43 protein-coding genes and 1 pseudogene are annotated in these 47,006 nt (G+C 67.0%); 21 read left to right on the forward strand and 23 right to left on the reverse strand.

Features of this window, described 5'->3' with window-relative positions:
- The 3 genes and pseudogenes from NN4_RS34955 to NN4_RS34965 form a co-directional block, all read right to left on the reverse strand.
- Positions 1-205 (reverse strand): annotated as a pseudogene (locus NN4_RS34955) (hypothetical protein); the annotation flags it as partial.
- Between the two features lie 260 nt (positions 206-465).
- Entirely contained in the window at positions 466-3,147 is a 2,682-nt protein-coding gene (locus tag NN4_RS34960; protein ID WP_222595228.1) for a DUF6049 family protein, read from the reverse strand.
- The gene (locus tag NN4_RS34965) at positions 3,144-3,680 is read right to left on the reverse strand and encodes an NUDIX hydrolase (RefSeq protein ID WP_147140230.1); all 537 of its coding nucleotides are present in this window, start codon (positions 3,678-3,680) and stop codon (positions 3,144-3,146) included. The genes NN4_RS34960 and NN4_RS34965 overlap by 4 nt, the downstream gene beginning before the upstream one ends.
- Positions 3,681-3,838: 158 nt before the next feature.
- Here NN4_RS34965 and NN4_RS34970 point away from each other — a divergent pair, with 158 nt between their 5' ends.
- Positions 3,839-5,299: a CCA tRNA nucleotidyltransferase gene (locus NN4_RS34970; protein WP_147140232.1), complete on the forward strand. Its 1,461-nt coding sequence runs from the start codon at positions 3,839-3,841 to the stop codon at positions 5,297-5,299.
- Here the strand turns inward: NN4_RS34970 and NN4_RS34975 are convergent.
- Positions 5,296-6,111 carry a hypothetical protein gene (locus tag NN4_RS34975; RefSeq protein WP_147140234.1) on the reverse strand — a complete coding sequence of 272 codons (816 nt, stop codon included), beginning with the start codon at positions 6,109-6,111 and terminating at the stop codon, positions 5,296-5,298. The genes NN4_RS34970 and NN4_RS34975 overlap by 4 nt on opposite strands.
- A gap of 167 nt (positions 6,112-6,278) precedes the next feature.
- Between NN4_RS34975 and NN4_RS34980 the strand changes: the two genes are divergently transcribed.
- Positions 6,279-7,034, forward strand: a complete 756-nt coding sequence (locus tag NN4_RS34980) for a LamB/YcsF family protein (protein WP_147140236.1) — start codon at positions 6,279-6,281, stop codon at positions 7,032-7,034.
- Between the two features lie 31 nt (positions 7,035-7,065).
- The gene (locus NN4_RS34985) at positions 7,066-7,755 is read left to right on the forward strand and encodes a 5-oxoprolinase subunit B family protein (RefSeq protein ID WP_147140238.1); all 690 of its coding nucleotides are present in this window, start codon (positions 7,066-7,068) and stop codon (positions 7,753-7,755) included.
- A gap of 13 nt (positions 7,756-7,768) precedes the next feature.
- On the opposite strand, the gene NN4_RS34990 is transcribed toward NN4_RS34985, so the two are convergent.
- Positions 7,769-9,244 carry a glycoside hydrolase family 183 protein gene (locus NN4_RS34990; RefSeq protein WP_147140293.1) on the reverse strand — a complete coding sequence of 492 codons (1,476 nt, stop codon included), beginning with the start codon at positions 9,242-9,244 and terminating at the stop codon, positions 7,769-7,771.
- A 259-nt stretch (positions 9,245-9,503) separates the two neighbouring features.
- On the opposite strand from NN4_RS34990, the gene NN4_RS34995 reads away from it, so the two are divergent.
- Positions 9,504-10,160 carry a hypothetical protein gene (locus tag NN4_RS34995; protein ID WP_222595229.1) on the forward strand — a complete coding sequence of 219 codons (657 nt, stop codon included), beginning with the start codon at positions 9,504-9,506 and terminating at the stop codon, positions 10,158-10,160.
- Here the strand turns inward: NN4_RS34995 and NN4_RS35000 are convergent.
- A complete protein-coding gene (locus tag NN4_RS35000; RefSeq protein WP_147140295.1) occupies positions 10,153-11,490 on the reverse strand; it encodes an MFS transporter in 1,338 nt (445 codons plus the stop codon). The genes NN4_RS34995 and NN4_RS35000 overlap by 8 nt on opposite strands.
- Positions 11,491-11,557: 67 nt before the next feature.
- Complete coding sequence (locus tag NN4_RS35005; RefSeq protein WP_147140243.1) at positions 11,558-12,022, reverse strand: NUDIX hydrolase; 465 nt, start codon at positions 12,020-12,022, stop codon at positions 11,558-11,560.
- Between the two features lie 325 nt (positions 12,023-12,347).
- Between NN4_RS35005 and NN4_RS35010 the strand changes: the two genes are divergently transcribed.
- Both NN4_RS35010 and NN4_RS35015 read left to right on the forward strand, forming a co-directional pair.
- A complete protein-coding gene (locus NN4_RS35010; RefSeq protein WP_147140297.1) occupies positions 12,348-13,133 on the forward strand; it encodes a pirin family protein in 786 nt (261 codons plus the stop codon).
- A 187-nt stretch (positions 13,134-13,320) separates the two neighbouring features.
- Positions 13,321-13,815: a DUF4190 domain-containing protein gene (locus tag NN4_RS35015; protein WP_107653480.1), complete on the forward strand. Its 495-nt coding sequence runs from the start codon at positions 13,321-13,323 to the stop codon at positions 13,813-13,815.
- Positions 13,816-13,818: 3 nt separating this feature from the next.
- Here NN4_RS35015 and NN4_RS35020 read toward each other — a convergent pair whose 3' ends face one another.
- Positions 13,819-14,328, reverse strand: a complete 510-nt coding sequence (locus NN4_RS35020) for a hypothetical protein (protein ID WP_147140245.1) — start codon at positions 14,326-14,328, stop codon at positions 13,819-13,821.
- A 140-nt stretch (positions 14,329-14,468) separates the two neighbouring features.
- On the opposite strand from NN4_RS35020, the gene NN4_RS35025 reads away from it, so the two are divergent.
- The 4 genes from NN4_RS35025 to NN4_RS35040 all read left to right on the forward strand — a co-directional run bounded on the left by NN4_RS35025 (position 14,469) and on the right by NN4_RS35040 (position 18,472).
- Positions 14,469-15,320: a helix-turn-helix domain-containing protein gene (locus NN4_RS35025; protein WP_147140247.1), complete on the forward strand. Its 852-nt coding sequence runs from the start codon at positions 14,469-14,471 to the stop codon at positions 15,318-15,320.
- A 9-nt stretch (positions 15,321-15,329) separates the two neighbouring features.
- Positions 15,330-15,710, forward strand: a complete 381-nt coding sequence (locus tag NN4_RS35030; RefSeq protein WP_147140249.1) for a DUF397 domain-containing protein — start codon at positions 15,330-15,332, stop codon at positions 15,708-15,710.
- 70 nt (positions 15,711-15,780) lie between these two features.
- Positions 15,781-17,820, forward strand: a complete 2,040-nt coding sequence (locus NN4_RS35035) for a M13 family metallopeptidase (protein WP_147140251.1) — start codon at positions 15,781-15,783, stop codon at positions 17,818-17,820.
- 157 nt (positions 17,821-17,977) lie between these two features.
- The gene (locus NN4_RS35040; RefSeq protein ID WP_147140253.1) at positions 17,978-18,472 is read left to right on the forward strand and encodes an SRPBCC family protein; all 495 of its coding nucleotides are present in this window, start codon (positions 17,978-17,980) and stop codon (positions 18,470-18,472) included.
- 43 nt (positions 18,473-18,515) lie between these two features.
- Here NN4_RS35040 and NN4_RS35045 read toward each other — a convergent pair whose 3' ends face one another.
- The 8 genes from NN4_RS35045 to NN4_RS35080 all read right to left on the reverse strand — a co-directional run bounded on the left by NN4_RS35045 (position 18,516) and on the right by NN4_RS35080 (position 27,510).
- Positions 18,516-19,595 (reverse strand): ABC transporter ATP-binding protein, encoded by a 1,080-nt coding sequence (locus NN4_RS35045; RefSeq protein ID WP_147140255.1) that lies wholly within the window; start codon positions 19,593-19,595, stop codon positions 18,516-18,518.
- 70 nt (positions 19,596-19,665) lie between these two features.
- The gene (locus tag NN4_RS35050) at positions 19,666-20,994 is read right to left on the reverse strand and encodes an ABC transporter substrate-binding protein (RefSeq protein ID WP_147140257.1); all 1,329 of its coding nucleotides are present in this window, start codon (positions 20,992-20,994) and stop codon (positions 19,666-19,668) included.
- A gap of 16 nt (positions 20,995-21,010) precedes the next feature.
- On the reverse strand, positions 21,011-21,877 hold the full coding sequence (locus NN4_RS35055) for a carbohydrate ABC transporter permease (protein ID WP_147140259.1): 867 nt from the start codon (positions 21,875-21,877) through the stop codon (positions 21,011-21,013).
- A complete protein-coding gene (locus tag NN4_RS35060; RefSeq protein ID WP_135234139.1) occupies positions 21,874-22,803 on the reverse strand; it encodes a carbohydrate ABC transporter permease in 930 nt (309 codons plus the stop codon). Before NN4_RS35060 ends, NN4_RS35055 begins: the two co-directional genes overlap by 4 nt.
- Positions 22,804-22,975: 172 nt before the next feature.
- Positions 22,976-23,893 (reverse strand): L,D-transpeptidase, encoded by a 918-nt coding sequence (locus NN4_RS35065; protein WP_240771590.1) that lies wholly within the window; start codon positions 23,891-23,893, stop codon positions 22,976-22,978.
- Positions 23,894-24,178: 285 nt separating this feature from the next.
- A complete protein-coding gene (locus NN4_RS35070; protein ID WP_147140261.1) occupies positions 24,179-25,582 on the reverse strand; it encodes a cytochrome P450 in 1,404 nt (467 codons plus the stop codon).
- A gap of 46 nt (positions 25,583-25,628) precedes the next feature.
- Positions 25,629-26,840, reverse strand: a complete 1,212-nt coding sequence (locus NN4_RS35075; RefSeq protein ID WP_147140300.1) for a serine hydrolase domain-containing protein — start codon at positions 26,838-26,840, stop codon at positions 25,629-25,631.
- Between the two features lie 112 nt (positions 26,841-26,952).
- Positions 26,953-27,510, reverse strand: a complete 558-nt coding sequence (locus NN4_RS35080; protein WP_147140263.1) for a DUF6764 family protein — start codon at positions 27,508-27,510, stop codon at positions 26,953-26,955.
- A gap of 194 nt (positions 27,511-27,704) precedes the next feature.
- Between NN4_RS35080 and lppU the strand changes: the two genes are divergently transcribed.
- Together lppU and NN4_RS35090 are read left to right on the forward strand one after the other, a co-directional pair.
- Positions 27,705-28,322 (forward strand): LppU family putative lipoprotein, encoded by a 618-nt coding sequence (gene lppU / locus NN4_RS35085; protein ID WP_147140265.1) that lies wholly within the window; start codon positions 27,705-27,707, stop codon positions 28,320-28,322.
- A 144-nt stretch (positions 28,323-28,466) separates the two neighbouring features.
- The gene (locus NN4_RS35090) at positions 28,467-29,936 is read left to right on the forward strand and encodes an MFS transporter (RefSeq protein ID WP_147140267.1); all 1,470 of its coding nucleotides are present in this window, start codon (positions 28,467-28,469) and stop codon (positions 29,934-29,936) included.
- Between the two features lie 61 nt (positions 29,937-29,997).
- Here NN4_RS35090 and NN4_RS35095 read toward each other — a convergent pair whose 3' ends face one another.
- Positions 29,998-30,672, reverse strand: a complete 675-nt coding sequence (locus NN4_RS35095; RefSeq protein WP_147140269.1) for a S1 family peptidase — start codon at positions 30,670-30,672, stop codon at positions 29,998-30,000.
- Between the two features lie 562 nt (positions 30,673-31,234).
- On the opposite strand from NN4_RS35095, the gene NN4_RS35100 reads away from it, so the two are divergent.
- The 9 genes from NN4_RS35100 to NN4_RS35140 all read left to right on the forward strand — a co-directional run bounded on the left by NN4_RS35100 (position 31,235) and on the right by NN4_RS35140 (position 40,781).
- Positions 31,235-32,053, forward strand: a complete 819-nt coding sequence (locus NN4_RS35100) for an ABC transporter permease (protein ID WP_186818778.1) — start codon at positions 31,235-31,237, stop codon at positions 32,051-32,053.
- Positions 32,054-32,917 (forward strand): ABC transporter permease, encoded by an 864-nt coding sequence (locus NN4_RS35105; protein ID WP_107653465.1) that lies wholly within the window; start codon positions 32,054-32,056, stop codon positions 32,915-32,917. It abuts the gene before it with no gap.
- 6 nt (positions 32,918-32,923) lie between these two features.
- The gene (locus NN4_RS35110; RefSeq protein ID WP_147140272.1) at positions 32,924-34,408 is read left to right on the forward strand and encodes an MlaD family protein; all 1,485 of its coding nucleotides are present in this window, start codon (positions 32,924-32,926) and stop codon (positions 34,406-34,408) included.
- The gene (locus tag NN4_RS35115; RefSeq protein WP_147140274.1) at positions 34,405-35,454 is read left to right on the forward strand and encodes an MCE family protein; all 1,050 of its coding nucleotides are present in this window, start codon (positions 34,405-34,407) and stop codon (positions 35,452-35,454) included. The genes NN4_RS35110 and NN4_RS35115 overlap by 4 nt, the downstream gene beginning before the upstream one ends.
- Positions 35,454-36,449, forward strand: coding sequence for an MCE family protein (locus tag NN4_RS35120; protein ID WP_135237713.1), 996 nt, complete (start codon positions 35,454-35,456; stop codon positions 36,447-36,449). The genes NN4_RS35115 and NN4_RS35120 overlap by 1 nt, the downstream gene beginning before the upstream one ends.
- Positions 36,449-37,555: an MlaD family protein gene (locus tag NN4_RS35125; RefSeq protein ID WP_135234130.1), complete on the forward strand. Its 1,107-nt coding sequence runs from the start codon at positions 36,449-36,451 to the stop codon at positions 37,553-37,555. The genes NN4_RS35120 and NN4_RS35125 overlap by 1 nt, the downstream gene beginning before the upstream one ends.
- An 8-nt stretch (positions 37,556-37,563) precedes the next feature.
- A complete protein-coding gene (locus tag NN4_RS35130; protein ID WP_147140276.1) occupies positions 37,564-38,655 on the forward strand; it encodes an MCE family protein in 1,092 nt (363 codons plus the stop codon).
- Positions 38,652-39,824: an MlaD family protein gene (locus tag NN4_RS35135; RefSeq protein ID WP_147140278.1), complete on the forward strand. Its 1,173-nt coding sequence runs from the start codon at positions 38,652-38,654 to the stop codon at positions 39,822-39,824. The genes NN4_RS35130 and NN4_RS35135 overlap by 4 nt, the downstream gene beginning before the upstream one ends.
- A gap of 132 nt (positions 39,825-39,956) precedes the next feature.
- On the forward strand, positions 39,957-40,781 hold the full coding sequence (locus tag NN4_RS35140) for a hypothetical protein (RefSeq protein WP_147140280.1): 825 nt from the start codon (positions 39,957-39,959) through the stop codon (positions 40,779-40,781).
- 84 nt (positions 40,782-40,865) lie between these two features.
- Here NN4_RS35140 and NN4_RS35145 read toward each other — a convergent pair whose 3' ends face one another.
- The 6 genes from NN4_RS35145 to NN4_RS35170 all read right to left on the reverse strand — a co-directional run bounded on the left by NN4_RS35145 (position 40,866) and on the right by NN4_RS35170 (position 46,696).
- Complete coding sequence (locus tag NN4_RS35145; protein WP_135234126.1) at positions 40,866-41,438, reverse strand: ribonuclease H family protein; 573 nt, start codon at positions 41,436-41,438, stop codon at positions 40,866-40,868.
- A gap of 10 nt (positions 41,439-41,448) precedes the next feature.
- The gene (locus tag NN4_RS35150; RefSeq protein WP_147140282.1) at positions 41,449-41,919 is read right to left on the reverse strand and encodes an SRPBCC family protein; all 471 of its coding nucleotides are present in this window, start codon (positions 41,917-41,919) and stop codon (positions 41,449-41,451) included.
- Positions 41,920-42,081: 162 nt separating this feature from the next.
- Positions 42,082-43,281: an L-2-hydroxyglutarate dehydrogenase gene (lhgD, locus tag NN4_RS35155; RefSeq protein ID WP_147140285.1), complete on the reverse strand. Its 1,200-nt coding sequence runs from the start codon at positions 43,279-43,281 to the stop codon at positions 42,082-42,084.
- 21 nt (positions 43,282-43,302) lie between these two features.
- Complete coding sequence (locus NN4_RS35160) at positions 43,303-43,998, reverse strand: hypothetical protein (RefSeq protein WP_147140287.1); 696 nt, start codon at positions 43,996-43,998, stop codon at positions 43,303-43,305.
- A gap of 375 nt (positions 43,999-44,373) precedes the next feature.
- A complete protein-coding gene (locus tag NN4_RS35165; protein WP_147140289.1) occupies positions 44,374-45,165 on the reverse strand; it encodes a TIGR03084 family metal-binding protein in 792 nt (263 codons plus the stop codon).
- A 175-nt stretch (positions 45,166-45,340) separates the two neighbouring features.
- Positions 45,341-46,696 (reverse strand): DUF445 domain-containing protein, encoded by a 1,356-nt coding sequence (locus NN4_RS35170; protein ID WP_107653452.1) that lies wholly within the window; start codon positions 46,694-46,696, stop codon positions 45,341-45,343.
- Positions 46,697-47,006: the final 310 nt, after the last annotated feature.

Consider the following 47,006-nt stretch of genomic DNA (forward strand, 5'->3'; position numbering starts at 1 on the left):
GCCACGGCTGCGGCGGCCCCGACGGCCTGCTGATCTTCGGGACGCGCGGCGGGGGCGGATCGTAGGGCCCGGCGTTCATGTCCGGGTCCTCGGCCTCCGCCTGTGGCGGTAGCCGTTCCCACGGGGCAACGGGCGCCCGACGGGCCGGTGGGCCGTCGCGCCGATCGGAGCCGGGCCGATGCGCCGATGAGTCATCGTCGCTCATCATGCCTCCTGCGCCCGGCGCGACGGTGCATCCCGGTCGGCTCGGCGAGCGGCGTCCACGCTGAATCGCTCACCGTTCCTCCTGGTAATGCCCATCACTCGCACCACCCCTGCGCCGGTGCGAGCTTTCCGCGATTGTCCTCCACTCTGCCACTGTGGTTTGGCGGACGTCCAAATCCGGTAGCAGCGGGCGCTGTTCGCCGGGCCGGACCGGGTCGAGCGATCGAACGGGACACAACGGGGGCGCTAGCTCACCGTCCCTCACTGTGCCTCCTGATGCTCCTGCTGTATGACTCGTTGCTTGGCGCGCCGGTACCGATTGACTCGACGCCGGGTGCTCGGGTCGAAACCTTCGTCGGCCGGATCCGGCTGACCGCGGAACCGGCGCCACAAGCGGCGTCCGGCCAACAGGAACAGCAGTATTCCGGCACATGCGGTAATTATTGCCAGGGCCTGACCATAGGCGTTCGAACGAACCGAAACAGAGGTGGCATTCCCCAGCGGAATGCCGTCGGGTGTGGTAAGGGATATCGGAATCACCAGGTTACGGCTGTCGCTCACCTCGGTCGGGATTTGGAACGAGCGTGTCCCCTTCGGCGGCAGCTGTTGCTCGTCGATATCGGTGATCTTCGTCTCGGCGGGGGCCTCGATGCGGAATTTGATCCGGACCGACACGGGCAAATCGTTACGCGCGACCAGCAGCAACGGGCTCTGTTCCGAGGCGAGGGTGTACACGCCGCCTGGCGGCAGCACGGTAACCGAGTTATAGATCTTGTCCATTGCCCGCGTCGTCTGATCGATCCGCCGCTGCGCGAAGGTGTCCGCCTGAGTGGCGTCGCCGGTCCGCCGATCGGACAGGCTCAGCACCCGGATCAGGTCGTCGCGCAGGGGATCGAGGAACTGGCGTGGCGTCGGTTCGGAGTCCGGCACCTCGACCAGTGCGCGCATCAGCTCACTGATCCGGCGTCCCTGGTCGCGCACCGGCGCCAGGAACCGGTCCGGTACCGCGTCTTCGGCAGCCTGCGGCAGATAGTCCAGCTCGTAGGGGCGCGGGTCGGCGGGTTGCTCGACCAGCGCCTGGAACGGACGTGGCGTCGCGAGGTTGCCGCGCACCAGCAACTCGAGCTGGCGCAGCAACGCGGTGCCCTCGTCCTTGCTCGCGCTCCACTGCTGCGGCGGGACGAGCAGCAGCGAACGCGGCTGATCCGGTTGTGGATTGAGCGCGCTCCAGGAGATCGCGCCCAATGCGTCCTGCAACCGGGCGACACGGGAGTCGTTGGTGACCTCGTAGCGGACCTTGGCAGGGGTGAACGACGGGGTCGGCGGATTCGAGCCGACCGCGGCGAGCGCAGTCGCGGACCAGATGTCGAAGGTCGCCACATGCAGCGACGGATCGACGGCCGGGGCGGGCGGATTCCCATTCGGCGGCGGGTCGGCGGCGGGCGGGGTGGCCGCGGCAAGCGGTGCCGGTGGCACGGCCGCGGTCACCTGAGGCAGTCGCACGACGTCCGGGCCCGCGGGTGGCGTGGTCAGGCTCCCGGTGCTTTGCAGCGCGGTGGACCTGCTCTTGCTGTCGCCGCGGCTGATGGTCGACCGGGTCAGCTCGGACGTGCCCGCCGTGCCCTCCGCCGCGACGGCGGTGTCGGCGAGTACCGCGGTGCTGAATCCGTGACCGCGCAACAGGACTCCCGCGCCGCCATCGATGGTGCCCGCGTCCGGCAGGCTCACCCCGCGCACCGACTTCGTCACCAGGATCGAGTCGACGATCTCAGCGGGCGCGTTCATCGCCCGCGCCGAGAGGTCCGGATCGTTCACCGCCGCCAGCGCGGCGAGATCCACCTGCGCGAACGGCAGCGCCACGGTGCACATCGAGCCCGCGAGCGCGCGCAACCGGTCCAACCACGTCTGGGCCTGCGCCGAGCCGGTACCCGGCCGGGTCGCGCCGTCCGGATCGGACGGGCTGGCCAGCACCCGGTAGCCCTTGGTCATCGCCTGCACGGTGACCAGCAGATCGGGGTCGACCGCCAGGCACACCGAGGCGGCGAGCGCGCGATCACGCAGGGGCGAGGTGTCGAACACCGTCTCCAACGCGCCGAGCAACTGGTCCAGGCGACCGCCCTTGGCGAGCGACGCGGCCAGCTCGTCGTCGGTGAGTTCGACCTTGCGGTCCGGCGATCCGGGGATGCCCGCCACCATGCGCGGCCGGTCGGCCAGCGGCCACAGCAGCGTCGTCGCGACCGGCGCGTCGGTCGGCGCGGTGACCGCCTCCGCCGCATCGGCGTCTTTCGAGGCGGGTGGCACGCCGAGCACCGGCAGCAGGAACCTGGCGTCGTCGAGCCGGGCCGGATTGCCGTAGTCCGGTTTGCCGTTCACGTTCAGCAGCAGCGGGTACACGCCCGGTTCGCTGATGCGCAGCGACGGTGCGCCGGTCCCATCCGGGCGCAGCGGGATGGTCACGGTGAATTTGGTGCGCTCGCCCTTGTCGAGCTGCGTGGCGACCTCTTCGAACTCACCGAACACGTCGTAGTTGATCTGATCCTGCTGCAAGGTGGCGCGCAGATCGCCCGGCGTCGCGACCGCGGCCGCCCGCTGCACCCGGACGGTGACGCCGGAGACCATGCGATCGCCGATGTTGGTGACCGTGCCCGAGACCGTGAGGGTCCGATCGCTGGTGGTGGTCACCGCGGTCGGCGTCACCGAATCCAGCGACAGCTTCAGGAAGGATTTGGCCGCCGAGCCGGAGCCGGTGGGCTGTGCCTGCGCGGCGGCAGGCGCCAGGATCGGCAGCGTCGATGCCGAACCCAGGATGGTCAGGGCCGCCACGATGATCCGGAACAGTGCCGACTGTGCGCCACGGGTCCGTCGCTCGGGGCGCGGCGCATCTGCCGCCCGGCCACCGCCCCCCACGGAATCGCTGTGCGATGCCGAAAAGTCTGGGGTCATCGCTTGCGGGTCTCCATCCGGTCGATCAGCTTGTTCGCCACTTCGGCCAGGCGGCGTTCGTCCGCGTAGGCCAGTCGAGAATTCAACTCGCTCAACGGCACCCACGCCACCTGGGTGACTTCCACATCGGCGTCGGACAATTCGCCGCCGGTGGAACGCAGTAGATAATGATGCACCGTTTTGTGTACCCGCCGACCATCGGTGACGAACCAGTAATCGATGCTGCCCAGCTCCGCCACCACCACGCCGTTGATGCCGGTCTCCTCGGCCACTTCACGGATCGCGGTTTGCTCGGAGGTCTCCCCCTCTTCGATGTGCCCCTTCGGCAGCGACCACAGCAACCGTCCGCGCCGGTCCGTTCGTCCGATCAGCGCCGCGCTGCGCTTCTCCCGCGGACCGTCCAACCCGTCCACGACAAGCCCGCCAGCTGAGGTTTCCCGCACCGTACGCATGCGTGGTTTCGCCGCGTTGGCGGCCGAACCGCGGCGCCGAGGCTGGCGGCGTCGACTGTTCGCACGATCGGCCGGAGACACCAAAACATCCTACTGTGCGCATTTGCCAAACCTTCGTCACGGCGCTGAACTCGCCCACCCGTCGCTCGACCACCACCCCGCAGCGAATCGCTCCCCGATGCTGCTATATCCAGCAGCGCCGCAGGCGCCGCAAATGACACTCGGTAAGCTGCTGATTCGTGGTTTCGACCGAGTCCGAGGACGCAGAGCTGGATAGACGTACCCGATTGCTGGCTGCGGCGGCGGTGACGTTGGGCAGGCTGTCCGATGTGCTGGAACCGCTCGGCGCGATGTTCGCGGCGCGGGGGCACGAGTTGTATCTGGTCGGCGGCAGTGTCCGCGACGCGGTGCTCGGGCGACTCGGCACGGATCTGGACTTCACCACCGACGCGCGCCCGGAGCAGGTGCAGGAGATGCTGCGCGGCTGGGCCGATCATCTGTGGGACACCGGTGGTTTGGCGTTCGGCACGGTGAGCGGGTCGAAGGGCGGCCAGCAGCTGGAGATCACCACCTTCCGCAGCGACAACTACGACCGGGTTTCGCGCAATCCCGAGGTCACCTTCGGTGACAATCTCGAGGACGACCTGGTGCGCCGCGATTTCACCGTCAACGCGATGGCGGTGCGGATCGGCGCGGACGGTGCGCTCGACTTCGTCGACCCGCTGGGCGGGATGGACGCGCTGCTCGCGGGCGTGCTGGATACGCCTGCGGCGCCCGAGGATTCGTTCAACGACGACCCGCTGCGCATGTTGCGCGCGGCCAGGTTCGTCGCCCAGCTCGGCTTCGAGCTGCAGCCGCGGGTGCACACGGCGATCACCGCGATGGCCGAGCAGATCGACCGGATCACCGCGGAACGGGTCCGGGTGGAGCTGGACAAGCTGATCGGCGGCCTGCACCCGATCGACGGCATCAACATCATGTGCGAGACCGGCCTGGCCCAGCGGGTGCTGCCGGAGGTGCCCGCGATGAAGCTGGAGATCGACGAGCACCACCAGCACAAGGACGTCTACTGGCACTCGCTCACTGTGCTCCAGCAGGCCATCGATCTGGAGGACGGCGACCCGGACCTGGTGTTGCGCTGGGCGGCGCTGCTGCACGACATCGGCAAGCCGGACACCAAGCGCAACGAGCCGGGCGGCGGCGTCAGCTTCCATCACCACGAGGTGGTCGGCGCGAAGATGGTGCGCAAGCGGATGCGGGCGTTGAAGTATCCGAAGCAGTTCACCGAGGACGTGGCCCGGCTGGTGTTCCTGCACTTGCGTTTCCACGGTTACGGGAAGGGGCAGTGGACCGATTCCGCGGTGCGCCGCTACGTGACCGACGCCGACGACCTGCTCCCTCGCCTGCACAAACTGGTCCGCGCCGACTGCACCACCCGTAACAAGCGCAGGGCCGCGGCGTTGCGCAGTACTTATGACGAGCTGGAGTCACGGATCGCGAAGTTGCGCGAGCAGGAGGATCTGGCGAAGGTCCGCCCCGATCTGGACGGCAACGCGATCATGGAATTGCTCGGCCTGCCACCGGGTCCCGAGGTCGGTAAGGCGTGGCGATTCCTGAAGGAGCTGCGGCTCGATCGCGGCCCGATGACCCGCGACGAGGCGGAGGCGGCCTTGAAAGAGTGGTGGAAAGCCCAGGCCTAGAAAATGATCAGCGTGGTTCCGGCGACGATCGCGGACCGGATCTGCGCCAGATCGAAGGACCCGGTGATCTCGGGCAACTCGATCCGGAAACGCACCAGGTCACCGTCGCGAGTGGCGTGCACGATGCGCGCTTGATTCGGTAGTTGTTCCAGCAGCAGCGCGGGCGTGCCGATCATGCGGCGCGGTATCCGCAGGCCCAGCCAGCTGGCTCGATGGAGTTCCACGGTGACCCGGTTGTCGGTCACCGAGGCGTCCACCAGCGCGGTCAGCCGCCGATGCCGGTGTTTGGCGCGGATCAGGCCGCCGGGGTCGACGTCGAGGACCCAGTCCAGCGGCTGGCTGTTGATCCAGCCGACCAGCGCGGCCGTGGTGACCGTGCCGTCGAGGTCGAGTTGCGCGGCCCGCACCCTGGTCGGCACGCCGGGAACCAGGCGGACGCCGTGCGCGATCACCGTCACGGCCTCGATCGGATGGTCGTCCCAGCGCAGCCGGGACAGCACCGTCTTGGTCTGGAAGTGCGCGCCGCGCCTGCGGACCTTCAGCACCTGCAGGGTGGCGTGCAGATCGTGCCCGAGCAGGGTCGCGCTGACCTCCTGCCCACCGAATCGGCTGAGGATGCCCTCGCTGAGCACGGTCATCAGGGCGTCCGGCATCAGCGCCGTCACGGTGCCCGCGCCGAGGTCGGCGCCCGCGTCCACCCAGGAGGTGGTGACGGCGATCCATTGCTCCAGCCAGGACTGCTCGAACAGGCGCTTGCCGAGATCGACGGCCCGCAGCGGCGACCAGGACTTCGGATCGAAATACGTGGCCATGATTGATCCGAGCGTACTGGCCGACGCCGGACTCGACCATCGTGCTGTGACCCAGGTCGCGGCGGTCCGGGAGCAGAACCCGCTGAGCAGGCGTTCTTGCTTGTGGAACACCGTGCCGACGAGAATCGAAGTGCTGTCTACAACACACCGCCACGGAAAGGGTGCATATGCCGCTGGATCTGAACAGTGATCTCGGCGAGGGCTTCGGTCCGTGGCAGATGGGCGACGACGCGGCGATGCTGGACATCGTCACCAGTGCCAACATCGCCTGCGGATTCCACGCGGGTGACCCCTCGATCATGCGCCGGACCTGCGCGCTGGCCGTCGAGAAGGGGGTCCGGATCGGCGCCCACGTCGGCTACCGCGACCTGGCCGGATTCGGCCGCCGGGAGATCACCATGGACCCCGCCGAGCTGCGCGACGAGGTGCTGTATCAGATCGGCAGTCTCGGCGCGTTCGCCAAGGCCGCGGGCGATCGGGTGCGGTACGTGAAACCCCATGGTGCGCTCTACCATTCGGCCGCGCGCGAGCGGCGGTTCGCGGACGCGGTGCTGGCCGCGATGCTCGACTACGACCCGGAGCTCGCACTGCTCGGCCCGGCCGACAGCGAGTTGGCGCACGCGGCCGCGGCGGCGAAGGTGCGCTTCGTCGGCGAGGGATTCGCCGATCGCGCGTACACGCCGGCCGGTACGCTCGCCAAGCGTGGCCTGCCCGGGGCCGTGCTGGACACCGATGCCGCGGTCGCGCAGGCGGTTTCGATCGCCATGTCGGGCTCCGCGCGCACGGTCGACGGGTCCGGTGAGGTCGCGGTGCAGGCGGCGAGCCTCTGCGTGCACGGCGATACGCCCGCCGCGGTCGAGATGGCCCGGCTCATCCGCACCGCCCTGGACGAGGTCGGGGTGCCGGTCGAACCGTTCGTCTGAGCATGATCTTCCGGACGCGGGGCGCGGGGCGATGACGGACCCTGGTGAGGTCGACCCGGATCGGCTGATCCGGGCGGCCGGTGATTGTGCGCTGCTCATCACCCCGTCCCGGCACGACGACGTGGTGAAACTCGCTGCGGCACTCCGCGCGCGCCCCCTGGACGGTGTCTGCGACATTCTGCCCGCCGCGGAAACCGTTCTGGTGACACTGCTTTCACCGGAGCACGCCGACTCCGTCCGCCAGCGGCTCGCCGCGTCGTTGCGCGCGCTTCGACAGCCTGCGGCAGAGCAGGATTCGGACATTGTTTCCCGTGGAACACTGTCGGACAACGATTCTCCGGACGATCCGCTGGTCATTCCGGTGCACTATGACGGCGCCGATCTCGCCGAGGTCGCGCGGCTGCTCGGGATCAGCGAAGCGGAGGTGGTCGCCGCGCACACTGGGACGGTCTGGCAGTGCGCGTTCGTCGGATTCGCCCCGGGCTTCGGCTATCTGGAGTCACCGGACGGCCGGTTGACCGTGCCGCGGCGCCCGCAGGCCCGCACCACCATCCCGGCCGGCGCGGTCGCGCTGGCCGGTGGGTACACGGCGGTGTATCCACGCAGCACGCCTGGCGGCTGGCATCTCATCGGAACCACCGACCTGCGGATGTGGGACGTGGACCGCGATCCGCCCTCGTTGACCCGCGCGGGCGGTTTCGTCCGGTTCGTCGAACAGTAGGGCTCGGCCGAGCTCAGTTCGGCGAATCCAGCTGGGCGTGCATGAGATACACGTTGTAGCTGTCCCAGGACGAGAGGGTGAAGTACACGTCCGTGCCGGTCGACCAGGGATGGATGAAGCCGCCGTAGGACTTCGGATAGTCAGCGGTGGAGACGAGCTGCACCGGCTCGGTCCAACTACCCTGCGGTTCGGCGGCATTGCGCAGCACGATGGCATTGCGGCCGGAGTCGAGATATACCATCTGCCACTGCGCGTTGTCCCGGTCGTAGCGCACCGACAACTCACTGGCCAGGCCGAGGAACAATGGAGTGGCCTGATTCTCCGCCGCGGGCGCCCAGCTGCCGTTCACCCAGTACTGGTAGGCCGACTTGTTGAGCACCTCGGCTTTCGGCACCCGGGCCAGCCCGACCACCCCCATGCGGCCATTGGGCGTGCCGAACATATAGACATGCTCACCGTGCGGCACCATCGCCGCGACCTGGAAGCGACCGACCCCGAAGACGTTGTCCCACTTGGCGTGCTGATCCTTGATCCAGGTGCGGCCGTTGTCGTCGGAGTAGGCGAGGCCGCCGTAATTGTTCGCCCACATGCCGGGGATGCGACTCCACCGATTCACCGACATATAACTCAGATACTGCCGGCCGTCGAGGGCGAATCCGGAGGTCGGAATGGTGGTGGTCTCCCAGTTCTTGAGTTTGCGGCTGCTCAGGATCTCGGCGGCGTGGCAGTGGCTGTCCTGCACCATGCTGTCCAGCGAAAGGCCGTCGGACAGTTCGCGATCGGTGCTGTAACCCAGGACGTTGCTGCGCCAGTCCTGGTGGTCCTCCCCCGCGCCACCGACCTGCCAGCCTTCGCCGAAGGTGTCGCCGAACGCGACGGCGACCTCGCCCGGCTTGGTCTCCCACATCACGCCGAGGTCGGTGCCGTCCACCTGCCAGCGCAGATCGGTGCGGTTCGGCGAGCCGTGCCCGGTGATCTGACCGGTCAGCTCCACCGATGTGACGCGCGGCTCGGCCACCGCCGGGGCGAGCGGGCCTGGCTCGGCCGGGTGCACCACCGGCGGTGGCGCGGGCTGCGGTGCGTCGCCGGTGCCGCCGGGCACCGGTATCGGGATGGGTTCGATCTCGGGTTCGATCTCGATGCGCGGCACCCTGATCGGCTCGCCGGCCGCGTTCGGGCGGGCACCGGTGTCCGGAACCGGGCTCGGATCAGGTTCCACCTCAGGCGGTTTCGAGATGTCGCGTATTTCGGGGCACGGGTTCTGGCATGGATCGGCGGGCAGTGGACCGGCGTCGATCCTGGTGTTGTCCTGGGCCGGCCCGGGCACTGTGACCGGGGTGAGTTGCGGGATCGGCACCGGAATGACAATCCGGTCCGGCAGGGCGGGCTCGAGATCGAGTTTGCGTGGATCGAAACCGACCTCACCGCAACTGTTCACTGGTGGCGGCTCCCACGGCAACGGAGTCGCGTGAGCGATCGGTCCGGGCATGGTCAACAACCCGCCGAGGACAATGCCGAAGAGGGCGGGCGCACTCGGGGATTTGCCGCCGAATTGATTCGTCACGGTAGCCGGGCCTGCTATTCGGCGACCAGGGTACGCGGAGACAGCCGGGTTCCCCACCCGTCTAGCAGGTTTCGCGGATCCTCGAGATTCTGCGCCGGAAATCCCATGGCTGACTGACTCCTGTCGAATCGGGCCGAAGCGAAAGAAAACCTACCGGAATCATCTGTGCGAAATAGGGAACCGAATGTCGGTCGCGCGCGTCCAAACAGATATGAACGAGATCGAGTACGTGTTCGGCACGGGCGACGGCCCGGTACACGTCTGGTCCAGCGAAGCCGATCTGGAACTGGCCCGTTCCGGCACGGCCGACGCGGTGCAACTGGACTTCGACGGCGACGGTCTCGCCGACGACGCCATGTGGGATACCGCCGGATCCGGCATCGCCGACGTGGCGGCCCTCGATCTGGACGACGACGGCGTCCTCGACCACTTCTATACCGATCCGACCGGGCTCGGCACCTGGAATCACCACATCACCGGTAGTACGGCCGACGCGGTCAGCGAACCGCTGGACTGGATCGTGCGCACCGATCACGTCGACGCCGAGCAGCATGCCGTCCCGGCCGATGCCGGTGCCACACAGCCGGAGCGGCTATCCGAGCCGCCGGGCTGCGACGACGAACCGCTACCGCGAACCGATCATCCCGCTACGACGATGGACGAGCTACCGGGAACCGATCACCCAGCCGCAACGACGGATGACCTACCGGGAACCGATCAGCCCGCCGCGACGGCAGACGAGCTACTGCCGCAAGACAATCCGGTCGACCTACCCGACTACCTCGTCCAGCGAATGAATCCCACCAGCCGCCACCTGGACGACGATCCGACCATTACTTGACTTCACCGATATTCTTCGGCCGCCGCTGCGCATTGACCGCGATGGCGGCAATACCAGCACAATAGATTCCGGCACCCGTCAGAATCACCGGCAACGACCGCCCATCGTCCGGAACAACCAGTGCCGCAGCGGCAATCGCCACGATGAACGCGATATTGAAGACCGTGTCCTGCAACGCGAATACCTGCCCACGGCGCGCATCATCGATATCGATCTGCATCACTGCGTCGCCGGTCAGCTTGATCGTTTGTCCCGCCAGCCCGAGCAGGAACGCCCCGACCAGCAACAGCTGATGTGCGCGTGGCACCGCCGAGCCGGCCTCGGCGAGGGCGATCGGCGTGACCAGCGTCAGCTGCACCATCGTCGCCGTCACCAGCCCGGCCACCACCGTCTTCGACCGTCCGAGCCGCGGAATCAACAGCGGCGCAACGACGGCCGCCACCAGCATGCCCGCCGCGATGGCGGCGATGGCCACGCCGAAACCGAGCAGCCCGCTGTCCAACGCCGAACCTTCGGCAGGCGCCTGACGCAGCACCAGCACCATGATCAAGGTATTGATGCCGAACACGATGCGGTGCGTGCCGATACCCAGCATCGCGGTGGTCACCTGCACCGACTCCCACACCGCCGTCGCGCCGGTGCGCAGTCCGGTGGCGATGGCGTGGACTGTGCTCTCGCTCTCCGCCGTGTCCGCGTCCGGCCCGAGCACCCGAGGCGCGAACCCGGCCGCCAGCAGGGCGCTGACCACCGGCCCGACGCAGCTCACCGCGACCGCGACCGCCGAGGCGAAGTCGCCCGCGCCGATCAGCCCGATCACCGCCACCGAGGTGGCCGCGCCGACCCCGGCACAGCCCGAGGCCACCGTGGCGAGCACCGAATTCATCGGCACCAGCCAGTGCTGGTCGAGCACTCGCGGCAGCGCCGCCGACACCCCCGACAACACGAACCGGCTGATCCCCACCACCGCCAGCGCCAGCAACAGCAGCGGCGTCTCCCCGACGCCCGCCAGCAATCCCGCGCACACCAGCGCGATCAACGCCGCCCGCGTCACGTTCGCCACCAGCAGCACGGCGCGCCGATCCCACCGATCCAGCAGCGCCCCCGCATACGGCCCGATCAGCGAGTACGGCAACAACAGCACCGCGAAACCCGCCGCGATGGCCAGCGGATCGGTCTGTCGCTCGGGATTGAACAGAATCGCCCCCGACAGCGCCGCCTGGAACATGCCGTCGCCGAACTGACCCGTGAATCGCACGAGGGCCAGGCGCAACACCCCGGGACTTTCCCGCAGCGCGGTCCACAGCGGCTGCGGCCGCTCGTCCGAATTAATGGAGCTCTCCGAGCGACCAGTGGTGGACACGCGGTGAGGCTACTGGTTTCGGGGTGATCACGCCGAATCAGTGCGAGTCGGCGACCAGCGCGCTGACCGCTTCGCGCATGTCCGGTGCCATCGGCAGCCGTTCGAGGGCGTCGGCGTCGATCCAGGCGAACGCGTCGTGTTCACCGGGTTCCAGGGCCACCTCGCCCGGTTCGACATCCACCACGAAGCTGTACTTGCGCACCCTGGCCTTGGTTCGGGTGGCGTAGTCGATGCCGCCGAGGAAGTCGGTGATGCGGCGCACCCGCAGGCCGGTTTCCTCGAACAGCTCACGCGCGACGCATTCGGCGAACGTTTCGCCGGATTCGACTCCGCCGCCGGGTAGTTCGTACATGCCGCCGTGATAGTCGTCCGGGACCCGGCGCACCACCAGAAGTTTGCGGTCGCGGAACACCGCGACGCCGACGACGAAATGGGCGATGCCGTCGCGGTGGGCCTCGCTGCGAAGTTGTCGCTCGATGCGCGTGAGCGTCTCGGGTCGCATCTCGTCGTCACCTCCGGTTGCGTTGCGGCGCATCATGTTACGAATCACGCATGAGTGTGGCACCGGCCGATGTCCGGCCCGCCGGCGAGGTCACCTATCGGTTCGGCGGACCGGTAGGTTCTGCTCGCCCGACGTTCACCCGCTGGTCGCTCGCGTAAAATGCCGAGTGCAGGACAATTTACTAGGAATGTGGAGTACCGCCACGGATGTGCTCCTACCCTGAAAGGTGATCGGTGCACGGTCCCGAGAGGAGGACCATGATGTCCACACTCACGCCTGCGCCTCGCCGGCGCTCGGCTTCGGCGTGCGCGCCGCACACGGCGACATGATTCCCTCACTTCGTTCGCTCATGACACCACACATCGACGTCCATCGAGCAGGCGATCGCATGAAGACGCGGGTTTCCTGGCTGGATTCGAAGCATTCGTTCTCGTTCGGGGAGCACTACGATCCCGAGAACACCCACCACGGCCTGCTGCTCGTCAACAACGAGGATGTGGTGTCCCCCGGTCAGGGCTTCGACACGCATCCGCACCGGGACATGGAGATCGTCACCTGGGTGCTCGGCGGCAGCCTGGTGCATCAGGACTCGCTCGGCCACAGCGGCATCATCTATCCGGGGTTGGCCCAGCGGATGAGCGCGGGCACCGGCATCCTGCACTCGGAGAAGAACGACGCGTGGCGCATCGACGGCGCCGAGCACGACGAGCCGGTGCATTTCGTGCAGATGTGGGTGGTTCCCGACGAGCCCGGCCTGACGCCCGGCTATCAGCAGCTCGAGATCGATGACGCACTGGCGGGGGGCGGTCTGGTCACCGTGGCCGCGGGCCTGCCGCGCTACCGCGATCGCACCGCCATCGCCGTCAACAGCAGCCACGCGGCGTTCCACGTGGCCAGGATGACCGGCGATCCGGACGTCGCCATCGATCTGCCGGACGCTCCCTACCTGCACGTCTTCGTCGCGCGTGGTGAGGTGGAGATGGAGGGTGTCGGCACCCTGGACGAGGGCGATGCGGTCCGGCTGACCAGAAGCGGCGGCCAACGGGTGATCGCGCACCGGCCGTCGGAGATCCTGGTGTGGGAGATGCACGCGCGGTTGGGCGCCCAATAGGCCGGTCGCGGAATTCGGGGTGGCCACCCGCGCGCCTACGGAGCGGACTCCGTCGGGCTGCGACAAAATGGGCATACCTCGCATTAACATCCGCTCGTAGCGCATGCGATCAGTAGGCGATCCTCGCGTACCCACCGGACACCTGGTCCGGACCGAGCGACGCGAGGCACCGACGGAGAGGAAATCCATGTCGCAATACCCGCCTCCCGGCCAGTACCCCCCGCCGCCCGGGTACCCGCCGCCGCCCGGCCAGCAACCCGGGCAGCCGGCGTACTGGCAGGAGTCGCCGAAGGGTAAGGGCCTGGCGATCACCACGCTGGTGCTCGGCATCCTCGCGTTGCTCAGCTTCTGGACGCTGGTGGGCGGCTATCTGTTCGGCGCCTTCGCCGTCATCTTCGGTGTGGTCGCGCTGGTAAAGACCCGGTCGGGTCGCGCGGGCGGCACGGGGATGGCGATCACCGGTCTGGTCCTGGGTGCGCTCGGCTTGATCGGCGCCATCGTGGTCACCGTCGTCGGCTACAGCTTCTTCGTCAACAGCGGCGGCAAGGACTTCGTCGACTGCGTGAACAAGGCGGGCGGCGATCAGTCCAAGATCGACGCGTGCGAGAGCGAATGGAACCAGCGGCTCGAGGACAAGTTCAGCGTCACGCTGACCCCGCCGCCCGTCCCCACGCCGCGCTGACGCTTACCCTCCGCTGATCGCCGCGCAGGCTCGGGTGGCGGCCAGCACGTCGCCGAGCTCGCGGCGAAAGTCGCGCTCCGGCGCGGCGATCCACTTGCGGTAGCCGGTGCCCTCGTCGGTGGGCGAGGGCAGCACGATGTGGCTGCCGGGCAGCGCGACCGCGGCGCAGACCCGGAACAGGTCGGCGAACAGTTCGGTGTCCAGATACGAGTTGTCGGTCGGGCCGGTCAGGAAGGTCCACCGGTCCGAGCGCGGATGCGCGATGATCGGGCCCGGCCGATCCTCGGGAGTGGTCTCGATCAGGCGGGCACGCACCCGGCGGCCCAGTGCGGCGGGCATGACGACCGCGCCAACCGCGCCTACTTCCAACATGATTCGGCCGAGCGCGGGGTCGACGACGCCGTAGAGGCCGTGGTCCTTGCGGTAGCTGCGACAGCGGGCGATGGCGTCCTGCATCGTCGCGTAGTCGGAGGACGCCGGATAACTGCCTGCTTCAGTGCGGGACAAACTCATGACGAACCTCGCCTCGATGCGGGTGGATCGCGTGAACTGGGTGAGAATCGACCGCTGAGCCCAGACCCTAATGCTGTGCAAGTGGGTTGACAATAGTCACACGCCGTCGCCCTGGTCGCGCGGCGGTACGATCGCCAGTCATGGCACCCGTCTCGCCCGCCGTTGCCCGCTGGGAACTGGTGCTGCGGCTGCGGGAGCTGCGCGAACAGCGTGGCTTCGACTCCGCGGGCTTCGCCAAACTGGTCGGCTTCACCCCGGCCAACTGGTCGCACGTGGAGAAGGGCCGACGCGTGCTCACCACCAACACCATCGGCCCGGTGCTCGAGCTGCTCGAGGTGGAGGCCGAGGAACGCGCGGAACTGCTCGCCCTGCTGGACGCCAGTAAGCAGCGCGGCTGGTGGACCAAGTCGTCCGCACTGATCGGCCCCGAGCTACAGCGGTTGTACGGCATGGAATACGGCGCGCAGAGCATCCGCAGCTACGACAGCCTGGTGGTGCCGGGACTGTTGCAGACCGAGGCCTACGCCAGGGCGCTGATCAGTGCCGATGTGATGATCCGGCCGGTCCAGGTGGAGCAGCTGGTCGCCATCCGGCTGCGCAGACAGGAGCGGCTGCGCGGCAGCGAGCCGGTCGAGCTGACCGCGGTGATCGGCGAGGGCACGCTGCTGCAACAGACCGGCGGACCGGATGTGCTGCGCGGGCAACTGATTCACCTGGCCGAGCTGATCGACGAACTCGACACCGTCGAGGTGCGGGTTATCCCGTTCGCGGCCACCGCGGGTGCGGTGCTCGGCGGGTCGAGCTTCCATCTGATCGACTTCGCCGGCGAGCAGCTGCCGACCTTCGGCTGGGCGGAGAGCGCCGTCTTCGGCGGGGCGGTGGACGACCCGGAACTGGTCCGCGATCTGAGCTTCGCGTACGTGCGCGCACAGGAACAATCGCTGCCGCATGACGAGTCATCGACCCTGATCAGGACGTATGCCCAGATGTAAAATCCTGCCATGGCCCCCACCGCTACTCCCCGGTCGGTTTTCACTGACTGGTTCCGGTCGACTCGATCGAACAACGGCAATCAATGTGTCGAGGTCCGCTTCGACGGTGACGCGGTGCTCATCCGTGACAGCAAGTACCGCCGTGATCCGGCCCACCGCCCCGCCGACGAGCCCATCATCACCGTCACCGCGCGCGAATGGTCCGCGTTCCTCGATGCCCTCCGCACGGCGCACCGATCGCCCGGCGCGCTGACCGCGTCCACCGCCGCCGACGGGCACACCACGCTCCGGCACGGCACGACCGTCCTGCGCTACACCCCGCCAGAGTGGGACGCCTTCCTGCTCGGCGTGCACGACGGCGAGTTCGACCGCACCGCACTCACCGTCTGAACGGGCGCCGACCTCCCTGAACAATTGACCGTCACCCCCGGCCGTTCGCGGCAGGCGGCCGACATCGCGCATGGTCGGCATACTGGAGATCGTGACTTCCGAGCTGACCAGTCCTTCCGGTATCGATCTGTCCTATCTCGACCAGGGCGTGCGGGCGCAGGACGACCTGTTCGCGCATGTCAACGGCAAATGGCTGGCCGACCACGAGATACCGGCCGATCGCGCGGTGGACGGCGCTCTGCGCACCCTGTACGACCAGGCCGAGCGTGACGTTCAGGTGATCATCCAGAACGCGGCCGCCGAGCAGGCGGAGCCGGGCAGCGATGCCCGCAAGATCGGCGACCTGTTCACCAGCTTCATGGACACCGAGACGGTGGCCGCGGCCGGCCTCGCGCCGATCTCGGCGGAGCTCGCCGCCATCCACGAGGTCGCCGACCGGAGCGCGTTCGCGGCGCTGCTCGGCACGTTGCAGCGGACCGGCGTCGGCGGGGCGATCGGCTGCTACGTCGACACCGACGACAAGAACTCCACCCGCTATATCGTGCACGCCACCCAGTCCGGCATCGGCCTGCCCGACGAGTCGTACTACCGTCAGGACGAATCCGCCGAGATCCGCACGGAGTACATCGCGCATATCGGCCGCATGTTCGCGCTGGCCGCCGCCGATCCACGCACCGCCGCGCTGCTGCCGCAGGAGCTGGACACGGTCGGGCAGCGGGTGTTCGAGCTGGAGCGCAAGCTCGCCGCCGGGCACTGGGACGTGGTCCGCCGCCGCGACGCCGAACTCAGCTACAACCTGACCACCTTCGACGCGCTGGTCGCCGACTACCCCGCATTCGATTGGGCGGCATGGACTTCGGCGCTCGCCGCGGGCGTCGACCGACCCGGTCCCGAGTTGTTCGCCGAAGTCGTTGTCCGCCAGCCGGATTACCTGCGTACCTTCGCCGAGGTGTGGTCCGAGGAGTCGCTGGCCGACTGGCAGGCCTGGGCCGCCTGGCGGCTGCTCCGTTCGCGCGCACCGTATCTCACCGATGCCGTGATCGAGGAGAACTTCGGCTTCTACGGCCGCACGCTGACCGGCGCCCAGGAGAATCGGGAACGCTGGAAGCGCGGGGTCTCCCTGGTGCAGGACCTGCTCGGCGAGGCGGTCGGCAAACTGTATGTGGCCGAGCGTTTCCCGCCCGAGGCCAAGGCCAAGATGATCGAACTGGTCGGCAACCTGCAGGAGGCCTACCGCCGCAATATCGCCCAGCTGGACTGGATGGGACCCGATACCAGGGCGGCGGCGCTGGCCAAGCTGGAGAAGTTCACCCCGAAGATCGGCTACCCGGACAAGTGGCGCGACTATTCGGACGTGCTGATTGATCCTGCCGACCTGGTCGGCAATTACCGCAACGGCAATGCCGCCGATCACGACCGCGACCTGCGCAAGCTCGGCGGCCCGGTCGATCACGACGAATGGTTCATGACCCCGCAGACCGTGAATGCCTACTACAACCCGGGCATGAACGAAATCGTCTTCCCCGCCGCCATTCTGCAGCCGCCGATGTTCGATATGAACGCCGACGACGCCGCCAATTACGGCGGCATCGGCGCAGTGATCGGCCACGAGATCGGGCACGGTTTCGACGATCAGGGCGCCAAGTACGACGGCGACGGCAACATGGTCGACTGGTGGACCGATGACGACCGCACCGAATTCGGCAAGCGCACCAAGGCCTTGATCGACCAGTACAACGTGCTCTCGCCGAAGGACCTGCCCGACGAGCACACCGTCAACGGTGAATTCACCATCGGTGAGAACATCGGCGACCTCGGCGGCCTGTCCATTGCCCTGCAGGCCTACCGGATCTCCCTCGACGGCGGCGAGGCCCCGGAGATCGACGGTCTCACCGGTCTGCAGCGCGTCTTCTTCGGCTGGGCGCAGGTCTGGCGCACCAAGGCTCGTCCCGAGGAGGCCATCCGCAGGCTCACCGTCGACCCGCACTCGCCGCCGGAATTCCGCTGCAACGCGGTCGTCCGCAATATCGACAGCTTCCACGAAGCCTTCGAGGTGCAGCCCGGCGACGCCCTTTATCTGGATCCGGCGCAGCGCGTCAAGATCTGGTAGCCGCGGTAGGCGCGAGCATTACCGAGCAGGTAGTGTTCGCGCCATTCTGCGTCTAATTGCCGCCAGAGCAGCGACTTTTCGGATATCGATCCGTACTGTCGGCCGTGCACCGGAGGACGGCGGGCTCCCGCTTATACGGTCGACAAAGGGAGAGCTCATGGCGAGCGATATGTTCTACAGCGGGCCGGATCTGGCGACGCTGCACCGCGAGTACGCAGCCGAGGGCCGCATCGATGACGCCGCGCCGATCCGTAGTTCGCACGAGATCGTGATCGAGGCGCCCGCGGCGCGGGTGTGGGCCGTCGTTTCCGATGTACGGAACTGGCCGAGTTGGTATCCGGGCTTCGAACTGAAATCGCTCAGCGAGGTGAGCCCGGGTGGGACGTTTCAGTGGAAGCTCGGCAGCGGCGCGGTGAGCTCCACGTTCGCCGTCGTCGCCGCGGACCGCGAACTGACCTGGTCCGGAAAGTCGTTGTGGATCAAGGCGATCGACCGGCATGTGCTCGAACCGCTGGACGACACCCGGACCAAGGTGACCGTGTCCGAGTCGATGGGTGGGCTGCTGCTGCCGCTGTTCTACAGCAACGACAAGGTGCGCAAAGTGCAGGAGGTGCGGCTGAGCGCGCTGAAGGCCGCGGCCGAAAAGGCCTGAGGTTCAACGGGACCGGCCGCACCCGGCGAGCCGGGGTACGCCGTCAGCGCAGGCGTTCCTCTGTTTCGGCGTCGAAGAAGAACACATCGTCCAGCTTGGGTCGCAACCGCAGCTGATCGCCGAGCGCCACCTGGAAGCGGCGGTCCACCCGGGCAACCACCTTGCCGGAGCGGCTGTTCCAGTCCTCGGCGATACCGTGGCTGTAGACGAACGACTCCGCGCCGAGTTCCTCGAGCAGTTCGGCGGCGACCGTGAGGCCGTCCTCGTCGGTGGTCACCTCCCACGACTCCGGGCGGATGCCGACCACCACCCGGTCGCCGGTTTTCGCGGTGCGCGGCAACGGGATACGCAGCTCGTCGAGGATCGCCGCGCCGTCGCGCACCGGTGCTTCCAGCAGGTTCATGCCCGGTGAACCGATGAACCCCGCGACGAAGGTGTTCACCGGGTTGTCGTACAGCTCGCGCGGTGCGGCGATCTGCTGCAGTTTGCCGTCGAGCAACACCGCGACCCGGTCGCCCATGGTCATCGCCTCGACCTGATCGTGGGTGACGTACACCGTGGTGGTGCCGAGCCGCTTCTGCAGCGCGGCGATCTGCGACCGGGTGCTGACACGCAGCTTCGCATCCAGGTTGGACAGCGGCTCATCCATGCAGAACACCTGCGGCCTGCGCACGATCGCTCGGCCCATCGCGACCCGTTGCCGTTGTCCGCCGGACAGTTTCGCCGGTTTGCGGTCGAGCAGGTGCTCGAGTTCCAGCATCTTCGCCGCCTCCTGCACCCGGACCAGGGTGTCGGCCTTGTTCATGCCCGCGTTGCGCAGGGCGAAGCCCATGTTCTGCGCGACGGTCATGTTCGGGTACAGCGCGTAGCTCTGGAACACCATCGCCACATCCCGGGCGCGCGGCGGCAGCCCGGTGACGTCCTTGCCGCCGATCAGGATGCGTCCTGCCTCCACCGACTCCAGCCCGGCCAGCATGCGCAGGCTGGTCGACTTGCCGCAGCCCGAGGGGCCGACGAGCACGATGAATTCCCCATCGGCGATGTCGATCTCCAGGCTGTCGACGGCGGGTGTCGGCGCACCGGGATACAGGTGCGTCACACCGTCGAACTGCACTGTGGCCATGGGCGTCGATCTCCTCGTGTGAACTCACGGTGGCGGCCACCCGGGGGTGACCGCCACCGAGGTGCGGGTATTACTTGGGCAGCTTCGGCGTGATCTGCCGGTCGATGATGGCCTGCAGCTCGCGGGTGACATTGGCGAAAACCGTGGCCGGATCGGCGTTCTGCAAACCGATCTGCTCCAGTCCGGTGCCGATGATCTTGTCGCCACCCGGCACGAACACCCGGGCGTAGTCCTGCGACTTGGTCAGCGGCAGCTGATCGATGGCGACCTTGGCGTTCGGGTTCTTCGCGAGGAAGTCCTGCTCGCTCGGGTCGGTGATCGCCGACTTGCGCACCGGCATGTATCCGGTGGTCTGCGAGAAGTACGCGGTGTTCGCCGGGTTGGTGATGAACTCGATGAACTTGAGCGCGTTCACCTTCCGGTCATCGGAGATGCGCGCCGGAATCGCCAGACCGGCGCCGCCGGTGGTGACGCCGGGCCCGTTCGGGTGCGGCAGGAACGCGGTGCCGAACTGCAGCTTGCCTTCCGCGTTCTGCTTGATGCCCTTGAGGTCACCGGTGGAGGCGATGGTGGAGGCGATGACGCCGGTGCCGAAATCGACCGCGATCTGCGGCTTGATGCCCGCGTACTTTTTGGTGTGGATCATGTCGCGCAAGAACTGGCCCGCCGCGATAGTGCCGGGGTCGGTGAACTTCAGCTGCCATTCATCGGAGTAGGCGCCGCCGAAGGTCCAGTTCGGCCCCTGGAAGGTCCAGGCCAGGTAATTTTCGGCGTTGCCCCAGCCGTGCGCGAGTTTGCCGTCGCCGACGACCGCCTGAATCTTCGGGCCCCACTCGTCGAACTCCGGCCAGCTGTTCGGACCACGGTCCGGCAGACCGGCTTTCGCCCAGACGTCCTTGTTGTAATAGAACAGCGGCGTCGAGCGGGAGTACGGCAGCGCGTAGTGCTTGCCGTTGAACAGGTAGTCCGCGGCCAGCGAGTCCACATAGTCGCCCAGCTTGACGCCCGCGTGCGCGAAGTGTCCGTCCAGCGGCTCGATGGAGCCGTTGAGAGCGTAGTTGAACCACCAGACATCGGACAGCACAACGACATCGGGCAGCTCGCCGCCGGAGAGGGCCGCGTTGAACTTCTGCGACACCTCCTCGTAGTTCTTGCCCGCGTCGATCAGGTTGACCTTCAGGTCGGGGAACTTCTCGTGGAAGCGCTTGATCAGCTCGGTTTCCTGATCCTTTGAGCTGCCGGGGTGGTTGGACCAGAAGTTGATGGTGTTCGCGTTGCCGGACTGCTTGGCGCCACCGCCGGTGCCCGCGCAGGCGGTGAGCGCGGCGCCCGCGGCGACGGCGCCGGCCAGCCCGATGAATCCGCGCCGGGACAGCGCGGGGAACTGAGAAGTGGACACGTGATTTCTCCTGTATCTAACCCTTGACCGCACCCGAGGTGAGGCCTTTGATCATGTGGCGCTGCAGCAGCAGGAACACGATGAGAATCGGCAGCATGGTCAGCAGCGTGCCCGACATCACCGGACCCCAGTTGGTGACGCTCGGGTTCTCGGTGTTCTGCAAGAGGGTCAGGCCGACCGGCAAGGTGGCCACCTCCGGACCGTCGGCCATCAGGAACGGCCAGAGGTATTCGTTCCACTCGTTGACCAGCGTGACCACCGCGAAGGCGACCATGGTCGGCCCGGACATCGGCAGTACCACCCTGGTCAGCAGCCGCCACCAGTTGGCGCCGTCCATCCGGGCCGCCTCGATCACCTCCGACGGCAGCGACAGGAAATGGTTGCGCATCAGGAAGGTTCCGAACGCGACGCCGCAGAGCGGAACGATGATGCCCACCAGGGTATTTCGCCAGCCGAGCTGCGAGACCAGCGCGTAGTTGGAGATCACGGTGATCTGGTTGGGCACCATCAGCGCCGAGATGATCACCAGGAACACCACCGACTTACCGGGGAACCGCAGGAACACCAGCCCGTACGCGCTGAACACGCCGAGCACGAACTTCACCGCGGAGACGACCGCCGTGACGATCAGCGAGTTGCCGAAGAAGGTCCAGAACGGCAGTTTGGTGGTGGCGTCCCGATAGTTCTCCGGGTGAAAGCTGTTCGGCCAGTACACCGCGGGCTGCACGTAGATGTCCGGGCGCGCCTTGAACGAGGTGATCACGATCCAGAACAGCGGCACGCCGACGATGATCAGCACGCACACCATGGCGGCGTAGCCGAGCAGCAGCACCCCGCGCTGGCGGCGTCGGTAGGAATCTGTCTCGGCGCCTGCGCTTTTCACTGCTCATTCCGATCCATGACGCGAACCTGCACCAGCGTGACGACCAACAGCACCAGGAACATGATGGTGGCCACGGTCGCGCCGTAGCCGGCGCGGAAGTTACGGAAGGACTCTTCGTACACCTGGTAGACCATGGTGGTGGTGCCGGTACCCAGCGGTCCGCCGCGGGTCATCACGTTGATGATGTCGAAGACCTGCAACGAATTCAGCAGCACCGTGATCGACAGGAAGAACGTGGTCGGGCGCAGCTGGGGCAGCAGCACCTTGGTGAAGGTGGTCCACCGGCCGGCTCCATCCATCTCGGCGGCCTCCATCAGCTCGGCCCGAACCCCTTGCAGCGCGGCCAGATAGATGACGAAGCTGTAGCCGAGGTTCTTCCAGATGTAGGTCACCGTCACCATGAACAGCGCCCAGTTCGGGTTCTGGTAGAAGTCCGGCACGGTGGCGACGCCGAAGCGGTGCAACACATCCTGGACCAGGCCGAAGCTCGGATCGAAGATGAACTGGAAGGCCACGCCGATGGCGGCGCCGGAGATCACGAACGGCGCGAAGATCGCCGAGCGGACCACATTGCGGCCGAACAGCTTCCGGTCCAGCAGCAGCGCGAGCGCGAGGCCGAGCACCATGCTGCCGACAACTGCCGCCAGCGTGAAAACCACCGTGTTGCTGACGATCTCCCAGGAGTCCGAGCGACCCCACCACTCCCGGTAGTTCGCTACCCCGATGAAGGTGGCCACCGGGTCGGAGATGTTCCAGTCGTAGAACGAGAGCCGGATGTTGTCGATCAACGGCCGATAGACGAACAGCGTGAGCAGCGCGAGATTCGGCACCACGAGGATCAGGAACAGGACGTAGTCCTGCCAGGGCCGGTTCCGCAAACCGCGTCCGCGCGGTTGGGGGAGTACACGTTCCGGCTTCGCTCGCACGCCGCGCACTCTACGGACAGGAGCAAACAGTCGGTTAACGCTGTCCGGCGGGGCACTGAACTTCTCGAGCACGCGCCCAGTGAATCAAGAAGCCGAACATCACGATCAGCAAATTGCTCAATTGATCGTAATGTTCGGCTTCGTGACGTGTCTTCAGTTGTGCGGGAAGGGCTTAGTTCCAGTCGCCGGCGAGGCCGTCGCTGGTGCCGATCGAGCCACCCTTGGTGTTCTCGATGATGACCGGGTCACCCTTGCGCGAGTTCTCCATGAACCACTTGGCGTTCTCGGTGCTCACGTTGAGGCAGCCGTGGCTGACGTTGGAGTTGCCCTGCTGGCCGACCGACCACGGGGCCGCGTGCACGAAGATGCCGCTGTTGGAGATGCGGGTCGCGTACTCGACCTCGAGCTTGTAGCCCTCGGGGTCGGTGGTCGGCACGCCGTAGGTGGACGAATCCATGATCATCTTGCGCAGTTGCTCGCCGACGATGTAGGTGCCGTTCGGGGTCTCGTGCTTGGTCTTGCCCATCGAGGTCGGCATCGTCTTCACCACCTCACCGTTGCGGGTGATGGTGATGGTCTTGGTGTTGTCGTCGGCCGTGCTGACGAACGCGTCGCCGATCTTGAAGGAGCTGCGCGTTCCGCCCGCCTCGACCTGCACGTCGGTGTTGTCCGGCCAGAAGTCGTTCGGCCGCCAGCGCACCTGCTTGTCACCGCGCCAGTAGAAGTGGCCCGGTGCGTCCTTCGAGGAGGTGACCTTGATGAACTTCTCGGCGGCGGCCTGATCGGCCACCGGCTCCTTGAAGTTGATGATGATCGGCTGGGCCACCCCGACCACCTCGCCGTCGGCGATGTTGATCGACGGCGGCGCGAAGTTCGGCTGCTGTGGCGCCGGGTCCTGCGCCGAACCGGCCGATCCGGAGCCGAGTCCGGGGAACGGTTCAGCGTCGGCGGGCGCGACGAGCAGAACGCCCGCCGCGATCGTCGCGGACAACAGGGCGCCCGCCCGCAGCCTGCGGGTCAGCTGTGCTCCCCGGCGGTGGGCAGGTAGCGACCCGGTGTGCGAAGCGGCATGCATAGGTTTCTCGTCCATTCCATCTCTCGGCGCACGCGCACAGGCGCACGCGTGTCTCGAGATCTCTCATCGGCGTGAAGCAGGCAGGGCTGCCCCACGGGTATTGACGGCCCGACCCTGCATCCTTCCTACCGTCCCGGAGCGGCCCGAAGCCAGTTGCGGTTCACAGTGATTCGTTCCGACCGTTCGGTGTGGCAGCGGTCACACAGCCAGGTAGTCGTTGTCCAGTTCGGCGAAAGGTACCGGTCACGTCGGCGAGTCCGGGGTACGGATCGATGCCGCTGGTCGGTCGCTGTGCGGGGTCTACGAAACGTCTTCGTGACGTAAATCACTCACCACGTCGAACGGAATTGGGCGATGCGGACCGGTTGCTATGTTGTGCGGCACCGACATCGGCGTACGGCCGTTCGCATACCGTGGCGCGAGCCGCAGCCGCACGCGGCTCACGATGGTAGCCAACGCGATTCGCAGTTCGTAGTCCGCCAGCGCCGCCCCGACGCAGCGCCGATGCCCGCCACCGAACGGGGCGAATTCGAACGGCCGGTATCTGCGCTCGAGGAACCGCTCCGGCCGGAAGCGCCGCGGCTCGGACCACACCTGCGGGTCCGAGTGCAGCAACGGCACCGCGATTCCCATCGTGTCGCCCGCCGCCAGTGCCACCCCGCGCAGCGTGAACGGCGTGGTCAGCCTGCGCACCACGATGGGCACCGGTGGATGCAGCCGCAGCGTCTCCTGGCACACGGCGTCGAGATAGGGCAGCGCCGCCAGCTCGACCGGGGTCGCGTCCGGTCCGGCCGCGCGCAACTCCGCGCGCAGCCGGGCCAGGGTGTCCGGTGCGCGGTGCAGCTGGAACAGCGCCCAGACCAGCGTCGTCGCGGTGGTCTCGTGCCCGGCGACCAGCAGGGTGCGCAGTTGGTCGCACAGGTCGTCGTCGGTGATCGGGGTGCCGTCGTCGTAGTGGGTGCTCAGCAACATGCCCAGGATGTCGGTGGTCGGCGGCTCGGCCCTTCGGCGCTTGATGTCGTCGAGGATCAGCCGGTCCAGCCGAGCACGGGCCGCGACGAATCGGTCCCATGGCGCGTGGCCGAACAGCCCTTGCCGCAGCACCGGCATCAGCATGAGTGGCCCGGAAAAGGTGGCGAGGAATTCGCCGACCGCATCGGTGTATTCGGCCCGCCGCTCGGGGCTGTCCACCCCGAACACCGCGGTCAGGATCACCCGCAGCGTGATCGCCCGGGTGGCCGCCCGCGCGTCGATGCGGGCGCCGGGCCGCCACGTCCGTCCGGTGTCGCCCGCGAGTTCCTGGTGCACCGAATCCCGGATGATTGCCCCGTATTCGCGGATCCGCGCGCCGTGGAAGGCGGGGGCCAGCAGCGCGCGGTCGCGGCGATGCCGCTCGCCCGCGGTGAGGATCAGCGAGGCGGTGCCGACCAGCGGCTCGATCGGATTCGGCCGCGGGGGTGCGGTCGCGTCGACCGGCGCGCGGAACAGCTCGCGCGCACCCTCTGCCGTGCCGGTGAACAGCGCCGATCCGAAGCCGGGGAAGCGCACGAAGAACGGATCACCCTCGCGCGTCCGGCGCCAGCGGAAGTACCTGTCGAAGTCCAGGCCCGCGGCGAGCGCGTGCAGCACGATCAGCCGAGGTGGCTTCGGCACGGCGACGGCGCGCGGATCGCCTGCGCCGGGCTCGGCTGTGCCCACGTCCATATCTATAGGTACGAAGTCAACCGCGGTCGGGTTCGACGCGGCCGCACTAGCCCGCTGTTTCGTCGACGACCACAGTGGGTTTGATCCTGCGGACGGTGTTGCGCGCCGTCGCCGCCAGCCGCGCCATCCTGGCGTCCCCGAGCGCGGTCACCGCGTTGCCGAGCCGGTTGGTGACGAACGCGACCGACATGCCCAACTCCGGATCGGCGTAGGCGCCCGATCCGCCGACACCGTAGTGGCCGAACGCTTTTCGCGGCTGCTGCTTGGACATCAGCACCGGCCGGTGGTAGCCGAGGGTGAACCGCAGCGGCAACCCGAGCACGTAGTCGCGGCTCTCGGCGGGCTGCGCCTGATTGATGGTCTCGATCGTCTCCGGCCGCAGCAGCTGCACGGTCGCCCCGCCACCCCGGTGCGTCGCGAAGACCTCGCCGTTGTTGGCCAGCGCCCCGTACATCCTGGCCAGGGCGCGGGCCGAGAAGACGCCGTTCCAGCCGGGCATCACCGCGTCGTGCACCCGAGGGTCGCGGACCAGTTCGTCGAAGCTCTCCGGCATGCCCGCCTCGGCGAGCCCGCGGATCGGGCGCACCCAGGACAGCACCGACGAGGCGGTGTTCCAGCGGATCCCCGGCGGGCTGAGGTGCGGAAAGATCTTGGCGATCCGGTAGCGCTCGGATTCCGGTACCCGGAACCAGAATTCGTCGAGGCCGAGCGGAACGGCGATTTCGCGACGCAGCACCTCGGTGAACGGGTCACCGGTGACGCGCTGCACGAGCTCGGCGACCAGCCAGCCGAAGGTGATCGCGTGGTAGCCGGAGGTGCGGATGCGGCGCGGGTCGGGCGGGCTGTCGGCCAGCGCCCGGATCACGGCGCCGTAGTCGAGGATGCCTTCCCGGCCGGGGACCAGGCCGCGCACCCGGTGCAGTCCCGCGCGGTGCGCGAGCACGTCGCGCACGGTGATGTCGCCCTTGCCGTGGGCGCCGAACTCGGGCCAGTACGTGGCGACCGGCGCGGCGTAGTCGACCAGGCCGCGTTCGGCCAGCCGGTGCAGCACGGTGGAGGCGACGCCCTTGCCGGTGGAGAAGGTCAGCGCGACGGTGCTGCCGTTCCAGCGCCGGTCCTTACCCGCCCAGCCCGCCCAGATGTCCACCACGGGTTTGCCGTCGAGATAGATGGCCAGCGCCCCGCCGCCGCGACTCGATTGGGTGAACATGCCGAAGAATTGGTCGGCCAACCGGATGAAGCGCGGGTCGACCAGCATCTCCTTGGGCGCGGCGAGCTTGCCTGCCGCCGGGTCGGTGGCGCCGAAGTCGCCCGCTGCCGTTGCCGAAACCATGGGGTCGCCTCCTGACCACCGATCATCGGACCGTTACTCAGGGTAGCTGGTGCACCGGGGCCTGCCAGCGGCCGAAGGGCGTGCTGAGGCAGGTGTCGCCGGTGTGCGAATTCCAGGCGAAGGCACCGGTGCCCAGGCACACCACGGTGTTCTCGGCGGTCTGCACGGCCGCGCGCGAGCCGTCGAGGGCGACCGACGCGGCGATGAGCGGTACGCGTGTGGTTCGCGAATCCCCTGCGCTGTCGGAATTCACAGCGCTGTCGATGGAACTGCGCGCGATCGCGTCCTGGCCGATGCCGAGCGCGATCGGAATCCCGCCCGCCCCATCGCTGGCGCCGACCCCACCGGCCATGCCGATGCCGATCGCCTTGGCGCCCAGGGTCGCGTTCGCGTAGCCGACACCGTCGATGCCCAGAGATTTCGCCTGGCCGAGCAGGTCGCTGGCGGCGCGGCAGGCGGTGTGGCCGTCGATCACCGTGATGTCGGCGCCGTTTTCCGAGGTGCAATGCACATCGGTTGCTGAGGCCACCGCAGGCAACACCAGAGAGGTGAGCACCGCGGCGGCCGAGCAGACGATCATGCTGATCAGCTTCACGGGTAACTCCTCTCCAACGCTGAAGACCACCATACCCAGATGGGTTGCTGGAACCCCGATTCCACGGTCGAGTCGACGTGTGCGCGCTCGATGGTGTATGCATGGCGTGTATTTCAAGCTCAGCTATCTTTTGTTTACTTCGGATTCTTACGGGGGTTTGAGTTCGGAGCGTTACAGCTCGGGAGGACTGTTTCGTGTCTGGTCAACTGGCCTGGGGTCGTGTCGCGTTCGCGGCGTTCGTCGCGGTGGCCGCCCTATCCGTGGTGGGCTGTAGCTCTACCATCAGCGGCCGCGCGCAGCCCGCGGTGGACAACGGCACCATCAATGCCGTGTCGATCACCAGCACGCCGAAGCCCTCGGGCAAACCGACCACCGGCAAGCCGACGCCGACCACCAAGGGCGGCAACACCGATTTCGAGGCCAGCGAGGGCGACTGTGTGACGCTCGGCGGCACCACCTCGAACGCCACCATCGCGAAGGCGTCCTGCGGCAGCCGCGCGGCCAATTACAAGGTGATCGGCAAGGCGCCCAAGAGCACCCAGTGCGTGAGCGACGCCGACAACTACTACGCCGAGACCCTCAACGGCATCGAGCAGGGCGCGTACTGCCTCGACATCGACTGGGTCGTCGGCGGTTGCATGGATGTCGGCGGTGACGACCCCAAGCGGATCGACTGCACCGGCACCGCCCCGACCAAGGGCGTCAAGGTGGTCAAGCGGGTGGACGGCGCCGACGATGTCAGCGTCTGCGGCAGCGGCACCGGCTATGTCTACGAGGAGCGCCGGTTCGTCGTCTGCGTACAGGAGCTCTGACGCTGTTGCGCAGCAGCTCTGACTCTTTGCCCAGGAGCGCTGACACTTTCGGCAGGACCAGTGACACTTTCCCCAGCAGAGCTGACACTTTCGCCCAGCGGTGAACTCCCGAGCATTCGGACACCGGCCAGCTAAGTTGTCTCGGTGAGCACGATCGATCTTCCCCGGCTGAAGTCGTCCACCGGCCGCTGGATCCTGCTGGCTACCATCCTCGGTTCGTCGGTGGCCTCGCTCGATGCCACGGTGGTGAACATCGCGCTGCCCCGCATCGGGGAATCGCTGCACACCGATGTCGCGGGGCTGCAGTGGACCTTGAACGGGTACACGCTGACGCTGGCCTCGTTCATCCTGCTCGGCGGCTCGCTCGGCGACCGGCTGGGCCGGCGCAAGGTATTCGTCTGGGGCACCATCGGTTTCGCGATCGCGTCGGTGCTGTGCGGCGCCGCGATGAATATCGAGATGCTGGTGTTCGCTCGCATCCTGCAGGGCGTGGCCGGTGCCATGCTGACGCCGGGCAGCCTCGCGCTGATCTCGTCCTCCATCGACCGGCGCGACCAGGGCGCGGCGATCGGGTTGTGGTCCGGCTTCGGCGGGGTCGCGGGTGCGCTCGGGCCGTTCCTCGGCGGCTGGCTGATCGAGCTGGCCGGCTGGCGCTCCATCTTCTTCATCAATGTGCCGCTCACCCTGGTGGTGGTGCTGGTCGCGCTGAAACATGTGCCGGAGAGCCATGATCCGAACGCCAAGTCGCAGTTGGACGTGCCGGGCGCCCTGGTGGTCGCGGTGGCACTGGGCGCGCTGACCTTCGGCCTGATCGAAACCATGCCGCTGCTGCTGGTGTCGGGGGTGCTGCTGCTCGCGGCGTTCGTGGTGATCGAGCTGCGCAGCGACCATCCGCTGGTGCCGCCGGTGCTGTTCGCGTCGCGGGTGTTCACCGCGGCGAACCTCGTCACCCTCGCGGTCTACGCGGCCCTCGGCGGCGTCTTCTTCCTGCTGGTGCTGGAATTGCAGCTGGTGGCGGGCTATTCACCGCTGATGTCAGGTGTGGCCACCGTCCCGATCACGCTGATCATGCTGGTGCTCTCCGCGCCGGCCGGGCGCTGGGCGCAGGTGCACGGCCCGCGCATCCCGATGACCATCGGGCCGCTGCTCGCCGCGGGTGGACTGGTGCTGCTGCTGCGCATCGGCCCGGACACTGTCTACCTCACCGACGTGCTGCCGGGCGTGGTCGTGTTCGGCTTCGGTCTCTCGGCCCTCGTGGCCCCACTCACCGGCGCCGTGCTCGGTGCGGTGCCGTCGAGCGAGGCGGGCATCGCCTCCGGTGTGAACAATGCCGTCGCACGGACCGCACAGCTGCTCGCCGTCGCCGCGCTGCCCGGCCTGGCCGGCATCTCGGGCGCCCTCGGCGATCCCGTCGCCTTCCATCACGGCTTCGGCACCGCCCTGTGGATCTGCGTCGGGCTGCTGGTGGCGGGTGCGGTGCTCGCGGCGCTGCTGCTGCGGCAACCGAAGCACCCCGCCACCCTGGACAGCGTCGACTGCCTGCCGCAGTGCGCGGTGTCCGGACCGGCGGTCGCGCCGCAAACCTCGGATACGCCTGCCACCAACGAGAAATGAGCGGGCGCAGACGGTTTTTCAACCGCGCACCCGCTCATCTCTGTTGTCTGGTGGAGACTTCTTAGATAGGTGTAAACCCTGCGCCGACACCGCCGCGGGCGTTGATGTCGCCCATGATGGTGCTCATGTTGGTGCCGACCTCGGGGCCGAAGCAGGCCAGAGCGAGGTAGGCGTTCACCATGCCGACGAGGGTGGAGCCGATGACGACCGGCGCACCGGAGTCACCTTCCACCACGCACATCTGGCTCCAGGTCTCCATGTTCGACGCGAACACGTCGCCATAGCTGATGCCGCAGGTGTTGCCGGTGGTGCGGCCTTCCTTGCACACGATCATCGGGAACTGCGGCGGTGCGCCGAGTCCGGTGATGGTGACGTTGCCGATCCGATTCACCGGGATGATCGCGCCCGGTTCGAACTCGATGACGGCGTAGTCGAGATCATGGTTGGAGTAGACGAACCGGCCGATCACACCGGCGCCGCGGTTGACCTCCGCGTACACCTCGGCGCCGGGGTCGCCGCAGTGGCCCGCGGTCAGACCGACGAGCCGGCCCGCGTTGTCATGGCCGACGGTGGTGACGGTGCACTCGAATTGGTTGTCGATGATGATGCCGGAGCCGCCGCCCACAACCGGCGGGCCCGGCTCGGCCTGAGCGGCCCCCGCGCCCGTCCCGAGTAGCGCCGCACCGAGGGCTACGGCGAAGGCGGCGTTGGCCACCTTGGCGAGTTTGCTGAACATGTCCCTCCAGACGTCGGAAGCCCGCACGATATCAATTTGTCGCACCCATCGTGTCAGTATTCGGGTCCGGGCGCGTCATCTACTTCGGGGTGTCCACGGCGGGCGAGCCTCAACCCCTTTTTTCGACATAAGCTTAATTATGTCTCTTATTATCCATAATAGCGACAAGCTATCAAAAGGGGCGATGTCCGTTTCGAGTTTGTCCTCGAACTGTAGTACAGCCCGTTCTGTTCGGTTCCGGAATCAAATGTCATTTTGCATGAATTCTATCCGAATAAATTGCCGCGATGATCTTGTCTGGGCGGTCGATTCGCCCGGTTGACCTGTAACTTGTTCCAGAGAAACCACCCTTCGTTTTGGGCTGTGACCCAATATCGGTGGCGGCCGCCATAGCGTTTCGACCACAGTGACGATCGTCTATGACTGCAATCACAGGAGGGTGGTGTGTTCTGGCTTACTACGTAGTAAGGTGCGTCAAGCAAACAAGTCGTCGGGGCAGCCAACCGGCGTCGAGAGGGGTTAGCCAGTGCAGTCGACCGAGAGTCCGCCAACAGGATCACGGATGAGTGATGCGGTCGATTGGACCAAGGGTTACTGGGCAGACCATCCGAAGGCTTCGCTGGAGACCTTCGGTCGCCAGATCACCATGGGGATCGCCGCGGTCGCCGAACTGTTCGTCGCCATCTTCCGGCGGCGTTTTCCGTTCCGTGAGTTCATCCGCCAGTGCGCGTTCATGGCCAGTGTCTCCGCGGCGCCGACGCTGCTGGTCGCCATCCCGATCGGCGTTATCGTCTCCATCCAGGTCGGCTCGATCGCAGGCCAGGTGGGTGCCACCTCCTTCATCGGCGCGGCCAACGGCCTCGGCATCATCCAGCAGGGCGCTCCCCTCGTCACCTCGCTGATGATCGCAGGCGCCGTCGGCTCCGCGGTGTGCGCCGACCTCGGCTCGCGCACCATCCGGGAAGAGATCGACGCCATGAAGGTGATGGGCGTCGACCCGATGCGCAGGCTGGTCGCCCCCCGGCTCGGCGCGGCGATGCTGGTGAGTGTGCTGCTCTGTGGCTTCGTCGTCTTCGTCGGCTTCCTGACCGGTTACATCTTCAATATTTTCGCCCAGGGTGGTACGCCGGGTTCCTACATCGGCACCTTCTCCTCGTTCGCGGTAACACGCGATCTTCTTGTCGCACTGATCAAATCGCTGATTTTCGGTCTGCTCGCCGCGATCATCGCGTGCGATAACGGATTGAATGCGCGCGGTGGTCCCGGCGGCGTCGCCAACGCGGTGAATTCCGCGGTGGTGAGTTCCGCCATCATGTTGTTCGGGGTGAACCTCATCATCACCCAGGTGTACAACGCACTGCTCCCGTCACAGGTGGTCTGAGTGTCGTCGACATATGTTCCGCCGCTACTGCGGCCGTTCCAGCAGTTTCGCAAGGGTGCGCAGGCACCGGTCGATCTGCTCGCCAAGCTGGGCCACCAGGTGTTCTTCCTGCTGCGCTCGATCGGTTCGATCCCGTTGGCGCTCAAGCACTATCCCAAGGAAGTGTGGCGGCTGCTCTCCGACGTCTCGTGGGGCAACGGCAACCTGGTCGTCGGCGGCGGCACCATCGGCGTTGTGGTCATCCTCAGTGCGTTCGGCGGGATGACCGTAGGCATCCAGGGGTACAACTCGCTGAACCTGCTCGGCCTGAGCCCGATCACCGGCGCGGTCTCCGCGTTCGCCACCACCCGCGAACTCGGCCCGCTGCTCGCGACGATCGCCTTCGCCGCGCAGGCGGGCTGCCGGTTCACCGCACAGCTGGGCGCCATGCGCATCTCCGAGGAGATCGACGCGCTGGAGTCCATCGCGATCCGGCCGCTGCCCTACCTGATCAGCACCAGGATGTTCGCGGCGATGGTCGCCATCATCCCGCTGTACTGCCTCGGGCTGGCCATGGCCTACCTGTCCTGCTCGCTGACCGTGCAACTGATCGGCGGCACCCCGGGCGGTACCTACCAGCATTACTTCTACCAATTCCTGGTACCGACGGACGTGATCTACTCCTTGCTCAAGGCGATCCTGTTCGTCGCGATCACCACGTTCATCCAGTGCTATTACGGCTTTTTCGCCTCCGGTGGACCGGAGGGGGTCGGCGTCGCGGCCGGCCGGGCGATCAAGGTGTGCATCATCGCGGTCGTCTTCGCGAACCTGTTCATGACTTTGGCGATCTGGGGAGTCAACCCCGGCATCAGGATCTCGGGGTAGCACCAGATGATCATCGATCCCAGTGGGCGTGGACCCACGATGCGTCAGCTACTGCTCGCGGGCGTCGGCGGCCTTGTCGTCCTCGCGCTGGTACTCGGCTTCCTGATGGCCCGATACCAGGGCTATTTCGTCGAGAAGGTGAACGTCACCGCGAACCTCACCACCACCGGTGACGGGCTGCCGTCCGACGCCGACGTCAAGTTCCGCGGCGTGCTCGTCGGCGCGGTCAAAGAGGTCGAGGTCGCGGCCAAGGGCGAACTGCAGAAGGTGAAGATCGAGGTGAAGCCGGAGTTCGCCTCCGGCGTGCCTGCCAACGTCACCGCCAGGGTGGTGCCGAGCAACCTGTTCGCGGTCACCTCGGTCGAGCTGGTCTTCAACGGCCCGGCCGATCAGTACCTGCGCGAGGGCTCGGTGATCGAGGAAGATCGCAGCAAAGGCACGCTCGCCCTGCAGGACACGCTCACCACGGTCCGCAACATCCTGGACCGGATCGATCCGATGCAGTTCGGTCGCGTGCTGGGCACGCTGTCCCAGGCGCTCGACGGCAGCGGCCGGATGCCCGGCTCGACGGTCGAGCGATTCGACCGCTGGCTGCAGTCGGTGGACGACTCGATCCCCGATCTCGGCGTGATGCTCGGCGACTTCTCCAGCTCGTTCCATGCGCTGAACGAGTCCTCGCCGGAACTGCTCGACGTGCTCGGCACCTCGGTGGAGACCGCACGCACCATCGCCGACCGGCGCAGTGAGCTGGTCGCCCTGATCACCGGGACGGGCAGCACGGTCGACACCGTCAACGGCCTGTTCGCCCGCAACGGCGACGTCGGCAAGCAGGTCACCGAGGGCATCAGCGACATGTTCGGCGCGGTGGCCGCGGACCCCAACGCGATCACCCAGACGATTCTGAATCTCAGCGAGACGGTCCGTAAGTTCGACTCCACGTTCACCTGGGGCCCGCAGAAGCAGCAGATGTGGAACGCGGGCGTCACGCTCACGCCGTACAAGCCTTACACCGTGGCCGACTGCCCGCGCTACGGCGAGCTGGCCGGACCGAGTTGCTTCACCGCGCCCGCGGTGAACGAATTGCCGCCGCTGCCGGACAAGTTGAAGCCGAGGGCGCTGGAGTCCGCGGCCGGACTGCCGCCGGTGGTGCCGATGCCCGGGCTGCCGCTGATTCCCGGTGTCACCACGCCGGCTCCGCAGCCGGTCCAGGCCGGTGTGCCTGGTGCGCCGTTCGCGGGCACCCCGCTCGAGGGTCTGTTCCCGATGCTGCCCGGTCTGTTCGGCCAACCGGCCCCGGCTGCTCCGCAACCGGCGCCGCAACCGCAGGCAGCGCCCGGGCCCGTCCCCGCGGCGGGCGCGATCTCCTACCAGGGTGACGCGGCCATCGCCAAGCTGCTCGGCCGCCAGCCGACCACCGCCGAATATCTGCTGCTGAGCTCGATTCTGAAGGGCGGGACCATGCATGTGGCCGAAAACGGGGTGGGCCGATGAGTATTCGTAAACCACTGATCGGCTTCGGCATCTTCGCGCTGGTGTCGATCCTCGTCACGGTGGTCGTCTGGAATACGTTGGCGCGCATCGTCGATGGCGATACCCGCACCTATTCGGCGACCTTCACCGATGTGCTCGGCCTGCACGAGGGTGACGACGTGCGGATGGCGGGCGTGCGGGTCGGCAAGATCGAGAAGATCGAGCTGGTGCGGGATCAGAAGCTGCGCAAGCAGGTGGCGAAGGTGAGCTTCGTCGTGCAGCGTGATCAAACCCTCTATGACGACACCAAAGCCCTTGTCCGCTACCAGAACCTGATCGGCCAGCGGTATGTGGCCTTGGCGCCTGGCAAGGCGTCCGGTCCGGCCCCGCTGCAGGACAACGCGTCGATTCCGCTGGAGCGCACCGAGCCGTCGTTCGACGTCTCGGGTCTGCTCAACGGTTTTCAGCCGCTGTTCCAGGCGTTGCAGCCCGAGCAGGTGAACCGCCTCTCCGAGACCTTCATCCAGGCACTGCAGGGTGACGGAGTCTCGTTGAGCGCGTTCATCGTGCAGGCCGCGCAGCTGGCCACCGACTTCCAGCGGCGGGATGCGATCCTGGCCGATGTGATCACCAACCTCTCCGGTGTGATGGCGGGGTTGGCCAAACGAGGTGATGAATTGGAGACCCTGGTGACCCAGACCCGGGCCTTGATCGGCGGGTTGTACGAGCAGGGCCAGTCGCTGCAGACCTCGACCGTGCAGATCGCCAACGCGACCAGCTCGCTGGTGGACATGGTCGGCCACATCCAGCCCAAGCTGCAGACCGCCCAGAATTCCACCAGCGCGGCGTTGACGCTGCTGCTGGACAACGGCGCCAAGCTCGATCAGATGGCGATCGACCTGCCCAACATCATCTCGATCGCGGGCAAGCACACCGCCGAGGGTGGCTACGCCAACGCCTACCTCTGCGGCTTGGACATCTCGCTCTACGGGGTGCTGTTCCCGCGCGGGTTCATCCACAACCTCGGCATCGGTGGCAAGGCCCAGTCGGCGGTGTGCCGCCCATGATGTCGAAGATGAAGGCAAGGTTCGACAACAACCGCTACTTCTGGCTGGGCATCCTCGGCGGTGCGCTCATCGTGGTCCTGCTGCTCGCCTCCAGCGCGGTCAAGCTGATCGGTGTCGGCGAACAGACGGTGAAAGCCGAGTTCGTGCAGGCCGCGGGCATCAAGGTCGGCGATCGGGTCAACGTCGCGGGTGTGACGAGTGGCCGGGTGGACGGTGCGAAGCTCGAGGGCGACCACGTGCTGCTGACGCTGAGCGTCAAGAACGGCGTGAAGCTCGGCCCCGACGCCCGCGCGTCGATCAAGATGGCCACGCTGCTCGGCGCCAGGTACGTGGATCTCGATCCCGGCGACGGTTCCGGTTTGAAGGGCGGCCGGATCCCGTTGTCCAACACAGCCGTTCCATACAACTTGGCCGATGTGGTGCAGGAGGGCACGCCGAAGTTCGAGGCGCTCGACACCAAGAAGCTGTCGGAGTCGCTGAACCTGATCAACCAGCAGATGGGCGATTCGCCGGAGCTGGTGGCGCAGGCACTCGACAGTGTCGGCGCGCTGGCCAAGGTGATGGATGCGCGCAAGGACGAGGTCAACAGCCTGCTCAAGGATCTGAACCGGGTCACCCAGATCCTCGGCGACAACCGCAACAGCGTGTTGCTGGTGATCACCCAGGGTGAGGCCATCGCGAACCGGGTGATGGAGCGCCAGGGTCTGCTGCGCCAGCTGCTCGACAATATCGCCGAGCTCACCAGGCAGCTGCAGGAAATCGGCGCGCAGAACGACAATCAGCTCGGCCCGACCATCGTGCAGCTCAACACCATGTCCGAGGGCCTGCAGAAGAACAAGGAAAATCTGGACCGGCTGTTGTCGCTGATGCCGCCGACCGTGCGCTACCTCGCGAACTCCTGGGGTGGCAACGGGCCGTACGGCTCGGTCGGCCTGCCCTGGATTTTCCCGGACAACTGGTTGTGCCGCGCCAACGTGATCGAGGGGTGCCAGTGATGACCTGGACGACGCAGAACCTGCGCAGAGTGGCCAAGACGCTCGTCGTCGGTGCCGCCGCGCTGACCGTCGGCAGCTGCTCGCTGGTGCCGAGTTCGGTGAACGACGCACTCGGCCGGACCATTCGGGTCACCGCCGACTTCGAGAACATCGCGGGCATCTACGAGGGCAACCCGATCACCGTGCTCGGGCTCGACGTCGGCAAGGTCGACAAGATCGTGCCGAAGGGCACGCTGGTCGAGGTGCACATGTCGATCAACAACGACGTGAAGATTCCGAAAGACGCGATGGCCGCGATCATTTCGCCGTCCATCGTCACCGACCGGCACGTCGAGCTCACCCCGGTCTACACCAAGGGCGACACCCTCACCGACGGCGCGCATCTGCCGCTGGCCAAGACCAAGACGCCGGTCGAACTCGACACGATGATCAAGACCATCGATCAGTTCGCCGCCGCGCTCAAGCCGGAGCCGGGCACCGAGGGCATCGGCCCGCTCTCCGGCCGGGTGTTGTACCCGATGGTGAACGGCAACGGCGAGAAGATGCGGGACACGCTCAACGCGTTGTCCGGTGCGCTGAAAGTCGGTGTGGACAACAAGGATGCGGTGTCCAACATCATCATCAAGCTGAACGAGCTCACCACGATGCTGGCCGACAACGACCAGTCGGTGCGCGACTTCAGCAACCGGATGACCCAGATGACCGGGCTGCTCGCCGAGCAGGCCCCCGGCCTGCAGGCGACGCTCGATCAGATCAACGACTTCCTGGCCAACACCAGCGGCACGCTCGGCCAGTACCAGGATCAGCTGGCGAGCGCCCTGGCCGGATTGACCAACGTCACCGCCCAGTTGCGCGAGAACGCTTACGGCATCACCGAAGTCGTCGACGTGGCGCCGATGGTCTTCCAGAACATCGACCGGATCGTGAACCGGGAAGGGCGCTACGTTCGGCTGCACGCGATCATCGGCACGGCACTGTCCGGTGAGATGGTGAGCGTGTTCTGCGAGCGGATCCAGATGAAGGCGGACGGTTGCCGCACCGGAAACATGCAGGACTTCGGGCCCGACTACGGCCTGACCGCAGCGCTGCTCGGACTGACGAAATGACGTACCGAATGACGATCAAGGCACGCCGCGCACTGATCGCGGTCGCGGCGGTGGCTGGTGTGGGCATCACCTCCGGGTGTGGTCTCACGGTGGAGAAGCTGCCGCTGCCCAAGCCCGGCGTATCCGGCGAAACCTACACCGTGCACGCCGTTTTCGAGAACGCGCTGAACCTGCCGGACCAGGCGAAGGTGAAGATCGGCGGCTCGGATGTCGGCGTGGTCTCCAACATCAAGACCAAGAACTTCCAGGCCGTCGTCGACCTGACGATCAGCAAAGACATCGAGCTGCCCAAGAACAGCACCGCCGAACTGCGCCAGGCCACGCCACTGGGTGACGTGTTCATCGCGGTGTCCAAGCCGAAGACCGAGCCGGGCACCGAAATGCTGCGCAGCGGAGACACGCTCGGCCTCGACAAGACCTCGGCGGGTGCCACCGTCGAGCAGCTGCTGATCTCGATCTCCATGCTGTTCAACGGTGGTGGCGTCGCCAGCCTCAGCAAGCTCACCTCGGAGCTGGACTCCATCGTGGGTGGACGCGGCGGCCAACTCTCGCACCTGATCACCGAAATGACCGGCGTGGTCGGCAGTTTGAACGCCAACTCGGCGAAGGTCGACAGCGTGCTGAACGAATTCAGCGCGCTGGCCAACACCATCGAGTCCCGGCGCGCCGAGCTCGGCCAGGTGGCCGACACGCTGCCCCAGATGATCGGCGCCATCGCCGAGAACAACAGGGCCATCGGCGATCTGCTGACCAAGGTGTCGACCACCAGTGCGGCGCTCGGCGATTACGCGGACACCTCCGGCCAGCAGCTGGGTAGCCTGCTCGACAACACCCGCGCGCTGATGGACGCGCTGGCCGCGACCGGCGACAACCTCGGCATCCTGCTCGATCGGGCGCGCGAGATCCGGCCGAAGGTCGACGCGACCTTCAAGGGCAAGAGCTTCGCCGTCTACGCCACGCTGACCAACCTCGACCTCAGCGCGGTGACCGACCCGCAGCACGGCGGCCTGCATGATCTGCGCGACGTGCAGGATCTGGCGGGCAGCCTGATCCAGGTGCTGCAGATAGTGCAGAACCGGGTGGAGGGTGGTCACCGATGATCGCGAAACTGATGCAGCACAAGCTGGTGTTGTCGACCATCGGCCTGGTGCTGGTATTCGTGATCGGCGCCAGCTATCTGATGATCAGCATCATGCGGGTGAACCCGTTGAAGTCCAGTTACACCGTCACGGTGAATCTGGACCGTTCGGGTGGTCTGCAACCGGGCAACGATGTGACCCTGCGCGGCTATCGGGTCGGCAAGGTCAACTCGATCAAGCTGACCGACCGCGGCCAGGCCATCGCCGCGGTGGCGGAGATCGAGAGCAAGTACAAGATTCCGGTGGACACCGCGATCTCGGTGCAGGCGCTCTCCGGCGCGGGCGAGCAGTACATCGACTTCCGCCCGGCCAGCGAGCAGGCGCCGTACCTCGGCGACGGCGCGGTGATCAAATACGATGCGGCCAAGATCAAGACGCCGACCCCGGTCTGGTCGGTCCTCGACAACGCCAGCGCACTGATCGCGCAGGTCGATCCGGACAAGTTCGGCGTCATCCTGCACGAGCTCGACATCGCGCTCAGCGGCGGCCCGGATCAGTTGCGCGGCATGGTCAACGGCATCAGCCTGGCCATGGCCGGCTTCGACAATCTGCTGCCGCAGACCACGAACCTGATCGCCAACCTGCGCACCATCGCGAACACCACCTCCAACGCTCAGCCCGACCTCGGCACGCTGACCCGCAACTCCGGCGCGCTGTTCACCCAGTTCAACAACGCCAACGCCGAACTGCAGGGCATTCTCGAGCGCGCACCGGGGCAGTTGGCCAGCCTCGGCGCGGTGCTGGACAAGACCAGTGATCCGATCACCAGCCTGGCCACCAATTTCGCGGCGATGACCAAGGCCGCGCAGTTGCGCCTGCCCGCCCTGCGCGCGCTGTTCCCCTCGCTCGCGCTGGGTGCGGACGCGCTGGGTGTGCCTGCCCACGACGGCGAGTTCCACGCGATCCTCGACATCTGGCCGCGGCCGTTCTGCACCTACAACACGCCGCAGCTGCGCAACGAGGTCATCCAGGACGGCTCGATTCCCAAGTGGAACTACTGTGAGAATCCGCCGCCCGGCCAGGAGATCCGTGGTGCCGCCAACGCACCGCGCCCGAATGTGCCGAACAACGGCGCGCACATGCCGCCGGGTGTGGATCCGAACGAACGGACCCTGCCCCCGATCAAGTGAGTTGCACCCGGTCCCGCGGTGAAACCGTGGGTCCGGGCATACTCGCCGAGAGAACGCGTACGGTACGCCCGAGATGCGGGCCCGTCAGTCGATCGGTGCGCCCGCGCGCCGGGAAAGTGCAGGTTTGTATCGATGTCCACCGATGACGCTGACACCAACAAGGACGCCGAGGACGCGGTGACCGAGGACGCTGCGACCGAGAAGTCCGCCGCAACGGCGAAGCCTGAGCTGTCGAAGACAGAAACGGCAACGACCGAGAAGAAGGTGGCGACCGAAAAGCAGCCCGCGGCCGAAAAGAAGGCAGCGTCGGAGGCCGGTGCGACGGCGAGTGGTCCGGCCGGCGCGAAGCGGTCCGCCTCGTTGCCGCTGATCGCCGCGTTCGCGGCGGGTGTACTGGCGGTGGCCGCGATCACCGCGGTGGTGGTGTTCTTCCTGCAGGGCAAGGACCGCGGCGAGAAGCTGGACGCGATCCGCGATTCGACGCAGGCCGCCTGCACCTTCGGCAAGGACGTCTCGGTCTACGACTACACCAAGAACCTCGACGACTACTTCACCAAGGTGAAGTCCGGGGCGAGCGGCGAATTCCTCAAGGAGTTCGACGACGCGACCAAGGCGCTCAAGGACGCGATGGTGCAGGCGCAGGTCAAGTCCTGGGTCGACGACGTGCAGTGCGGCTACCAGTCCGGTGACAAGACCGAGGCCAAGGTGCTCGTCACGCTCACCCAGTACCGGACCAACTTCACCCAGTCGACGCCGGAGCGGCAGTTCGTCGTGGTGATCGCGCAGCTGACCAAGTCCGGGGACAAGTGGCTGGTCGAGAAGCTCGATTCGCCGATGCTGAAGGGCGCGGGCACCGGTCTGCCCGGCGCTCCGGGTGCGCCCGTGCCGGGCGAAGCCCCCGCACCTGCGCCTGCCCCCGCGCCGAGTGGGCAGCCTGCCCCGCAGCCGGGTAACTAGCCTGCGGTCGTAAGTCCGACGAGCGCCTCCGGCGGTGGGGCGAACCACCACCGCCGGAGGCTATTCGATCTGGTCGCGCACCGATCAGAACAGCGTCAGTGTCTGCGGCGCCGACGGCGCGGCCGCCTTCCCCGCGGCCTGCTCTCGTGGCGCTTCCGGCGCCGCCGGCGTTTCTTCCACAAGCACCGCGGGGATCTCCGCGGTGTTCGCCTCGGCGACGGCCGCTGTCGCGGCGGCCTTCCGAGCCGCTTCTCCGGCAAGCGCGTCGGCCTGCTCGTTGAAGTAGTTGCCGACATGTCCACGGACCCAACGGAACCGGACGGGCCCGGGCCTGCTGGCGATCGCTTTGTCGATCTGCCGGATGAGTTCCACGTTCTTCACGGCGCCGCCGCTCGAGGTGCGCCAGCCGTTGAGCCGCCAACTGGAGATCCACTCCGACGCGCACTTGATCGCGTAGAGCGAATCGCTTTCGATCAGTAGGGGTTCGGAGCCGGGATGGGCGAGAATCGCCTCCAGCACCGCGCGTAGCTCCGCGACCTGGTTGGTGCCGGAGGCGGCACCGCCGCTCAGCGAGGAGCCCTGATGATTGACCCAAGCCCAGCCGATGGCGCCGCCGGGGTTGCGGAGGCAGGATCCGTCGGTGCTCACGATGATCATGGCTGGCACCCTACGCAATCCGACCGACAAGATCGGTACCGTGGAATTCTTCTATCTCCCTTCGCAATTGGGACTCGGTGCGGCGGAGCGCCGATTTGACGGCGGAATCCACCAGACCGACACAGAGTCGCCCCGCCAAGCCACGCGGGGGGCTGTACTCCGCCTCGGACGTCAGCACCGACCGCCCGTATCCGAGCGGATCGAAGCGCAGCGTCAGGGTCCCGGACAAACGCCCACGCAGCGTATACCCGATCACCACGTTGCGACGATATTCGGTGACCTCGCATGTCATCCTCGGCCGCCACAGCATCAGCCGTGCGGTGGTCGCGTACATCGCGCCGAGGCCGGAGTCGAGCTCACCGGTCGGTTCGAAGTCGGCGACCGCGAACATCCAATCCGGTACGAACAGATGGTTGTCCGTATAGGTGAAGGCGACCTCGACAGGCGCCCCGACGTCACTCGCGTACTTGATGCGGCCCATGAGGCCCTCCCGGTTCCACGACTGGCGTTAAAAGTACTACAGAACTCCTCTTTATTGGAGGGTTGCGCCGGATTCGGTGCGGCGGTTTTTCACAGTGCGACCGGCCGGTTGCTCGGTTGCTCCGCGCTGGTCAGGTCCCATATTGGACCGGTCGGTCGTGTTCTAGCTGCTGCCCAGCTGATCGACGATGTACTCGGCGATCGGCATCGCGGAGGTCGCTGCCGGGGACGGTGCGTTGAGCACGTGCACCGAGCGCGCGGTGCGCTCGATCATGAAGTCGTGCACCAGGGTGCCGTCGCGCAACACCGCCTGCGCGCGGATGCCCGCCTCGCGCGGCCGCAGATCCGCGAGGGTCAGCTCCGGGCAGTAGCGACGGCACTCGGCCAGATAGCCGCGCTTGAACAGCGAATTACGCAGTTCGCGCAGCCCGGTGCGCACGTTCGCCGCGGCCACCCGGTGCACACCGGGGAAACCGAGCACCGCTCGCGCGTCCCTGGCATCGAAACTGCCTTTGCGATAGCCCTCCCTGGCCAAGCCGAGCACCGCGTTCGGGCCGACGGTCAGCGCGCCGTCGATGGTCGGGCTCAGATGCACGCCGAGGAACGGCAGTGTGGGATCGGGAATCGGATAGATCAGCGTGCGCACCAGCCCCGCCCGCTCCGGCGGCAGCTGGTAGTACTCGCCGCGGAACGGCACGATCCGGAAATCGTTGCGCAGGCCCGCCATTCGAGCCATCCGATCGGCCTGCAGGCCCGCGCACACCACGAGGGTGCGTGCCGTCCATGAGCCGGTCGGCCCCGCCGCGGTGACCGTGGCGTCGGTCTCGGCGAGGGAGGTAACTTCGGCGCCGAGGACCAGCTGGCCGCCTGCCCGGCGGACCTCGTCGGCCAATGCGGTGGTGATCGCGGTGTAGTCGACGATGCCGGTGTCCGGCACGAACAGTGCGCCGACCCCGGTCACCCTCGGTTCGCGCCGATGCAGCTCGGCGGCGTCGAGCAACTCGACCGCCACGCCGTTGGTGACCGAACGCTCGTGCAATGCCAGCATCCGTTGCCGCTCGGCCGCATCGGTGGCGACCAGCAGCTTGCCGCAGACCTCGAAGGGAATCTTTTGTGCCGCAGCGAATTCCTTGGTCCAGCGGGCGCCGCGGCGGCACAGCCTGGCCTTCAGGCTGTCCGGCGGATAGTAGATGCCCGAATGGATGACGCCGCTGTTGTGCCCGGTCTGGTGGGTGGCCAGCGCGGCGGCCTTCTCCAGGAGCACCAGGGTCGCTCCCGGATGACGCTGCAGTAGTCGATGCGCCGTGGCCACCCCGACGATGCCGCCGCCGATCACGCAGAAGTCGTAGGTGCTGTTCGGCATACGAGAACAGTAGGCCGAGAGTTATACCGAGACGGCGGGTTCCGGGCCGCGCCGGGTGCTCGCGCCGGGTGTCTGCTTCGTCGGCGCGGTGGTCGACTCGGTATCCGGCACGGGGACCGGAGCGGACTTCGGTGCCGGGTTTCGTTCGAAGCGCAGGTCGTGGTCGCCGAGTGACGGGTCGGTCAGCATCAGCACCACCGCACCACTGCGCGTGTCGAATTCGGTGCGCAACTCGGTGCTGTCCGCGCGGTCGTCGAGCCGTTCCCGGTTCGGGTCGCCGGTCAGCACGGTGCGGGCGTTGGTGCCGAGGGTGATGGCGATCGTGTCGGTGGGTGCGGCGGTGACCTGCGCGTCGAAATAGGCGTCGCCGAGCAGCAGGGTGCCGCCGACGGTGGCCGGACGCGGCGCGGGCGACGAATAAGGGTGTGGGTCACCCGCTTTCGGCACTGGAACGACCACGTCGTGCGAAGGTCGGCGGTAGGTCGAGCGCAGTTCGAAGCTGCCGCCGGTCAGCACGGTGTCCACCCATTCGGGTTCGCTCGTCGAATCCTCGACGGGCTGTGCCGGTGGTGCGGCGAGGGCGCCGCCGGGCCGGTTGATGTCGGCCATCTGGTGGACGATGTAGGTGCCCGCGACCACGGTGAGGCTGAGACTGGCGGCACCCGCGAGAACGATCGCGGCGTGCCGAGCGATCTGGGCATGCTTGTTTCTTGTCACGATGCGGTCCTTCCTGTGCCCCTGCTCCCCCTGGCAGCCGGCCCGCATCGTTGAAAGCCGTACGGTTGTCCAGGTTACGGCGCAGCCCGCGGGGGTACCGCCTCGGGGAGAGCAGAATCACAGTCCACATCGCGGACCGCCGGCAAACGGTCGGCCGATCCGCGGGGTGCTTTATGTTTCCAGCACCTCGAGTGGGGGTAAATAAACTTTGCTGGCGAGCGTCATCCTCGACTGCCACATCGAGACACCCGGCCAATGGCGTCCGGCCGACACGAACGGCGCACCCAAGTGTGGCGCTCGCCCGCTCCCCAATCTCATGGATCGGGTCGGGTGTCGGCAACGGCCGGATGTTCGCATCCGGCCGTTGTCGCCTCTTCAGGCGAACTGACCTGCGGTCCGTCCCGTTCCCGTCGGTCCGGCGAAGGCCTGGGCGAGGGTGAGCCACTCTGCCGCGTCCGCGCCGACCGCCTCGATCGCCAGATCGTCCGGATGGCGACGCTGGGTTACCAGCAGGCAGAAGTCGAGAGCGGATCCCGTCACACGTTGCGCGGCGTCCTCGGGACCCCACGACCAGATCGTGCCGTCGGGTGCGGTGAGTTCGACCCGGAATTCTTCGGTGGGCGGCGTCTTTCCATGCACCGTGTAGGCGAAGTTCCTGGTCCGCACGCCGATGTGGGCCACGGTGCGCAGTCGTGCGGTCGGGGTGCGAACGACGCCGAGAGTGTCGGCCACGTCCTGGCCGTGCGCCCAGGTTTCCATGATGCGGGCGGTGATCATGGAGGCCGCGCTCATCGGCGGGCCGAACCAGGGCAGCTTGCTGCCTACGGGGACCGCGCGCAGAGCGTCGGTGAGTGACTTGCGGCCGCTATGCCACCGGTCCAGCAGCTCTGCGGGCGGCGCGGTAGCCGCTTCCCCGGCGGCCTCGTCGACGAAGGTCGTGGCCTTCGGCGCGGCCTCGACGACCAACTGCTGGAAGCGGTCGGCATCGGCGGCGGCGAGCGTCGCCACCTCGTCGGTCCAGGCCAGATGGCCGATCTGATGGGCGATGGTCCAGCCGGGGGCGGGGGTGGGGCGGGCCCAGTCGGCCGCCGCCAGCGGGGCGACGATTCCCTCCAGCTCCGCGCACTCGTCGGCGAAGTCGTTGAGCAGCGCTTCCAGGTCAGCCATCTGTTCCCTGCCTCATCGCGGGGTGCCCGGGCTCGGGCGGGTTGTCGCCGCCGAGCGTCACGCACGCCTGTGCACGCACACCACGTCGTGTGCTGTCGCGGTCCAGCATCGCAGCGGCCACAGAAAAATGCAAGCACGCGTGCTTGTATTTCTGCGGAGGTCCGAGAAGCGTTGTCTACCAGCCGAAAACGATCAGATGCGAGGCGCCGACGACCAGTCCGAGCACCGCGCCGTGCAGATAGAGCAGCCAGGCGTCCTGCTCGACCGAGGCATAGAACATTTCCATGAACTCCCCCGGCGTCAACTGCCGCAGCTTGCGCGCCGCGAACACGTCGATGGTCTTGGCCTGCTCCCGGGTGAACTCCGCGTCCTCCACCAGGGTCGGCGCGAGCCCGACGGCGGCCCCGGCCGCACCTGCCTTGAGATTGTCGAACTGGCGGCGCCCGAGGGCGGCGCGGACGAACGAGGTGGTCGGGCCGAGTTGCCGGTGGATCTCGTCGGAGATCAGCCGTTCCAGCAGCTGACGGGTCTTGTCGCCGTTGGGTCCGTCGAGCAGTTCCTTCGACAGGTTCGGCAGGGTGAGTACCTGGTAAGCGAGGATGTGCGCGAGGTCGGTCGCCGCCTGCGGCTGCCGTTTGGCCAGCAGCGCCTGCCGCCACAGGTACTTGTACCAGGGCTGCGGGTCGCCCGGCTCGAACACCATCTTGACCGCGATGACGTTGACGATCACGCCGATCGCCGCCGAGGCGAGCAGCACGATCACCCAGCCCGGCACCCAGCCGAACACCGGAATGCGGTGGTGCACATGCAGATACAGCGCGAGCAGCAGGCCGAACGGCGCGCCGAGCAGCCCGATCCGGACCATGAAGCGCAGCTCCGGCGCCGCGATCGTGGTGGTCAGATCCTTGAGGATGCCGGGGTTGTCCTGCAGGTATCGGATGACGAAGCTCTTGATGTCGATGAGCTGATCGACATTGTCGCCCAGTGATTCGAAGGCGCGCCGCGACAGCGCGGGCATTTCCCGATCCACCCGCTGATAGATGACCTGCTTCGCGGCGCGCGGCACCGAACGCCACAGGTCCGGGTTCTCCCGGTTCATCAACTCGTCGACCAGCGGCTGCACCTGTTTACGGGCCAGCACCGCGACGTAGTCGGCGATGCCGTCCAGGTCGAGTTCGTGGATGAAATCGCGCGGACTACCGATCCGCATCAGCGCCTTGTCGACGCAGATGCTGGCCATCTTCTCGGCCCGAGCCGGGATGAACCCCTGGAAGCCGAGTCGGCGTCCGTCGCCGGAGAACGTCGGCAGCACCTGCACCCGGCGCGGGAAGTACGGATACAGCAGGTGCAGTCCGGGAATGTGGACGCCGCGAAATCGTTCCGGCCAGAACAACATCAGCACGCCGGTCCAGTTGGTCAGCCAGCCCGCCAGCGCGCTGAAGATCGGGAACGTCACCAGATCGACCACGAACTTGGACTGGCCCGTCAGATCCTCCCAATCGATGAACACGCCGGCGGCGAGTGAACTCATCGATGGATCTCCCTAGGCCGAACCGGCGGAACCGCCGGTATGAGGTATCAAGGCCCCAACATTGTCATTGCGCCGGAGCGAGTGTCAACGCGGCGCGGGATAGGGGTTGCGATCGCGTCGCGGGGCTACCATGAGCGCGCCCGAGCCGGCTCAGGGCGTGAGCATGACATCCCCTTCGCGCGGTCACCGACCGCCGACGTCGCAGGAGGTCGCGTGTCCGAAAAGTCAATCCCCGAAGACCTACCGGCCGAGGATGACGAGGCCGGGCTGAGCAGGCGCCGGGTGATCGGCACCGGCGCCGCCCTCGGTG

It is taken from the genome of Nocardia ninae NBRC 108245, from assembly GCF_007990755.1.
In the GTDB taxonomy this organism is placed as follows: Bacteria; Actinomycetota; Actinomycetes; order Mycobacteriales; family Mycobacteriaceae; genus Nocardia; species Nocardia ninae.

What these genes read in the sequence shown, in the direction of transcription:
- NN4_RS35110 (WP_147140272.1), top strand. Translation starts at nt 32,924, where the DNA reads ATGATCATCGATCCCAGTGGGCGTGGACCCACGATGCGTCAGCTACTG.
- NN4_RS35045 (WP_147140255.1), bottom strand. Translation starts at nt 19,595, where the DNA reads ATGGCCACAGTGCAGTTCGACGGTGTGACGCACCTGTATCCCGGTGCG.
- NN4_RS35030 (WP_147140249.1), top strand. Translation starts at nt 15,330, where the DNA reads ATGGCCCCCACCGCTACTCCCCGGTCGGTTTTCACTGACTGGTTCCGG.
- NN4_RS35150 (WP_147140282.1), bottom strand. Translation starts at nt 41,919, where the DNA reads ATGGGCCGCATCAAGTACGCGAGTGACGTCGGGGCGCCTGTCGAGGTC.
- NN4_RS35075 (WP_147140300.1), bottom strand. Translation starts at nt 26,840, where the DNA reads ATGCTGGTCGACCCGCGCTTCATCCGGTTGGCCGACCAATTCTTCGGC.
- NN4_RS35145 (WP_135234126.1), bottom strand. Translation starts at nt 41,438, where the DNA reads ATGATCATCGTGAGCACCGACGGATCCTGCCTCCGCAACCCCGGCGGC.
- NN4_RS35070 (WP_147140261.1), bottom strand. Translation starts at nt 25,582, where the DNA reads ATGGACGTGGGCACAGCCGAGCCCGGCGCAGGCGATCCGCGCGCCGTC.
- NN4_RS35140 (WP_147140280.1), top strand. Translation starts at nt 39,957, where the DNA reads ATGTCCACCGATGACGCTGACACCAACAAGGACGCCGAGGACGCGGTG.
- NN4_RS35005 (WP_147140243.1), bottom strand. Translation starts at nt 12,022, where the DNA reads ATGCGACCCGAGACGCTCACGCGCATCGAGCGACAACTTCGCAGCGAG.
- NN4_RS34980 (WP_147140236.1), top strand. Translation starts at nt 6,279, where the DNA reads ATGCCGCTGGATCTGAACAGTGATCTCGGCGAGGGCTTCGGTCCGTGG.
- NN4_RS35120 (WP_135237713.1), top strand. Translation starts at nt 35,454, where the DNA reads ATGTCGAAGATGAAGGCAAGGTTCGACAACAACCGCTACTTCTGGCTG.
- NN4_RS35065 (WP_240771590.1), bottom strand. Translation starts at nt 23,893, where the DNA reads ATGGACGAGAAACCTATGCATGCCGCTTCGCACACCGGGTCGCTACCT.
- NN4_RS35010 (WP_147140297.1), top strand. Translation starts at nt 12,348, where the DNA reads ATGATTCCCTCACTTCGTTCGCTCATGACACCACACATCGACGTCCAT.
- NN4_RS34990 (WP_147140293.1), bottom strand. Translation starts at nt 9,244, where the DNA reads ATGCCCGGACCGATCGCTCACGCGACTCCGTTGCCGTGGGAGCCGCCA.
- NN4_RS35015 (WP_107653480.1), top strand. Translation starts at nt 13,321, where the DNA reads ATGTCGCAATACCCGCCTCCCGGCCAGTACCCCCCGCCGCCCGGGTAC.
- NN4_RS35100 (WP_186818778.1), top strand. Translation starts at nt 31,235, where the DNA reads ATGAGTGATGCGGTCGATTGGACCAAGGGTTACTGGGCAGACCATCCG.
- NN4_RS34975 (WP_147140234.1), bottom strand. Translation starts at nt 6,111, where the DNA reads ATGGCCACGTATTTCGATCCGAAGTCCTGGTCGCCGCTGCGGGCCGTC.
- NN4_RS35130 (WP_147140276.1), top strand. Translation starts at nt 37,564, where the DNA reads ATGACGATCAAGGCACGCCGCGCACTGATCGCGGTCGCGGCGGTGGCT.
- NN4_RS34995 (WP_222595229.1), top strand. Translation starts at nt 9,504, where the DNA reads ATGTCGGTCGCGCGCGTCCAAACAGATATGAACGAGATCGAGTACGTG.
- NN4_RS35170 (WP_107653452.1), bottom strand. Translation starts at nt 46,696, where the DNA reads ATGAGTTCACTCGCCGCCGGCGTGTTCATCGATTGGGAGGATCTGACG.
- NN4_RS35125 (WP_135234130.1), top strand. Translation starts at nt 36,449, where the DNA reads ATGACCTGGACGACGCAGAACCTGCGCAGAGTGGCCAAGACGCTCGTC.
- NN4_RS35165 (WP_147140289.1), bottom strand. Translation starts at nt 45,165, where the DNA reads ATGGCTGACCTGGAAGCGCTGCTCAACGACTTCGCCGACGAGTGCGCG.
- NN4_RS34985 (WP_147140238.1), top strand. Translation starts at nt 7,066, where the DNA reads ATGACGGACCCTGGTGAGGTCGACCCGGATCGGCTGATCCGGGCGGCC.
- NN4_RS35040 (WP_147140253.1), top strand. Translation starts at nt 17,978, where the DNA reads ATGGCGAGCGATATGTTCTACAGCGGGCCGGATCTGGCGACGCTGCAC.
- NN4_RS35025 (WP_147140247.1), top strand. Translation starts at nt 14,469, where the DNA reads ATGGCACCCGTCTCGCCCGCCGTTGCCCGCTGGGAACTGGTGCTGCGG.
- NN4_RS35115 (WP_147140274.1), top strand. Translation starts at nt 34,405, where the DNA reads ATGAGTATTCGTAAACCACTGATCGGCTTCGGCATCTTCGCGCTGGTG.
- lhgD (WP_147140285.1), bottom strand. Translation starts at nt 43,281, where the DNA reads ATGCCGAACAGCACCTACGACTTCTGCGTGATCGGCGGCGGCATCGTC.
- NN4_RS35035 (WP_147140251.1), top strand. Translation starts at nt 15,781, where the DNA reads ATGGTCGGCATACTGGAGATCGTGACTTCCGAGCTGACCAGTCCTTCC.
- NN4_RS34960 (WP_222595228.1), bottom strand. Translation starts at nt 3,147, where the DNA reads ATGACCCCAGACTTTTCGGCATCGCACAGCGATTCCGTGGGGGGCGGT.
- NN4_RS35095 (WP_147140269.1), bottom strand. Translation starts at nt 30,672, where the DNA reads ATGTTCAGCAAACTCGCCAAGGTGGCCAACGCCGCCTTCGCCGTAGCC.
- NN4_RS35135 (WP_147140278.1), top strand. Translation starts at nt 38,652, where the DNA reads ATGATCGCGAAACTGATGCAGCACAAGCTGGTGTTGTCGACCATCGGC.
- NN4_RS35020 (WP_147140245.1), bottom strand. Translation starts at nt 14,328, where the DNA reads ATGAGTTTGTCCCGCACTGAAGCAGGCAGTTATCCGGCGTCCTCCGAC.